Source organism: Stenotrophomonas sp. STEN030 (assembly GCF_056759995.1).
Map to the genome: position 1 here is coordinate 1 of NZ_JBRREB010000014.1, position 57,671 is coordinate 57,671.

Genomic DNA, 57,671 nt, shown 5'->3' on the forward strand with positions numbered 1-57,671 from the left:
ACACCGCCACGGCCACCGCCGTGCCGCCGGGCACGATCACCCCGCCGACCACCACCACGCCGCCGGTGACCACACCGACGGTGCCCACGCCGGTCGCCAGCTTCACGCTGGACAAGGCAGCCAACCTCGCAGACAGCAATGGCAATACGGTGCTGGGTGATGCCGGTGACGTGATCACCTACAGCTTTGCTGTCAGCAACACTGGTACGGTGGACCTGATCAATGTGGTGATCAGTGACACCAAGCTGCCGGGCCTGGTATGCGCCATCGCCAGTCTGCCGGTGGGCGCCAGCAATGTCGCCTGCGCCCCGAGCAACAACACCTACATCATCACCGCTGCCGATGAAGCGGTGGGCAGTGTGGTCAACACCGCCACGGCTACCGCCGTGCCCCCGGGCAAGATCACCCCACCGACGGCGGTATCGCCGCCGGTGACCACACCGACGTTGACCTCGGCGGTCGCCAGCTTCACGCTGGACAAGAAAGCCAGCGTCGCGGACAGCAACGGTAATACGGTGCTGGGTGATGCCGGTGACCTGATCACCTACAGCTTTGCCGTCAGCAACACCGGCACAGTGGCTCTGACCAATGTGGTGGTGAGCGATCTGATGCTGCCGGGCCTGGTGTGCACCATCGCCAGCCTGCCGGTCGGTGCCAGCAATGTTGCCTGCGCTCCGAGCAACAACACCTACACCATTACGGCTGCGGATGAGGCCGCAGGCCGGGTAACCAACATCGCTGCAGCGACGGCGATCCCGCCGGGTAGCATGGTGCCCCCGGCAGTGAACTCGCCGCCGGTGGAAACTCCGACTGCAACCAAACCCGTGGCCAGCTTTACCGTAGCCAAGCGCGCTGCCGTGGCCGACAGCAACGGCAACACGGTGCTGGGTGATGCCGGTGACGTGATCACCTACACCTTTACGGCCAGCAATACCGGTACGGTGGACCTGAGCAATGTGGTGGTACGTGACGTGATGCTGCCGAGCCTGGCATGCACCATCGCCAGCCTCCCGGTCGGCGCAACCAATGTTGCGTGCGTCGCCGGCAACAACACCTATGTGATCACCGCTGCCGACGAAGCTGCCGGCAAGGTGATCAACGTCGCCACGGCCACCGCCGTGCCGCCGGGCACGATCACGCCGCCGACCACCACCACGCCGCCGGTGACCACGCCCACGCCGGCTACGCCAGTGGCCAGCTTCACGCTGGACAAGAAGGCAAGCGTTGCGGACAGCAACGGTAATACGGTGCTGGGTGATGCCGGTGATGTGATTACCTACACCTTTACTGCAAGCAACACCGGAACGGTGGCGCTGAGCAATGTGGTGGTGAGCGATGCGAAGCTGCCGGGCCTGGTGTGCACCATCGCCAGCCTGCCGGTAGGCGCCAGCAATGTCGCCTGCGCCCCGAGCAACAACACCTATACGATCACTGCTGCAGATGAGGCCGCAGGCAAGGTAGTGAACGTTGCCACTGCGACTGCGACGCCGCCTGGAACAATGACGCCTCCAACGGCGACCACCCCGCCGGTGACAACGCCGACGCCCAGTACTCCGCAGGCAGGATTCACCCTGGCCAAGAGCGCGACCGTGGCCGACAGCAATGGCAATACGGTGGTGGGCGATGAAGGTGATGTGATCACTTACACCTTTGCGGTCAGCAACACCGGAACGGTGGCGCTGAGCCAGGTGGTGGTGAGCGACGCGAAACTGCCGGGCCTGGTGTGCACCATCGCCAGCCTGCCGGTAGGCGCCAGCAATGTCGCCTGCGCCCCAAGCAACAACACCTACACCATCACTGCCGCAGACGTGATTGCGGGCAATGTGAGCAATGTCGCGGTTGCCAGCGCCGTGCCGCCGGGCACCATCACCCCGCCGACGACGGTATCGCCGCCGGTGACCACGCCGACGCTGGCTAAGCCGGTCGCCGCTTTCACGCTGGCCAAGCACGCCGTCGTGGCTGATACCAACGGCAATATCGTGCTGGGTGATGCCGGTGACGTGATCACCTACACCTTTGCGGCCAGCAACACCGGTACGGTGGATCTGACCAATGTGGTGGTGAGCGATGCAATGCTGCCGGGCCTGGTGTGCACCATCGCCAGCCTGCCGGTAGGTGCCAGCAATGTCGCCTGCGCTCCGAGCAACAACACCTACACCATCACGGCCGCAGATGAGGCTGCTGGCAAGGTGATCAACACGGCCACGGCTACCGCCGTGCCGCCGGGTACGATCACGCCGCCGACAACCATCACCCCGCCGGTGACCACGCCGACGCCGGCTACGCCGGTGGCAAGCTTCACGCTGGACAAGAAGGCAAATGTGGCCGACAGCAACGGCAATACTGTGCTGGGCGACGCCGGTGACGTGATCACCTATACCTTCATGGTCGGCAATACCGGTACGGTGCCGTTGACCAATGTCGTGGTTCGCGACGCGATGCTGCCGGGCCTGGTGTGCACCATCGCCAGCCTTCCGGTAGGTGCCAACAATGTGGCTTGCTCACCCAGCAACAACACCTATGTGATCACTGCTGCCGATGTGGCCGTGGGCAAGGTGACCAATGTCGCCACGGGCACCGCTGTGCCGCCGGGTACGATGACCCCGCCCACCGCCACGACTCCGCCGGTGGTTACGCCAACGCCGATGAGCCCGATCGCCAGTTTCACGCTTGCCAAGCACGCCAGCGTGGCTGATACCAATGGCAATACGGTGCTCGGCGATGTGGGTGACGTGATCACCTATACCTTCGACGTCAGCAATACCGGTACGGTGGAGTTGCAGAACGTGCGCCTGCGCGACAGCATGCTGCCCGACCTGGTGTGTACCATCGCCAGCTTGCCGGTGGGTGCCCGCAACGTGGCCTGCGTGCCGAGCAACAACACCTACGGCATCACTGCTGCGGATGTGGTTGCTGGCAAGGTAACCAACATCGCGTCTGCGTCCGCCATGCCGCCGGGTGGCATGACGCCGCCGACCGCGAGCTCGCCGCGGGTGGATACGCCCACGTTGCCAAGTCCGGAAGCCAGCTTCACGTTGGCCAAGCACGCCAGCGTGGCTGATACCAATGGCAATACGGTGCTCGGCGATGCGGGTGACGTGATCAGCTATACCTTCGACGTCAGCAACACCGGTTCGGTGCTGCTGAGCAACATCAAGGTGAGCGACAGCAAGCTGCCCGGCCTGGTATGCGTCATTGCCAGTCTGCCGGTGGGTGCTCGCAACGTAGCTTGTGTGCCGAGCAACAACACCTATGTCATCTCGGCTGCGGACGTAGCTGCCGGCAGGGTGATCAACTCGGCCATCGCTACGGCGGTTCCGCCGGGTGCGATCACGCCCCCGACGGCCGTCACTCCGCCGGTAGAAACGCCGACCCCGGTGAGCCCGGTTGCCAGCTTCACGCTGAGCAAGGCCGCTGCCGTGGCTGATACCAACGGCAACACGCTGTTGGGTGACGTGGGCGATGTGATCACCTACACCTTTGCCGTCAGCAACACCGGCACGGTTGCGCTGACCAATGTGGTTGTCAGCGACGCCAAGCTGCCTGCCCTGGTGTGCGTGGTGGCGAGCCTGCCGGTCGGTGCCAGCAATGTTGCGTGTGTACCGCGTAACAACACCTACGTGGTCACGGCTGCCGATGAGGCTTTGGGCAAGGTGATCAACGTGGCGACGGCTTCTGCCGTGCCGCCGGGCGCGATCGTTCCGCCGACGGCAGTATCGCCGCCGGTGGAGACGCCAACCCCGGTTGCACCGGTAACCGGCTTCGAGTTGATCAAACAGGCCAGCGTTGCCGACACCAATGGCGATGGCATCACTGGCGATGTCGGCGACCTGATCACCTATACGTTCCTTGTCAGCAACACCGGCACGGTGGCGTTGAGCAATGTCGTGGTCAGTGATGCCAAGTTGCCGAACCTGGTCTGTGTTGTGCCGCAGCTGCCTGTTGGCAGCGGCAACGTGGCGTGCGTGGCTACCAGCAACACCTATGTCATCACCGAGCAGGATGCCGCTGAACGACAGGTGGTCAACACCGCCACAGCTACTGCAACCCCGCCAGGCAGCATTGCGCCGCCGCAGGCCCAGGCAACGGTGACTACTCCGGTACTTGAAACACCGGCCGGTCAGCTGCGCCTGAGCAAGGTCGCGGGCAAGTCGTCGGTGAATATCGGTGACCTGGTGCGTTACACCATCCGTGCTGACAATACCGGCGAGGTGCCTGTGCGCGCAGCAACACTGGTGGATACGCTGCCGGTCGGGTTCAGCTACGTCGATGGCTCCTTGGTCGTCAATGATGGCGACAACAGCGGCAGCATCGCGGGTATCAGTCCGCTGCGTATCGTTGGCTTGGATATCGCAGCCGGCGGGCATGCCACCGTGAGCTACTTCCTGCGCGTTGGCGCAGGTACGGGCAAGGGTGTGCACACCAACCGCGTCGTGGCATTGGATGTAACGGGCAACACCATCTCCAACCAGGCCTCGGCCGATGTGGAGTTGGCGGGCGACCCACTTCTGGATGACAGCCTGATTCTGGGCACTGTGTTTGACGACCGGAATGCCGATGGCTGGCAGGCGTCGGCAACGGCGCAGGGCGTGCGCATCCAGGGCGGCTTTGCGGCCTCGGCTTATGTCGCCAACTCGACCACGATCGATCGAGGTGCAGGTCCGCAGCCGCTGGCCGATCACAGCTCGCCGATGTTGCACGGTGTCGACGTAGGCAGCATTGAGGGCCGTCAGTCCGAGGCAGACCCGGTGCAGCGCAACCAGGTTGTCATCCGCCAGCGTTTGACCGCTGCGGACTTCACCGATGACCTGGTGCTCACAACCCGCAATGGCACCACGCTGCGGATGCGTGCTGATGGCACCACCACGGTGGAGCGCAGCGGCGATGTGGCTCGTGGGATGAGTGGCGAGGTGCTTGAGGTCGAACGCCGCTATGGCCACGATGCCGAGGGAATGACGGTGGACTACGTCATCCGCAACAGCGGCATCGATGAGCGCGGCATCCCGGGTGTACGCGTGGCATCGGTGGAAGGTTTGCTGATGGAGACCGATTCCTGGGGTCGTTATCACCTTGAAGGGATGGATGGTGGTGCGTGGACACGCGGCCGCAACTTCATTCTGAAGGTGGATCCGGCGACCTTGCCGCAGGGTGCAGAGTTCACCACCGAGAACCCGCGTGTGCGTCGGATCACCCCAGGTGTGCCGGTACGGTTCGACTTTGGTGTGAAGATGCCGGCCGGCGCGATTGGCGGCGGACATCAGCAGACCACGGTCGAGTTGGGCGAAGTGTTGTTTGCGCCACAAAGTGCCGTGATACCGGATGAGCACCGCCCCGCGCTAGAGGCCATTGTTGACAGGGTCCGCAGCTACAACGGCGGTACCTTGACGATCACTGCGCAAGCAGAAGCGGAGGCGCTGGCGTTGGCACGTGGTTACGCAGTGCGTGACCACCTGCAGACCCAGCTCCCCCCGGATCTGCTGGAGCGCACGCAAGTGGATGTGCTGACCCAGGTGGGCGAGCCTCTGCTGCGTTTGGATCGGGCCGAAGTGTTGGGCAGCGTTCTGTTCGATACGGATCGGGCAACGATCAAGCCGCAGTACCGCGACGTGCTGTCAGCCATCGCTGTCTCGCTGCAAACGCGTGGTGGTGGGGTCGTGGCGATCGTTGGTCGCGCGGATGTGCGTGGCGGCAGTGCTTACAACGTGCAGCTCGGCCTGCGCCGCGCCAAGGCGGTGTACCAGCAGATTGCCGCTGAGTTGAGTCCGGACGTACGCAGCAAGGTACGTGTGGAAATTATTGACAACCCCGATGCCGATACCGGCATGGGCAAGCTCTGAGGACCGGCCATGAAGCTGACAATGAAACTTCTGGATCTGGCGATCATCAGCCTGCTCTCGATGACGGCCGCACCGTCGCTGGCACAGCCAGCGACGTCAGCGGACAAGGACGGTGATCGTGATCTGCCGGCGGATTGCAGTGGGGATACCTGCAGCAATGACAAGGGTCTGCTGTTCCGTGTGCATACCCGCGGTGCCGAGCATCCGTTGGGTGCGGACAACGCTACGCCACAACTGAGTGAGAATCGTCGTGTTGACGTGCTGGCTGCGCCGCAGGCGCCTGGCCGCGCCAAGGTCAGTGGGACATTCTCGGTGGACCTGCCCAATGGCGGCGTGGTGTGGGTGACCGAAGATCCGACGTTGGGGCAGGCACTGCTCAACGTGCAGGCGTCACAGACCGTGCCGTTCTCGGAAGGTCGCATCAATACGCCCGTGCAGTTCCAGGCCTACAGCAACTACGCTGCTTTCATGCAGCGTATGGAAGTGCTTGTGTATCGCGGCACCGACAGCGACCGTGTCTCCCCGTTGGCGACCATCCCCGTGGAAGTGGCCAATATGGGCACCGCCAGCTGGGATGGAAGCTTGCCGGCGGACTTGAACCTGCGCGCCGGTGACACCTTGGTCTACATCGCCCGCGCCTATGGCGCCAATGGTGAATTCGACGAGACCAACGCGCAGAGCATTCAGCTGCAGACGCCTGAAGACTATGCGCGCAACCTGCAGGCGACGCGTGAAAGCCAGGAGCGCAGGACTGGCGCCGCGACGTCGTTGGAGCAGGCGCAGACCACACAGCTGCGCGACGCCATCTACGGCAGCAATGCGCTGCGTTTGCAGAACATTCCCATCTACGGCTCGCGGGTGCGCATCCATGGCCGCGACATCCCGGCCAATGCCCAGCTGACGATCAACGGCGAAACGTTCCCCGTGGATATGGAGCGCAAGTTCGTTGCCGAGTTCCTGCAGCCCATTGGGCAGCACGCTTTTGCATTGGGCGTGGCCGCGCCCAATGCGGCGCCGATCCAGCGCACGCTGGACGTGAACGTGACCGGCTCGCACCGCTTCCTCGTTGCGATGGCCGATGTCACGCTGTCGCAGAACAGTGTCGGTAGCAGCGTCACCCCGGGCGCGGAGGATGGCAGCGACAAGGATGGCTTCATCAGTGATGGCCGTCTGGCGTTCTATCTGAAGCAGAAGTTCAAGGGCAAGTACCTGCTGACCGCGCAGGCAGATACCCGCGACCGCGAAATCAAGCATCTGTTCAACGGCTTCCTTGATGCTGACCCGCAGGACGTGTTCCGGCGCCTCGATCCGGACATGTACTACCCGACCTATGGCGATGATTCAAACACGGTGCGCGATGTCGACACCCAGGGCCGGTTGTATGTGCGTGCGGATTGGGATCAGAACCAGGCGCTGTGGGGTAACTTCTCGACCGGCTTCAACGGCACCGAGTACGGCCAATACAACCGTTCGTTGTATGGCGCAGCACTGAGCTGGCGTGCTCGGGGCGCGACGCAGCTGGGCGACGCCGCCAGCACGCTGAAACTGTTCGCTTCGCAGGCGCAGTCGGCGGCCGGTCACAGTGAATTCCTGGGCACCGGCGGCAGCCTGTACTACCTGCGGCAGACGGACATTCTGCCGGGTTCGGATTACGTCACCTTGGATGTGCGTGACCCGAAGACTGGCCGCACCTTGGCCAGCTCGCAGCTCCAGCGTGGCGCTGACTACGAGATCGACGAGCTGCAGGGGCGCATCATCCTCACCCGGCCGCTGGCGCAGATCACCCGCGAAAACCTGCCCTCGATCACCCGCGACACGCCGCTCGATGGCTATGAGCAGCTGCTGAAGGTGGACTACGAGTACATCCCAACCGGGTTCGATACGGACGACACCAGCATCGGCCTGCGTGGCAAGCATTGGTTCGGCAACCATGTCGCGGTAGGCGGCACCTATGTTGACGAGGCACGTGAAGGCGACGACTACACGCTGACCGGCGTGGATGTGACGGTACAGGTTGGGCGTGGCACCTACGTGAAGTTCGAACAGTCCCATAGTGAATCCGTGGCTGCTCCGATCTTCTATTCGGACAACGGTGGCTTCAGCTTCATCGAGAAGGGCCCATTGAGCAGCGCTCGCAGCGGTGACGCGCGTGCGGTCGAGGCACGTGCCAATTTCCAGGAGCTGGGCTGGACCAAGAACGATTGGAACGTGGGCGGTTGGTGGCGTGATGTGGAGCCGGGCTTCTCAATCACCCATTCCACCACCGCCGGTGCCGCCATCCGCGAGTACGGTGCCGAATTCCAGGGTTATCTGAGCCAGAACTTCAGCCTATATGGGCAGTACAGCCATGCTGACCGCGACGGTGCGGTGCTCGAGCAGCAGCAGTTGACAGCCGATTGGCGCCCGGATGACCGCAATCAATGGACTGCGGAGCTGCTGCGCAAAAGTGAGCAGCGTGGCTCGGAGACGGTGGAGCCGATGCTCGCCGCGCTGAGTTACACGCGCAAGCTGACCAGCCTGTTGGAGGTCTACGGCATCGCCCAGTACACGGTGGATGATGACCACGGTCGTTATGCAGACAATGATCTTTACACTGTTGGCAGCAAGTACCAGTTCGGCAACCGCTCCAGCGTGGGCGCTGCGTACAGTGATGGAAGCCGTGGTCATGCCACCGAGGTCAGTGCCGAATATTGGCTCGGCGACGACCACAGCATCTATGGCAACTACCGCTACAGCACTGACAGCACGGAAGCCGATCCGCTGTTCAACAACAAGCAGGCGGCGGGATGGACCGTAGGCCAGCGTTGGCGCCTGTCCAACCAGGTCAATGTCTACAACGAAAGCCAGTACCTGAAAGATCCTGGTTACGACGCTGCAGGACTGGCGCATACCTTCGGGATGGATTTCTATCCGGGCGAAGGCTGGCGGCTTGGTTTCACGCTGCAGGAAGGTGAGCTGGATACCAGCAATGGTGGCGTTACCCGCCATGCCTATAGCGTCAACGGCGGCCGTACCGATGAGCGTACCGACTGGTCGAGCAAGCTCGAGTATCGGCGTGACACCGGTGCCGAGGCACGCGAACAGTGGGTGACCACCAATCGTCTGTTCTACAAGGTCAACGAAGATTGGCGTCTGGCCTTGCGTGGCAACTATTCCGACACTTCCGACAGCCTGAATGCGCAGGACGGTGCCCGCTTGGCCGAGGTCAATGCCGGCTTTGCTTACCGCCCGCACGACAGCTCCCGCTGGGCCGCGTTTGGTAAGTACACCTACCTGTATGACCTGGCATCACCTGGACAGGTTGGTGGGGCCTCCGATGACCAACGCTCGCATGTATTGTCGATGGAAGGCATCTGGCAAATGTCTCCACGGTGGGAGATGGCCGGAAAGCTCGCCTCGCGTCGCGGCGACTACCGCATGGGACGTGGCGAAGGGGCCTGGCTGGACAGTCGTGCCGACTTCGCCGCCACGCAGCTGCGCTACCACTTGATCGCGAAGTGGGACGGACTGGCCGAGTACCGTGTGCTCGACGTCAAGCAGGGTGGTCGCAAGCAGGGCTGGTTGGTAGGTGTGGATCGCCAGGTCGGGCGCAACTTCAAGCTTGGCGTCGGCTATAACTTCACCAACTTCAGCGACGACTTGACCCACCTCAGGCTTGATAACAAGGGTTGGTTCATCAACATGACCGGCTATTACTAAGCAATACGCCGGTGATTGATCCGAGCGCCCCGGTCATGCCGGGGCGTTTTTTTGTGCCGCCGCCGAGCTGACACTGCAGGTCCATGCGTGAGCATGGAGGGAATGGCTACACTGGCCCGGCTAAGTCGCACGGGAACTACCCTTGGTCTCCAGCTGGATCCTGCTCCTGGTCTCACTCTGCTATGCCGCGCTGCTGTTCGGTGTGGCCTGGTGGGGTGATCGTCGCCCGCTGTATCCGGACCGCCCGTGGCTGCGGCCGGTGGTCTACAGCTTGGCATTGGCGGTCTATTGCTCGTCCTGGACCTTCTACGGTGCGGTCGGCTCGGCGGTGCGCTACGGCATCGGCTACCTGCCTATTTATCTTGGCCCGCTGCTGATGCTGATGTTCGGCTGGCGGATCATCGAGCGGCTGGCGTTGATCGCCCGCAGCGAGAACGTGGTCTCCATCGCTGACTTCATTTCCTCGCGCTTTGGCCGCTCGCGGCGCTTGGCGGCGCTGGTCGCATTGATCGCCCTGATCGGCGTGGTGCCGTACCTGGCGCTGCAGTACAAGGCTGTGGCGATGAGCCTGCAGGTGCTCACTGGCGACGCTGCCGGCAAGGGCTTCCTGACCGATCCGGCGCTGTACGTGGCGCTGCTGATGGCCTTGTTCGCCATTTTGTTCGGCACCCGACAGGTCGACGCCACCGAACACCACTACGGCATGATGCTGGCCATCGCCGTCGAATCACTGATCAAGCTGCTGGCCATGGTCGCCATTGGCGTGTTCGCCTACGTGTGGCTGACCGACCGCGGCGAGTCGGTGGTGCAGTCGGCGCGTACCTTGTTTGAAGGCATGCCGCCGGTGGGTTTCGTCTCGCAGACGCTGCTGAGCTTTCTTGCCCTGATCTGCCTGCCACGGCAGTTCCATGTGGCGGTGGTTGAATGCGGCAATGCCGCCGATGTGCGCAGCGCACGCTGGATGTTCGGCGGCTATCTGGTGCTGATCTCGCTGATGATCGTGCCGATCGCTACTGCCGGCGCGGCGATGTTCGGCACAGGCTTGGCCTCGGACGACACCTTGGTATTGGCCTTGCCGATGTTTGCGGGCAATACCACGCTGGCCTTGATCGCCTATATCGGCGGCTTCTCCGCGGCTACCGGCATGGTCATCGTGTCCTCGATCGCGCTGGCGACGATGATCAGCAACGATCTGGTGATGCCGCTGTTGCTGCGTCGCAGTGGCGACCACCGCGAGGCCGCCAATGTGGCTTCGCGCGTGCTGTGGATACGGCGCATGGCGATCGTGCTGCTGGCCTTGGTCGCGTATGGCTATTACCGCGGCAGCAACGACGACACCATGCTGGCCGCTTACGGCTTGATGGCCTTCGCGGCGGTGGCGCAGTTCGCGCCCGGTCTGCTCGGTGGCCTGTACTGGCGCGGTGCCAGCCGCCGCGGCGTGGAAACCGGCATGCTGGCCGGCTTTGTGGTCTGGGCCTACACCTTGCTGGTGCCGGCGCTGAGCCATGGTGGCTGGCTGGATGCGAGCCTGCTGACGGAAGGACCGTTCGGCATCGGCTGGCTGCGACCGCAGCAGTTGTTTGGCCTGACCGGTTGGGATCCGTTGACCCACGGCACCTTCTGGTCGCTGCTGATCAACACCGTGACCATGCTGCTGGTGTCGATGCGCTGGCGTCCTGACGTCGCTGAGCGTCTGCGTGCGGCACCGTTCCTGGATCCTTACGCCAAGCGTCCAGTGGTGGCCGGTGACTGGCCGGCGCACGTCAAGGTACGTGATCTGCTGGCCTTGGCCACCCGTGTCATCGGCGACAACCGCGCGCGACGCTCATTTGGCGAACAGGCGCAGTTGCTGGAGCGCGAGTTCCAGCCCGCCGCTGCCGCTGACCGCGTCTGGGTGCAGTTCACCGAACGCCTGCTCGCCGCATCCATCGGTGCGGCCTCCGCGCGTCTGCTGCTGACCAGCCTGCTGCGCGGCTCGGGTATGGACCTGGGCGAGGTTGTGGCGGTGCTGGACGAAGCGGGGCAGGAGCTGCGCTTCAATCGCGAGATTCTGTCCACCACATTGGAAAACATCAGCGCCGGGGTCAGTGTGGTCGATCCGGAAATGCGGCTGACTGCATGGAATCGTCGCTACCAGCAGATGTTCGGTTACCCCGACGGCATGCTTTACGTGGGCCGCCCGGTTGCCGATCTGATCCGCTACAACGCCGAGCGCGGAGAGCTGGGTTCGGGTGATACCGAAGTGCAGATCAATCGCCGCATCGGCTATATGCGCGCCGGTTCACCGCATGTGTTCGAACGTACCGGTGCCGATGGCAAGGTGATCGAGCTGCGTGGCCAGGCTTTGCCCGGTGGCGGCTATGTCACCAGCTACAACGACATCACCGACTTCAAGAATGCCGAGCAGGCACTGCTGGAAGCCAACGAGACACTGGAGCAGCGTGTAACCGAGCGTTCGCAGGCGGCTGAAGCTGCACAGCAATCAAAGACGCGCTTCCTGGCCGCGATCAGTCATGACGTGTTGCAGCCTTTGAATGCAGCGCGCCTGTTTGCATCCGCACTGCGCGACAGCCTGCATGAGACTGACGAGCAGCGGCATCTGGCCGAGCGTGTCGATGCTTCCCTGCGTGCTGCCGAAGAGTTGCTTGATGGCCTCCTGGACGTATCGCGATTGGATGCAGGTGGCCTACGCCCGACCATCAGCGAGTTCGATGCCAGCGTGCTGGTGCGCGAGCTTGCGGCACAGTACACGCCGGTAGCGGCAGGACGCGGTCTGCGCCTGCATGTGTTTGCACGTACCGCGTGGGTGCGCAGTGATCGCCGCCTGTTGCGCCGCGTGCTGCAGAACTTCATGGCCAATGCGTTGCGTTACACACGTAGCGGTCGCATCGTGTTGGCGCTGCGCGTGCGTGGTGACCAGGTTGAGTTGCAGGTGTGGGATACCGGCCCCGGCATCCCCGAGCACCATATGCAGCAGATCTTCAACGAGTTCCACCGCTACCAGCAGCCGTTCGACTGGGGCGAGCAGGGCCTGGGCCTGGGCTTGTCGATCTGCCAACGCATCTCGCGTCTGCTCGATCACGGCTTGAATGCGCGCAGCCAACCCGGCCACGGCAGCATGTTCTCGATCAGCTTGCCGCGGGTTGAAACACCGGCAGTGCCGGTGCCGTTGCCGCGTCAGCAGACCGCCTTCGGTGGTGATGATTCACTGGCGGGCATGCGTGTGCTGTGCGTGGACAACGATCAGGAAATCCTCGACGGCATGCGCGCCTTGCTGGGTCGCTGGAAGGTGGAAGTAATCGCTGCCAGCACGGTGGACATGGCCTTGGAGAAGCTGAGCGAGCAGCCTGATGTGATGCTGGTGGATTACCACCTGCATGACAGGCTCGATGGATTGGATACCCTGCTCGCGCTGCGCGAAGCCGCGGGTCGGCCCTTGCCTGGTGCCTTGCTGACTGCTGACGGCCGCGATGAGCTGAAGCGCATGGCCCGCGAACGCGGCTACCGCGTGCTGACCAAGCCGGTGAAACCGGCGTCGCTACGTGCCTTCCTGACCGCACTGAACGACCCGCGCAGGCGCTAGCTGCCAGCACTGTAGTGCCGAGCCATGCTCGGCAAGGGGCTTTACCGGCCAAGGTCAAAAGCTACCCTCACCCCAACCCCTCTCCCGTAAACGGGAGAGGGGCTATATCTGTAGTGCCGAGCCATGCTCGGCAGGGGCCTTACCGGTAATGCCCCAGCGGACCATGGGTCCGCTCTACAGATGGGGCGCCAGCTTCGCGGCTTACGCCGCTCCTACAACAGCGCTTGCCGCACTCAGATGCTCATACAAGATCGCGCAACCGATGATGATCAGGATCGCACCGCCGACGATCTCCGCACGCTTGCCAACCACCGCACCCAGGGCGCGGCCGAGCATGATGCCGATGGTCACCATGATCATCGTGCACAGGCCGATCACCAGCGCCACCACACCGATATGCACATCAAGGAAGGCCAGGCCGACGCCGATCGCCATCGCATCGATGCTGGTCGCAAAACCCGTTGCAGCCAAGGTCCAGAAACTTTTGTGCTGCTCGCCGGCTTCGTTGTCATCACCGTCGCCTTCGGTTTCATCATCAGGCTTCAAGCCAGCAATGATCATGTGCGCACCCAGCAGGCCAAGCAGACCGAACGCAATCCAATGATCGAAGGCCTGCACATACTGCGAAGCAGCGCGACCCAGCAGCCAGCCGATGATCGGGGTGATGGCTTCGATCACGCCGAAGATCAAGCCCGCACGTAGAGCGTCGAGCAGGCGAGGTTTGCGCATGGCAGCGCCCTTGCCGACCGCCGCAGCGAAGGCGTCGGTGGACATGGCGAAGCCAATCAGAAGAATGGAGATGGGGGACATCAGGATTACCGGGTCGGGCGGACACAAACGGCATGCGTCGCGCCCAACCGTAGTTGCGCACGCATGCCGCTGGTCTCGCCAACCGGGTCTGGCTGCCCACACCACGGCGCAACGGCCGAGTATGTTGATGTGGGCGCTTCCAATGCTGGAAGCAGGCTACTCCCCAAGGGAGCGCGGATTGTAGCAGCTGGACAGCACAGCCGTTTGTGGGTCGCTTGTAGGAGCGGCGTTAGCCGCGAAACCGGTGGATACCGGCTGCCGGAGACAACGCCATTCAGAAACCCAGCTGTTCGCGACTGTTCGGAATCGCCGCTATCTGATGGCTCGGTGGCTTCGCGGCTTACGCCGCTCCCACAAACAAAGGCCGGCTTTACCGCTACCGCTCAGTCTTCTTCCGGCGGCAGCACGATGGCGTCGTCGTCGATGGCCAGTTTGCCGGCCATCAGCACCGCCTGGGTGCGGTTGGTGACGCCGAGTTTGCGCAGGATGGCGGTGACGTGCGCCTTGATGGTGGCCTCGGAAACACCCAGGTCATAGGCGATCTGCTTGTTCAGCCGGCCGACGCCGAGCATCTGCAACACGCGGAACTGCTGCGGGGTCAGCTCGCGCAGGCGTTGGCCGACTTCGCGTTCTTCATTCGGGGTCGGCGGCACGTTGTGCGCCTCGGCCGGGGCCCAGCGCTCGCCATCGAGGATGGTGCCCAGCGCATGGCCGATGGTGTCCGAATCGGCGGATTTGGGAATGAAGCCGAATGCGCCATGGTCCAGGGCGCGCCGCATCACCGTGGCTTCCTCGCGTGCGGATACGACTACGATGGGCAGCTGCGGGTGCAGCGAACGCAGGTGCACCAGCGCGTTGAAGCCTTGCGCGCCGGGCATGTTGAGGTCCATCAGCACCAGGTCGGCATCGGGGTGTTGTTCGGCCAGTGCGTACAGTGCTTCGACGCTGTCGGCCTCCATCAGCTGCACGCCGGGTATGACACGTTGCACCGCACCCTTCAGGGCTTCGCGGAACAGCGGATGGTCATCGGCAATGAGGAGGGTAGGCATATGCGATCCAATGCTGAAGTAAGGGGCGTGACGCCCTTCCGGTGAAACAGGATACTGGTACAGATGCCGATCCACGCCCTCCACATGGACCAACAGCCGGGGCACCGTGGTGCCCCGGGCTTGTAACGCTTAGCGAACCTTGCGCTCTTCCACCAGCGATGCGACCACCGACGGATCAGCCAGCGTGGAGGTGTCACCGAGCTGGTCCGGGGCGTTCTCGGCGATCTTGCGCAGGATGCGGCGCATGATCTTGCCCGAGCGGGTCTTGGGCAGGCCCGGCGCCCACTGCAGGTGATCCGGTGCGGCGATCGGGCCGATTTCCTTGCGCACCCAGGTAATCAGTTCCTTGAGCAGCTCGTCGGTCTGCGCTTCGCCGGCAATCAGGGTGACGTAGGCATAGATGCCCTGGCCCTTGATCTCATGCGGGAAGCCGACCACGGCCGCTTCGGCCACCTTCGGGTGCGAGACCAGTGCGCTTTCCACCTCGGCCGTGCCGATGCGGTGACCGGATACGTTCATCACGTCATCGACGCGACCGGTGATCCAGTAATAGCCGTCTTCATCGCGACGGCAGCCGTCACCGGTGAAGTAGCTGCCCGGGTAGGTGCGGAAATAGGTGTCGATGAAACGCTGGTGGTCACCGTAGACGGTGCGCATCTGGCCCGGCCAGGAATCACGGATGATCAGGTTGCCTTCGGTGGCGCCTTCCAGCGGCTCGCCGTCGGCACTGACCAGCGCCGGCTGTACGCCGAAGAACGGCAGCGTTGCCGAGCCCGGCTTCAGGTCGGTTGCGCCCGGCAGCGGCGAAATCAGGATGCCGCCGGTTTCGGTCTGCCACCAGGTATCCACGATCGGGCAGCGGGCATCGCCGACCACGTCGTAATACCAGCGCCAGGCTTCCGGATTGATCGGCTCGCCAACACTGCCGAGCAGGCGCAGGCTCTTGCGCGAGGTGCGCTTGACCGGCTCCTCGCCGTCGCGCATCAGCGCACGGATGGCGGTCGGCGCGGTGTAGAAGATGGTGACCTGGTGCTTGTCGATCACTTCCCAGAAACGCGAAGTATTCGGGTAGTTCGGCACGCCTTCGAACATCACCGAGGTGGCGCCGTTGGCCAGCGGGCCGTAGACGATGTAGCTGTGGCCGGTGACCCAGCCGACGTCGGCGGTGCACCAGTAGATGTCGTCTTCGCGCAGGTCGAACACCGCTTCATGGGTGTAGGCCGCGTACAGCAGGTAACCGCCGGTGGTGTGCAGCACGCCCTTGGGCTTGCCGGTGGAGCCGGAGGTATAGAGGATGAACAGCGGATCTTCGGCGTTCATGCGCTCGGGTTCGCACTCGGCCGGCTGGGTGTCCACCACATCGTGGAACCAGCGGTCGCGCGGCGCCTGCATGTCGACCGCACCACCGGTGTGGCGCACGACCAGCACGGTTTCCACGGTATTGGTGCCGGGCAGCTTCAGTGCGGCATCGACATTGGCCTTCAGCGGCACCTTCTTGCCACCACGCAGGCCTTCGTCGGCGGTGATGATCAGCTTGCTGGCGCAGTCGCCAACGCGGTCGGCAATCGAGTTGGCGGCGAAGCCACCAAACACCACCGAATGGATGGCACCGACGCGGGCGCAGGCCAGCATCGCCACCGCAGCGTCGACGATCATCGGCAGGTAGATGGTGACGCGGTCGCCTTTCTTGATGCCGAGGTTGCGCAGCGCATTGCCCAGGCGGCAGACGCGCTGGTGCAGCTCGCGGTAGGTAACCTTCTGCGCCGGGCTGTCAGGGCCATCGGCCTCGAACAGGATGGCGGCTTTGTCGCCGCGCGTGGCCAGCTGCCGGTCGAGGCAGTTGACGCTGACATTGAGTTCGCCGTCTTCGAACCATTTGATGCGGAAATCGTCGAGCTGGTAGCTGACGTTCTTGATCTTGGTCGGCTTCTTGTACCAGTCCAGGCGTTCTGCAGCCTTGGCCCAGAACGCATCGGGGTTTTCGACCGATTCGCGGTACAGCTGTTGGTACGTGTTCTTGTCGATCCGTGCCTTCTCGGCGAACGCGGAATCAACGGGATATACATCAGTCATGGCAACCCTCACCTTTGCACTTGTAACCAATGAATGAGCCCTGTCGTGGGACAGGGCCGGGACACCCCAAGTGTGCCGCATCCACCCCACCTCGCGCTGCATCTTCTGTTAGACGATGGTCGAACAGACGCCTGCTTACGACTAATGGCGAATAGCGGCCCGACACCATCGCCGCGCACGCTGGCTGCGACCGTGCAACCGGCGCGGACCGTTCGCCAGCCTGGAGAGAGGCAGTCCCAATGAATCGAAACATGTTGAAAACGGCCCGCCGGCCACTCGCCGCTGCCCTGTTCGTTGCGCTGGTTGCGCCGGGCATGGCCTTCGCCGAGACCGCAAAAGAGAAGGCACTGGAGGCGCGCGTCGCTGATCTTGAGCGCCAGGTGCAGCTGCTGCTGTCCACCCAGCAGCAACAGCAGGGCGCCATCGCCCAGACCCAGAGCGAAGTAGTGCAGGTGCGCAGCGCACAGGCCGAGCGCGTCGCCGCGCCCGCGGTGCCGGCCGGCAAGCAGCCGATTCAGCTGACCAGCATCACCCCGGGCGCCGCGCCGGGCACCACCTTCAAAGTGGGTGGCTTCATCAAGGCCGATTTCCTCGCCACCCGTACCGGCGACGGCCAGCTGGCCGACGACGCTACCGGCCGCGCCTTGTATCTTCCGGGCCAGACCCCGGTGCATGGCGCCGGTGGTTCGGGCAAGGCTTCGGACGTGGATTACAACGCACACGCCAAGTTCTCGCGCTTCAACCTCGGCGTGGATCATGTGGCCGAGAACGGCGACAAGGCCGGTGCGATGGTCGAGATGGATTTCTTCGGCAACTCGCTGGGCAACCAGACCGCGACCAACACCTACGGCGTCACCCTGCGTCACGCCTACATGTACTGGAACAAGTGGTTGGCCGGCCAGACCTGGTCCAACTTCATGGACGCAGCCTCGATCCCGGAAGCAGCTGACTTCGTCGGCCCCACCGATGGCGTGATCTTCGTGCGCCAGGCGCAGATCCGTTACACCAATGGCGGCTTGAGTGTTGCCTTGGAAAACCCGGAAACCACCACGCTTACCGGCGCCTACAACCCGGTCACCGGCAAGTGGAACGTGCCGGCGGTTGCCAACTCCGACCGTGGTTCGATGCCCGACCTGACCGTGCGTTACGGTTGGAAGGGTGACTGGGGTACCTTCGGCGTGGCCGGTCTGGTGCGTCAGCTCAAGCTCGACAACCAGACCACCGGTGCCGATGCCAGCAAGGTCGGCGGTGGCGTCACCCTCGGCGGCAAGTGGCTGATGGGCGATGCCGATACCCTGCATTACCAGCTGACCGGCGGCGAAGGCATTTCCCGCTATATCGGCCTGGGCATCACCGCCGACGGCGGCTATGACGCCATCCGCGACGAGATCGACGCGACCGGTGTGATTGCCGGCTATGTCGGCTGGCGCCATGCCTTCACCCCGAAGCTGCGCACCAACCTGATCTACGCACGCAGCGATTACGACAACAACGCCTCCATCACCGGTGACCTGGTGACCAAGAGCGTGCAGTCGATCCGCGGCAACATCTTCTACACGCCGATGCCCAAGGTCGATGTCGGTGCCGAGTTGATGTACGGCGTGCGCGAGATCGAGAACGGCAAGAAGGGCGATATCAGCCGCGTGCAGTTCACCACCAAGTACAGCTTCTGACCCATCCGGTAGCGGCGCTGCAGTAGCGCCGCTACCGCGTCTGAAAAAGTAGTACGCCCCATCTCCCTACCCCCACGGGGAGCACTCATGTGACCGTCAAGGCATCTCCGCATGCCGTGGCGTTCGTATTCCCAACGCCTGGAGAATTCCGATGAATGCTTCCGTCGATCCCCGTGTAGAGCGGATCGCCTCCAACCCGAAATACCAACGGTTGCGCAGCACGCGCAACAAGCTGGGTTGGTTCCTGACCATCCTGATGCTGCTGGGCTACTACGGCTATATCGGCCTGATCGCCTTCGACAAGGCCTTCTTGGCCACGCCGATCGGCCCCGGCAAGATCACCACCGTCGGCATTCCGATCGCCTTGGGATTGATGGTGTTCACCATCGTCATCACCGGCTTCTACGTGCGCCGTGCCAACAAGGAATTCGACAAGTTGACCGATGAGATCGTGGAGGAAGCACAATGACCCACTCCTTCCTGCGAACCGGCGCCCTGCTCGGTCTGCTGATCGCCAGCGGCGCGGCCATGGCTGCCGGTGGCGACATCGGCCAGACCGTGCGCCAGCCGACCAACTGGACCGCGATCATCATGTTCGCGACCTTCGTGGTGTTCACGCTTGGCATCACCAAGTGGGCCGCTGGTCGCACCAAGTCCGCGTCCGATTTCTACACCGCCGGTGGCGGCATCACTGGTTTCCAGAACGGCCTGGCCATTGCCGGTGACTACATGTCGGCAGCCTCGTTTCTCGGCATCACCGCCGCGGTGATGACCAATGGTTACGACGGCCTGATCTATGCACTGGGCTTCCTGGTCGGTTGGCCGATCCTGACCTTCCTGATGGCAGAACGCCTGCGCAACCTCGGCCGCTTCACCTTTGCCGACGTCGCCGGCTACCGCTTCCAGGCCAAACCCATCCGCATGTTCGCGGCATCGGGCACGCTGGTGGTGGTGCTGTTCTACCTGATCGCACAGATGGTCGGCGCCGGTGCGTTGATCAAGCTGCTGTTCGGCCTGGACTACTGGATCGCAGTGGCGCTGGTCGGCGTGTTGATGATGGTCTACGTGCTGTTCGGCGGCATGACTGCAACCACCTGGGTGCAGATCATCAAGGCCTGCCTGTTGCTGTCCGGCGTGACCTTCATGGCCGTGATGGTGATGTGGCACTTCAACTTCAGTTTCGAGGCGCTGTTCAGCGAGGCGGTGCGGGTCAAGACCCAGATCGCGGCCAACGGCGGCAAGAGTGCGGAGGAAGCGGCCAGTACAGGCTTGGCGATAATGGGGCCTGGTGGCTTCGTCAAGGATCCGATCTCGGCAATCTCGTTCGGTATGGCACTGATGTTCGGTACCGCCGGCCTGCCGCACATCCTGATGCGCTTCTTCACCGTTCCCGATGCAAAGCAGGCACGCAAGTCGGTGCTGTGGGCAACCACCTGGATCGGCTACTTCTACATCCTGATCTTCATCATCGGCTTCGGTGCGATCGCACTGGTACTGACCAATCCGGAGTACGCGGATCCGGTCACCGGCACCATCCAGGGCGGCCCGAACATGGCAGCCGTACTGGTCGGCAAGGCCGTTGGCGGCAACCTGTTCATGGGCTTCATCTCGGCCGTGGCGTTCGCCACCATCCTGGCCGTGGTCGCTGGCCTGACGCTGTCCGGTGCATCGGCGGTGTCGCATGACCTGTATGCCACGGTGTTCAAGAAGGGCAACCCGGAGCCGGGCTCGGAGCTGCGTGTCTCGCGCGTCACCACCTTGGCGTTGGGCGTTATCGCAGTGCTGCTGGGTATCGTGTTCGAGAAGCAGAACGTGGCCTTCATGGTGTCGCTGGCCTTCGCCATCGCCGCTTCGGCCAACTTCCCGGTGCTGATCCTGTCGCTGCTGTGGAAGGACTGCACCACCCGCGGTGCGGTGATCGGTGGTTCGCTGGGTCTGGCTTCGTCGCTGATCCTGACCCTGCTGTCGCCGTCGGTATGGGTGGACACGCTGGGCAATGCGGCCGGCAGTGCGCCGTTCCCGTACACCAGCCCGGCGCTGTTCTCGATGACGATTGCCTTCGTCAGCATCTGGTTCTTCTCGATCACCGACAAGAGCAAGAACGCGCAGGCCGAACGTGCCGCCTACCCGGCACAGGAAGTGCGTGCCGAGACCGGCATTGGTGCGAGCAAGGCTTCGTCGCACTAAGCATTGGTAACGTTTGAAACAACGGCCAGCCTAGTGCTGGCCGTTGTCGTTTGAGCGGTTGGTATCGGGGTTTTCCCTGATGCGGGGCGGGAAGCTGGCTTCCTAAGATGCGGGTGAGGGTCCGCATTGTCAGGTCAGCAGTTCCACTTCCAGCCTTCTGCGAGGAACCGTATGCCGTGCCGTATCGCCAGAACCACGTTGTCCACGGGCATCGCCCTGATCATTGCTGGCAGCCTGCCCAGCGCCTTCGCCCAAGCGGTCGATGCCAAACCTGACCAAGCCACCGACAAGGTGGTGGATATCGGCAGCGTCAACGTCACCGCGTCCGGTTCGCGTATCGACCGGCCGGGCTTCAACGCGCCGACGCCGACGGTGAAGGTGACGCCGGAGGACCTGCAGCTCTCCACCCACACCAATATCGCCGCCGCGCTCAACGACCTGCCGCAGTTCCGTGGCACGGTGTCGCCGCAGACCCATACCACCGGCGTGGATGCGGCGCGGGCGCCGGTTGACCTGCGTGGGCTAGGCGTCAGCCGCACCCTGGTGCTGCTGGATGGGCGGCGCTTCTCCAGCGACAACGATCTGGCCAGCATCCCCTCGATCCTGATCAGCGGCGTGGATGTGGTTACCGGCGGCGCATCGGCCGCCTGGGGCTCGGGCGCGGTTGCTGGTGTGGTCAACGTGCAGCTGGACAGCCAGCTGGTCGGCACCAAGATCGATGTGCAGGGCGGCATGTCCTCGCGCTCGGACAACCAGAAGCAATACGTCTCGGCCGCCACCGGTTTCGAGATCGCGCAGGGCCGCGGCCACATCGTCATCGGTGGCGAGGCGCTGAACAACGACGGCATTCTTCCCAAGTCATCGCGTCCATGGCTGGGCCGCACCGCGCAGCTGTCCAATGGCGACGGCACCTTCACGATGAAAGACGATGTCGGTTACGGCAATGCCGCGATAGGCGGTTTGATCACCACCGGTGTTCTGGCCGGAATGGCCTTCAATCCGGATGGCAGCCTGCGTGCGTTCCCGGGCTATACCGGCGCGTCGCTGATCCAGGGTGGCGAAAGCCCGAGCAATGACGACATCAGCTCGCTGATGACGCCACAGCGCCGTTACAACGTGCTGGGGCGGCTTTCGTGGAACCTCACCGACAACACCAGCCTGACCATGGACGTGCGCCACTCGCGCAGCTGGAACCGCTTCCCGTGGTTCGGCGACCACAACCGTGGCACCGGGCTGAAGATCGGCGTCGACAACGCGTACCTGCCGACTGCCGTGCGCGATGCGCTGGTGGCGGCCGGGGAGACCAGCTTTGGCCTGGGCCGCTTCAACAGCGATTTTGCCTTTCCCGATATCGACTACGACCGCCGCACCACCCAGTTCACCGTGGCGCTGGATGGCGTGGTCGGCGACAACTGGCGCTGGAGTGGCTATTACAGCCACGGCGACAACCAGTCCGATCTGGCCGCGCCGGGTTTCCTGCTGACCAGCAACTACCGTGACGCGGTGGATGCGGTGATCGACCCGGTCAGCGGCAAGCCGGTATGCCGGGTGACCCTGAGCAATCCCAACTCCGGCTGCGTGCCAATCAACCTGATCGGGCATGGCGCACCCTCGGCGGAAGCGGCGGCCTACGTCACCGGCACGCCCAAGCGCATGACCAATACCAAGCTTGATGCGGCCGGGCTGGACCTGCGTGGCGAACCGTTCTCGCTGCCGGCCGGTGAAGTTTCGGTGGCGGTGGGGCTGGAGGCGCGCAAGGAACAGATCGATCAGAAAGTGGGCGCGCAGGACCTGACGAAGTCGTTCAGTACCTGGAGTTCCTCGCCGATGGCGGGCAGCTTCCAGGTGCGCGAGGCCTTCGCCGAAGTTGCAGCACCGCTGCTGCGCGACATGCCGGTGTTGCGTGACCTGCAGGTCAATGCTGCGGCGCGCTTCAGCGACTACAACAGCTCCGGTGCGATCTGGTCGTGGAAGTACGGCATGACCAATGAGTTCTTCGATGGCTTCCGTGGCCGCTTCACCCGTTCGCGCGATATCCGCTCGGCCAACCTGTCGGAGATGTACACCACCAGCACCACCGGCTGGTCGACCATCAGCGATCCACTTACCGGCACCTCGATCAGTGCGCTGGTGATTGGCGGCGGCAATCCGCTGCTGGACCCGGAGAAGGCCGACACTTTCACCGTCGGCTTCACCTGGGCACCGGCCAGCGTGCCGGGGCTGATCATGTCGGTGGATTACTTCGACATCGAGATCAAGGACGTGATCACCCAGGTCTCTGCTCAGGAAACCGTGCTGCGCTGTATCGCCGGCAACCAGGCCATGTGCGGGCGCATCCAGCGGGATGGCACGGGTGAGATCGAGCGGATCAACTCCAACTACGTCAACCTGGCCGAGTACCGCACCAACGGTGTCGATCTCGACCTGCTCTACAACCTGCCGGCGGCCAAATTGTTCCCGGCGATGTCGGGCAACTTCCACACCCGCGTGCTGGCGACCTGGACCGACAACCTCACCACCTACGACGGCAAGAACACCTTCGAGTACGTGACCTCACAGGGCCTGACCGGCGGCTCCGGTGTGCCACGCTGGCGTGCGAACGCGACCTTCGGCTGGCGCGGTGACCGCTACGGTGCGCAGGCGCGCGCACGCTACATTTCCAGTGGCGTCTACAACAACCAGCTGGTGCTGACCAACGGCAACATCCCGTCTTATGTGTACTGGGACCTGGGTGGCAAGGCGCGCTTCGCGCTGGCGGGCGACAACGAGGTCGAGGTCTACGCCGACATCAGCAACCTGTTCGACAAGAAGTCGCCCTTTGGTGCGGTCGGCTCGCCTTACTACGATGTGGTGGGCCGCTACTTCACGCTTGGCGCGCGCATGCGTTTCTAGGGATGATGACTGCCGCCCAGTGATGGGCGGCAGTGTTCCGTTCGCAGAGGACTCCATATGTACCAGCATCACCTCCGTCGCTTCCCGTCGCGTCCACGCCTGCGCGCGCTGTTCGTGGCGCCGCTGTTGGCCTGCATGCTGCTGCCGGCAACGGCCGCCACCAGACCTGCATCCAGCCAGGGCCTGCAGGTCGAGGCACAACGGCTTGCCGCACAGCTGCCTGGCCAGCTGGGTGCGGCCATCTTCCATCTGGAAAGCGGCCGCAGCGTCTATCTCGATGCCGATCGCGCCTTCTCGATGGCCAGCACGATGAAAGTGCCGGTGGCCGTGCACATCCTCAAGCTGGTCGACGAAGGCAAGCTGAGCCTGCAGCAACAGGTGACGCTGAGCGCGGACGATGTCTACCCGGAAATGGGCGGGCCAATGGACCTGCACCTGAGCGCTGGCTCGGCCATCACCGTGCGCGACCTGCTGCATATGATGATCACGGTCAGTGACAACAACGCCACCGACATCCTGATCCGTCTTGGCGGCGGTACCACGGCAGTGAACGCACGCATGCAGGCGTTGGGCATCAGTGGTATGCGCGTGGATCGCTACATCTGGGAACTGCTGGCCAACTATCGTGGCAATGACGCCTCGCAGGCCCAACCAATGGGCCCGGCGGCCTATGCCGAGCTGTCGCGCACTGAACGCAGCGAGGAGCTGCGGCGAGGCCACACCAATGCCTGGAATGAAGATCCGCGCGACACCAGCAGCGCCCGTGCAATGGCGACGTTGTTGCAGAAAGTCTGGCGCGGCCAAGTGCTGCAACCGGCCTCGACCAAGCTGCTGCAGGACATCATGCTCGATACCCGTACCGGTGCAGCACGTCTGCGTGGAATGCTGCCAAAGGAAACCCCGGTCGCGCACAAGACCGGCACGGTCGGTGATGTGATCAACGACGTCGGCGTGATTACATTGCCGGGTGGACGCGGCCACGCCATCGTCACTGTGTTCGTGCAGTCACGTGCCAGCAACGAGGAGCGTGATGCGGCGATCGCGCAGCTGGCGCGCGCTGCACACGATTACTTCCTGTTCGTGCCTTGAGGGATTTCGCCTGCTCAGCCGGTGACGCTGAGCAGGCGCACCAACTGCGCGCGGTGGCCAACGTCGAGCTTGCGGTAGATCGCGCTGATCTGGCTCTCGATGGTTTTACGCGAGCGCCGCAGGTGATTGGCGATCTCCTCATTGCGCATGCCATCGAGTACCAGTTCGGCGACACGGGTTTCGGTCGGCGAGAGCCTGGACCACATCGGCCGGGCGACCACGGGCGCTGCTGCCGCCGATTGCAATGGCGTCAGTCGCAGCAGATACATCGGGTAGAGGCCGTCTGCCTGCAGCCGATTCTGCAGACTGATGTGTAATTGCGTGCCTGGTAGCTGAAGGTCCTCGGTTGGCGCGCCTGCACCAGCTTGTTGAATTGCCCGGGATAGCCAGCCGCGCAGTGCTACTGCGATGGTATCGGGGAAGGCAACATGGCGGCTGCTGTGAGCCAGCAAGTCTGCACACAACTGCTGCGCCGCTGGTGACAGGCTGATCAGGTGCAGCTCATGGTCGAGGATGATGTCGGCCTGGCTTTGCCGATCCAGCAGTGCTTGATAGAGGCTGCGCCTTTCATGCCGCAGTGAACGTACACGCTGCAGGCCAGCTGCCATCAGTTGATGCAGCTCGCCAAGGAACTGCTGGTGGGCAGCGGTGATCTGCTCCTGACCGGCGTGCATGCGGATGCTCAGCACCGCGTCCAGGCCTTCCCCACGCCAGAACGCCATGTGGATGAACTCGTTCCAGCCGGGCGCGGGATTCTGCGCGCGTAGCCGCAGCCGGGCCTGCGCGTCGGTCGAGGCGATCTGCGACAGCGTGTACCAGTCGACGCGTGGATTGCGCTGTAGATACGGTGCGGCAACTTCGAGACTGCGCAACGGACGTGCGCTGCCGGCAGCGCTGGCGCCGAGAAAATGCAAGCTGCGCTGTGGTTGATAGGTGCCGGTGATGTCATACATCAAGGTGCACGAATGGCAGGGCAGGTATTGATTGATCAGGTCTACGCAGGCACGCCACAGGGAATGCAAGTCCAGCGCCTGCAGCAGACCGGTCTTGGCCTGCACAGGGCAGGCGTCGGGGTTCACTGCGATGTCGTGTTCGCGGCCCAGCATGGTGTGGCATGCCCTCGGTGTGGATCGCAGCGCCCATCTACGGCGCGGTGACCGGCTGAACGTGCATGATCTCTTCTAGCACCCACGGCGCGGAGCAGGCAAGCGCAGGGGTGGTTTCCGGATGACGCGTTTTGACCAACTACTCGCAAGGAGCACCGCTCCCCAACCCGCCCGGCCCGAAGGCACAGCCTTCGGTCGTTCATCAGGCCGCGCGCCAGTGGCGCGCAAGCAGGCCTTCTTCACCCCCTTGCCTACGGCAAAGGGAGGGGGCAGAAGCGGCGTGCAAGGGGGGCTTACAGGTCACGCTTTCTGCTCCCTCCCTTGCGCAACGCGCAGGGGAGGGTTGGGGAGGGGGAGAGCTCCACCGCCTTCGTTCCCGACTTTGCGCAGCACATCACGCCCACTTCGTAAACAAGCCTTCACTCCTCAACACACACAGGTTTACAGTGGCCGCTGATCTTGGGGAGGCACCATGGATCCACTGACCGATGGTTCAAATAATCCGCAGCAGCGGCTGACGCAGCTGCGCAGCGCATGGCAGCAGCACAAGCCAGACTACGCGCAGCGCCGCGACGATCTGCGCCGCCTGCGCGCCGCGTTCAAAGCACGCATTCCGGAGATGACCGAGGCGATCGCCGCTGACTTCGGGCATCGCTCCAAACACGAATCGGTGATCGCCGATGGTATGACGGTCACCGGCGAAATCGATCACCTGTTCTCGCACCTGCGCGGCTGGATGAAGCCGGAACGGATTGGTGTGGGCTGGCGCTTCTGGCCGGCGCGGGCGCAGGTGCGGCCGGTGCCGGTGGGCGTGGTCGGGGTGATCTCGCCATGGAACTACCCGGTCAATCTGGCGCTGGTGCCATTGGCGACTGCGATTGCCGCCGGCAACCACGTCATGCTCAAGCCTTCGGAGCACACCCCGAACAGTTCGGCCTTCCTGCAATCCTTGTTGGCCGAGGTATTTCCTGCGGATCGGGTGGCGGTGGTGCAGGGCGATGCCAGTGTGGCCTCGGCGTTCTCTGGCCTGCCGTTCGACCATCTGGTATTCACCGGTTCCACCGCGATTGGCCGCAAGGTGATGGCTGCTGCCGCGCAGCATCTGACACCGCTGACCCTGGAGCTGGGCGGCAAGTCACCGGCCTTGGTGGCAGCGGATTATCCGGTGGAAGGTGCAGCCGCTCGCTTGGCAACCGGCAAGTGGTTCAACGCCGGCCAGACCTGCATCGCACCGGATTACGTGTTGATCGATGAAGCGCGTATTGATGCGCTGGTTACCGCACTGCGCGCACAGGTGCGGTTGCGTTACGGCGACTTCAGCGATGCCGCTGATTACAGCCGCATCATCAACGAAGGCCAGTACCAGCGTCTGCAAGGTTATGTGGATGACGCGCGTGCGCGCGGTCTGCAGGTGTTGCCGTTGGCCGATATCGATGCCGAGCGTTCGCGGCGCGAGCGGCTGTTCCCGCCGACCTTGATTCTGCAGCCGGGCGATGACGCGACGGTGATGCAGGACGAGATCTTCGGGCCGATCCTGCCGATCCGCAGCTATCGCTCACTGGACGAGGCCATCGCCACCATCAACGGCCGTGACCGGCCCTTGGCCCTTTATCCCTTCAGCCATGACAAGGCGACGGTGGAGAAGATCGTTGGCCAGACCATTGCCGGTGGCGTCACCGTCAACGATACCTTGCTGCATTTCGCGATCAACGGCCTGCCGTTTGGTGGCGTTGGCGCAAGCGGTATGGGCGCCTACCACGGCAAGGCCGGCTTTGATGCGATGAGCAAGCGTCTGCCGGTGCTATGGCAGACCCGCCGGGCCGGCAGTGATCTGCTGCGGCCGCCGTACACGCGGGTCGCGCGTTTCATCGAGATGATTTCGCGCTGAGGTAGAAAAGCCGCAACCAGGCACAGGGGGCCGGCTGCGGTGACCCCGGCACGAGGGAGAGGGAGCCGGGTGTCGAAAAGCTTTTGAAGGCTGCAATAGAGCATGCGATCTGAAAGCCCCTCTCCCGCGTGCGGGAGAGGGGTTGGGGTGAGGGCGCTTTTAAAGCACGTAGAGCAAAAGCTTTTAAAAGCTTTAGAAGCTCCCCTCATCCGCCCCTTCGGGGCACCTTCTCCCGCAGGCGGGAGAAGGGAGGTATCAAGCACTACGTTTGTCGGCCAGCTTCGCTCAGCCGCCCAACTCGTCAGCAATCCGCTGACGCAAGGTCTGCAGATCCTTCGCAAACGCATCAATACCAGTAGCCAGCTTCTCCGTAGCCATCGGATCAGCCGCCATATCCGCATCAAACTTGGCTTCATCGATCGCAGCGGCATTCACTGCTTCAGCAGCACCAGCAACCAGCTTGCGCGGCAGCTCACCAAAAGCTGCATCCAGCTTCTCCAGCAGATCCGGCGAGATCGTCAGACGGTCACAACCGGCCAGCGCTTCAATCTGCGCGGTCGAACGGAACGAGGCACCCATGACAACGGTGTTGGAGCCGCGGCGCTTGAACTCGGCAAACACGCCGCGCACGAACACCACGCCCGGGTCTTCATCAATGCTGGCCGGGGTCTGGCCGTTGGCCACGTACCAGTCCAGGATGCGGCCGACGAACGGCGAGATCAGGAAGGAACCGGCTTCCGAGCAGGCCAGGGCCTGGGTCGGGTTGAAGATCAGGGTCAGGTTGCAGTCGATGCCTTCGGCCTGCAGCACGCGCGCAGCTTCCACACCGGCCCAGGTGGCGGCAATCTTGATCAGTACCTTGCTGCGCGGCACGCCGGCCGCTTCGTACATGGCGATGAATTCGCGCGCCTTGGCAATCGTGGCGGCGGTGTTGTGCGCCTGGTCGGCATCCACTTCGGTAGAGACACGGCCCGGCACCAGCTCGGCCAGCATCGTGCCGACGCCAACGGTCAGGCGATCGACCACGGTATTGGCGATGGCCTGTTTGTCACCGGATTGGGCGCGGCCCCATTGCAGCTCGCGCTCGATCAGGCCTGCGTAGACCGGCAGGTCGAGGGCTTTTTTCACCAGCGTCGGGTTGGTGGTGCAGTCGACCGGGCGCAGGCGCTTGATGGCGTCGTAATCGCCGGTATCGGCGACGACGACGGACAGTTCGCGCAGCTGCGCGAGCTTGGATGCAGTGCTCATGATGTGCTCCGGATCAGGCGGTGGTATCGCCAGCATCGGCGGCGGCGATGACAGCGGCGGTGTCCTGGTCGAAGGTCGGCGCGGCGAACGGCTGCGGACCGGGCGTGCGACCAAATACGATGGGACGGGTGATACCGCGGTAGCTGCCCAGCAAGGGGTGCTGCAGCGTGGTGATCATTTCTTCGGCCAGCACCTGCGGGTGTTCGAACATGTCTTCGACCTTGCGCGCGGCGGCGCACGGCACTTCTTCGCCGAACAGCGCTTCCCACTCCAGCGCGCTACGTGCAGCCAGCGCTGCATGCAGCTTGGCCAGCAGTTCGTCGGAGTGTTCGGCACGCTTGCGCACGGTGTCGTAACGCGGCTCGCTGCCCATTGCCGGTAGACCGATCTTGTCGCACAGCGCCTGCCAGAAGCGCGGCGTATTGGCGGAGATATACAGATGGCCCTGCGCGGTCGGGTGGATGCCGGTGACACCGCCCGAGCGCATGTCGCGGCCCACGCCTTCCGGTTCGCCTTCGGCCCAGATCATCCGTGCCGACTGCATGGTCAGCGCACTGCGCAGCAGCGACACGCCCACGTACTGGCCTTCGCCACTGCGCTCGCGCTCGAACAGCGCCGAGGACACACCGGCAGCCACCAGCGCAGCGGCGTAATAGTCGACCACCGAGCCGTACAGGATTTCCGGCGCGCCACCGGGCTTGCCCTGCATCGCGCACATGCCGGTCATGGTCTGCAGCACCTGGTCGTAGCCAGCCTTGTCCTTGAGCGGACCGTCCTCGCCGTAACCGGTAACCGCGCAGTACACCAGGCGTGGGTTGATCTTGTTCAGGCTTTCAAAATCGATGCCGAGCCGTGCCGGCACGCTGGGGCGGAAGTTGTGCACCAGTACGTCGGCCTCGCGCACCAGGCGCATCAGCACCGCACGCTGGTCGGTTTCCTTCAGGTCCAGCACCACACCGCGCTTGGAGCGGTTCACGCCGAGGAAGGCGCGGCTCTCGGCTTCCAGCGTGGACGGGTATTTGCGCAGGTTGTCGCCAACCGGCGGTTCCACTTTGATAACTTCCGCGCCCTGGTCGGCCAACAGGGTGCAACCGTAAGGCCCGGCGATATAGGCGCTCAGGTCCAGCACACGCACGCCGCTGAGCGGGCCACGGGCACCATCGCGCTGGGCGATGTCGAACGGAGATGGGTTGTTGCTTGCTGACATTGGCTGCACTCGAATCCTTGATTGCAGTTTCCTCCCGGTGGATGGGAAGAAACATATCGTGCGGGTATTTTCAGCGAGGACAAAAAGCAGGTATCGCGGTGTCATCGCCTTCAAAACCACCGCTGCCTTCACAGTTTCTGGTGACAGGCAGCGGTGACAGGCTTATTGCGGGGCCAGCGACAGCCAGCTCAGGCGCCAGACGTCGTGTTCGCGGCCGCCGCAGCGGTAGTAAGGCTCGAACACCAACGGCGCGCGGCATTCCAGCTGCATCGTCACCGTCGCGCCTTCACCCTCGTCCTGGCCTACCTGCAGCCAGCGCGAAGGATCACCTTCGGGCAGCTTCACCGTTTCATCGGTCTTGAAGCCATCGATCAGCGTGGTCGCATAGACCAGCGGGCCGTAGCTCAAGCCGACGTATTCCCAGCGCAGCACTTCCTGCGCCACCGGTGAACCGTCCGGTGCACGCGATTCCTGCACGTTGATGTTGGCGGCGCGGTGCAGCTGCGGCTGCATCGGCAGCTGTACCGTGACCAGGTCATCGGCCTGCCACTGGCGCTGCAGCTGCACGTAACCGTCCGCAGCGACCTGCACCGGCACGTTGACGCCGTTGACCTGGATGCGTGCGTCTTCGGCCCAGGCCGGGATGCGCAGGCCGATGCCGAAGCTGGCGCTGTGCTCGGGCATCACCCGCAGGCTGATGTCGCCATTGAACGGATAGCGGGTCTGCTGCTGCAGCAGCACCTTGCCGGCGTCTGCATGCTGGAGCGTGGCTTCGCCGGCACCGTACAGGTTCACCCGCAGCCCGCCGTCGGCAGCGACGCCATAGGCAATCTGCGGCAGCTCTTCCACCGCCATCGCGCCGGACGACTTGCAGCAGCGCCAGTACGTCGTATGCACGCGCTTGCCGTTGGGGAAGGTGTAGTAGCACCAGTCCTCGCCGTTCGGCGCCATCGCTGCCAGCAGGTCGTTGTAGGCGGTGCGTTCCAGCTCGTCGGCGTAGCGGGCGTGGCCGCTGATGGCCAGCAGCTCGCGGTTGAGCTGCATCCACGCCAGCACCGAGCAGGTTTCCACATAGGCCTGCGGGAAGAACGTGCGCGGTGCGTTGAACACTTCGCGCGAGCGATGGGCCACGCCACCCCACGGGCCGCCGCCCAGGGTCAGGTGCTGCTCGCGGATGTTGTTCCACAGGTTGTCGATGGCCAGCTTGTAATCGGCCTTGCCGGTGGCCTTGTACAGCTTGGCCAGACCAACAAGGTTCCACGACAGCTGGTAAGCCTTGCCGGTGGCGATGAAGGCGGCATCTTCGTTGGCGATGCCCTTGTCGAGCAAAGCCAGACGCGGATTGGCGTTGGCCTGCTGCAGGATCTTCTCGGCCAGCGCCAGATAGCGCGGCTCACCGGTGACCAGGTACAGGTCGGCGGCCGGGTCCAGCAGCACCGTCGCCGACATGCCGTGGTGGTTGCCCAGCGTGGTGATGTCGATACCCGATTCCAGCGCCTGCCAGCACAGGTCGGCGATGCGCCGTGCGGTCTGCAGGTAGCTGTCATCGCCCAGCGCACGCCAGGTTTCGAGGAAGCCGAGGATCAGGTAGCTGTGGGTCCAGATGTCCCAGGTGCGCAGCGCCGGTTCGCCGTTCCAGCTCTCGGGCTTTGGCGGCTGCGGCACGGTGAAGCGGCGGTCGGCGGCATAGTTGCCGAGATAGCCGTCCTCGTCCTGCTGGCTGATCAACCAATCGGCGACGCGGCGCAGGTTGGCTTCCAGCTCAGGCTGGCTGCCCTGTGCGACCGCGCGCGCGGTCGCCGACAGCCACTTGCCGGCGTGTTCGCCGTACCAGTCGCCTTCCTGGTTCTGCTGCTTGTGCGCCTGGCCGAAGATGCTGATCGACGGGCTGGCTTCATCGACGATGAAGTGGCTGAGGCGGCCGCTGCGGTTGGCCGCCAGCATCTGCCCGAACACACCGTCGAGCTTTACCGCTGCCGGTGTGATCAGTTGCTGGCCGATGGTGATGGCCGCAGTCATGCTGCGTCCACCACGCAACGGAAGCCGAGCATGCCGCTGCGGTCCTTGGCCGGTGCCATCAGCAGGTACTTGCCGTGCTGGTCCAGGCGATAGGCCTGCGGGAAGTACCAGTGCGAGGTCTGCGGCTGGTAGCTGGAGCCGCCGCGCAGGATCGCCGCACGGGTGTGCTCGTCGACGAACTCATCGGTCCACTGCCACACGTTGCCGACCAGATCCTCGACGCCGAACGGGCTGGCACCCTGCGGATGCGCATCGACATCGGCCGGGGCCAGCAGGCGGCGGCCACGGTTGACCTGCGGCACACGGCTCTGGTCCCAGTCATTGCCCCACGGATAGGTTCGGCCATCGTTGCCCTGCGCGGCGTACTGCCACTCCCATTCGTGCGGCAGGCGCTTGCCGGCCCACGCGGCGTAGGCGCGTGCGTCTTCCAGCGACACCCAGATCACCGGCTTGTTGTCCCAGCCGGCGCGCGGTGCACCGTCCACCCAATGGGCGAGGAAGTTGATGACATCGGCCGGGCGGTACGCGGTGGCGTCGATGAAGGCCTTGAACTGCGCATTGGTGACCGGATGCCGATCGATATGGAACGCGTCCATCTGCAACAGCTTGCGGTGGTGGCGACGCGGGCAGTCTTCCCACGGGAACTGCACGTCCTGGCCGGCCCAGTTGAAGCCTTCGATCTCGATGCCGCCGACTGCGAACACGAACTCGCCGGCCGGAATGGTGACCATGCCGGTCGGCGCGGCAGCCTGCGCTGCGGTGGCGGGGATCTCGCGCAGCTGCTGCGGGATCGCCTTCCATGCGCCGGAGAAACTGTTGAGTGGCTGTTCGGCGCGCTTGGCGGCTTTGGCAAGGAATGTGTCCAGGCCTTCGACCGTAACGCCCGACTGCACGCTCAGCACCGCGCCAAAGCCGCGCGCTTCCATCGGCAGTTCGATGATGGCCACGCCATCACGCACGGCCGGCGACAGTTCAACGCCGTGCCAGACATCGTAGTAACGGGTGCCGTCCACATGCGGCAGGCCGATCTGCTCACCGTTGACCGCGTATTCGTTGCGGTTGATCAAGGTGTGCAGGCTCAGGCCGTCGACCGGGAACTTGCTGGCGAAGATGCCGCCCTGGTAGCAGACCTGGTACGGCTCCCAATCCATCGCCACGATCAGCGCCGGGAACTGGCGGTAGATCGACGCCATGCGGCGCAGGGTTTCACCATCGCGGGCGGTGAACTGGTTCCAGATGCCCCAGATGTTTTCCCAGGCGTTGTAGCCGATGCCGTTGAAGAAGCAGTACTGCAGGTCGTGGTTGCGGTTGCGCCCCCAGCGGTTCTCGTAATTGACCATGTGGCGTGGCTCCAGCCACTTCCACTTGGATACCGGCGGCACCGGACCATCGGGTGCCTTCTTGCCCCAGCTCTGCACGTTCCAGATCAGCTGCTCTTCCGAGCTGATGGTGGATTCGGGCTGCACCACCACCGGGTTGCCGTTGGCATCGCAGGCATCGAAGAAAGCGCGCGGCACGCCGTTGAAGGTGTCGCCGTTGATGCCGTCGGCGCCGGTGGCCTTGATGATCTCAGCCAAGCCATCCCAATGCGTCACGCCCGGATCGCGGGTGCCGTGATCCCACGGCTTGGCCGGCAGGAACACGCGCACGCCACGCTTCTGGAATGCCTTCACCGCAGCGGTCAAACCTTCGAGTCCACCCGGCAGCGTGTGCGCCAGATCGAACTGGTTGCGGTCGTCGATGCCGATGTTCGGGTAGATGTACCAGATCAATACCGAGTCCAAGCCGCCGAAGCGTTCGATCAGATCGTCCAGGTACTTGTCGACGGTGTACTGCGCGGTTTCCACGTCGAAGAAATAACGGTCCTCGACCATCATCTGCGCATGCACGAAATTGCGCTGCGCCCACTGCAGTTCCGGGCGACGGTAGTTCACGTCGGTGTAGCCGATGCGCACCAGATGTTCCTGGCGCCAGTCCTTCAGCTCGGTCAACCAGTCGGCGGCGCTGGCATTGGCATCGATCATCCAGCTACCGATGTCGGCGAACGGCCACGCCGGTGCCTTGCCCGGGGTGGGCAGATAGCGGCCGGTGGTGACGTGCGAGAACTTGTACTCGGTGTGGATCACCTCACGCCCATGATCGGGGGAATCGTTGTCGTAATCGGGGGCGGGGTAGGGGGAGGTCATGGCAGTCATCCAACAAAAACGGGGGGAGGCGTAACGGTTACAGCGCGCACCATGCCGCAAGCGCGGCATGGGCGTCGGTGCCGGGCAGGCGGCTGGCGTCGGCCAGCAAAGCCTGTACTTCGGCATGTTCGGGAATACTGGATTGTGCACCCAGACGAGTGCAGGTCAGTGCTGAAGCAGCGCTGGCGGCGAGCAGGGCCTGCTGCAGCGGCGCATTGCGGGCGAGCAGGGCAATCAAGGTGCCGCAGAAGGTGTCGCCGGCGGCGGTGGTATCTACCGGCGAGATCGAGAACGCTGGTTGCAACAGGATCTCGCCGTCGATGCGGGCCAGGCAGCCGCGCGCGCCGAGGGTGACGATCACGCAGGGCACGTCGATTCGTGCCAGCCCGCTGGCGAGGTCCGGTGGGTTGCCGGCAACCACATCGAGCTCGCCTTCGTTGACGATCAACATGTCCAGCTGTGCGAGCAGTTCCGCCGGCAACGCCTGCGCAGGCGCGGCGTTCAAGGCGACTTTCACCCCGGCGACACGGGCTGCGGTTGCGTAGGCCTGCACCGAGGCCAGCGGCGACTCCAGCTGCAGCAACAGCCATTGCACGCCGTTCAGCGACGGCAGGTGTTCGGGCAGCAGTGCCATGTTGGCGCCGGGGGCGACGGTGATTGCGTTCTCGGCATCATCGGACAGGCAGATGAAGGCGGTGCCGGTCGGCAGCTGCGCGTCACGCACGGTGTGCAGCTGCACGCCGGAATCGTTCAACGAGGCTTCGATCGGTTTGGCGAAATCATCCGCACCCAGGGCAAGCAGCATCTGCGTGGCAGCGCCGCCGGCACGCGCGCAGGCCACGGCCTGGTTTGCTCCCTTGCCGCCGGGGAAGGTGCGGAATTCGCGGCCGAGCACGGTTTCGCCCGGTGCCGGCACATGCGCCGCACGCACCACGAAATCGAGATTGGCCGAGCCGGCGACAAGAACGGTGGAACTCATGGAATGGCCTGGTAAACGAGGTTGTAGAAACGGGTGGACGGTGAAGCGAGGGCGTTGTCACCGCTGGGCAGGTATTGCATCAGCAGGATCGCCACCAGCTTCTCCTTGCGGTCGATGGTGAAGTAGGTGGACGCCGCGCCGGACCAGCCAAACTGGCCGACGCTGCCGAGCTTGCCGCGATAGGCGGGATTGGTGATGACGTAGCCACCCAGACCGAAGCCTTCGCCGGCGCCATAGCTGGTGATGGCTGGCTCGAAACCGCCGAGCTGGTCACTCATCATCAGATCGACGGTCTTGCGCGCGAGCAGCTGCTGCTTCCCGCTGCGGCCATCATCGAGCAGCATGTGGGCGAATTTCAGGTAGTCGGCGGCGGTGGAGTACAAGCCGCCGGCACCGCTGTCATAGCCCTTCAGGCGCACGCCCGGGTTGCGCGCGCTGAGCGTATCGGCCACACGCAGACTGCCATCGTCGTTGCTGGTTGGCAGCTCGACCACGCGACCGCGCTGCGCTGCCGGAACTTCAAAGCCGGTGTCATGCATCGCCAGCGGGCTGAAGATGCGTTGCTGCAGGAACTGCGCGAACGGTTGCCCGCTGACCACTTCGACCACGCGAGCCAGCAGATCGGTATTGCTGCCCTCGTAATGGAAGTGGGTGCCGGGCGCATCGGCCAACGGCAGCGTGGACAGGCGGCGTGCAACGTCCTGCAGCGAGGTCGCGCTGTCGACATCGGCAGCGGTCAGCAGTTTGGTTGCTACCCGGTGTGTATCCGATGCCGCTGCGAAGCCGCTGGTATGGGTGAGCAGATGACGCAGGGTGATCGCCCGCGAGGTGGCCTCGGTCTGCGGGCTCTGTACGTCGCCACCGACTACGACTTGGCGATTGGCGAACTCGGGCAGATAACGCGACAGCGGATCGTCCAATGACAGCTTGCCTTCCTCCAGCAGCATCAGCACGGCGACCGACGTCACCGGCTTGGTCATCGAATAGATGCGGAAGATGCTGTCGGCTTGCATCGGCCGAGTGCCAGCGCTGTCGGCCTGACCGTAGTGGTTCTGGAACGCGATCCTGCCATCGTGCTCGACCAGCGCCACCGCGCCCGGGAACTGGCCCGGCGCGGTGCTTGCCTGCAGAAAGCTGTCCAGTCGCTGCCAGCGCTCATCAGCGTGCAGCAGCGATGCGGACAGGCATAGCAGGAGTGCGGCGCCACTGCGCAGCAAGCGGCTGCTGCGCGGTGTTGCGGTGGATTGATGCATGGCGGGCACTCCTGCGTTCATCAGCGGAACGTATACGAATAGCTCAGCGACACCACGCGGCCGCGACCGGCCCAGTAGTTCTGCCAGCCATCGCCCTGCGAGCCGCTGAGGATGTAGTACTTGTTGAACAGGTTGTCCACGCCCAGCGAGAACGTGCCGAAGCGCCCGGAATCATAATTCACGCCTAGATCCCACAGCGTGTAGCCGTTGATCTTTTCGTCGTAGTCGTATTCTTCGCCGTCATACGGGCGCACCGCCGAGCTGGTCAGGTGACGGTCGCGCAGCATGCTGACGCCCAGGGTGGCATCCAGATTCGGCAGCGCCTTCCACACCAGCGCCATGTTGATCTTGTCGGGCGTCGCATCGAAGATGCCCATCGGCTTCTTCAGCGGGCCGGCGTCGTAGCGACCCTGCGGGTCCGGGCCCCAGAACGAGGTCCAGCCGCGCAGGTGGGTATACAGGCCGGTGATCTTGAAGGTGTCGGTGAAGCGGAATTCACCGCTCAGCTCGATGCCTTTGATGTCGGTCGGGGCGCGGGTCATGATGAAGTCGCTGGTCAGCGGGTCCACTTCCAGCGAGGCACCGAAGTCCGAGGTGGAGTGGTACCAGCTGCCGCTCAACGCACCGCGCGAGCCGCGCCAGTTGAAGCCGATGTCGATGTTGTCGACGATGATCGCCTGCAGGTCGAGGATGCCGGCTACCGATTGCCCGGTGTAGTTCACGTTGCGCAGCGGGATGCCGATATCCGGCAGGGTGAAGCCCTTGCTGTAGGCGGTGAACAACGAGAATTCATCGGTGACGCGCCAGATTGCGCCCAGGTTGGGCAGGTTGGCGGTGTAGTCCAGGGTGCCGCCTTCGACGAACACGCTGTTGCGGTAGGCCACGGTGGTGTAGCTGTCGATGTCGAGCTTGCCGTTCTCGCGGCGGAAGCCGCCGCTGACCGTTACCGGGCCGATATCCCAGGACAGCTGCGCGTACGGCGCCACGCTGCGGTAGTCCATCGGCGGCACCCAGACGCGGTCGGTCATTACCAGCCGCTGTTGCGCAACGTCCTGCACGAAGTCCACGCCGGTATGCAGTTCCAGTCCGTCAACGGCGAAGATGCTGGGGCGCGTCCACGAGGTGCGCAGGCCTTTCTTCTTCGACTGGATTTCGGACTGGTCGAAGATACGATCGGCATCGTCCGCCGGTGCCGGCTTCACCAACTGACGGTCGGCGCCGTTCTCCGGCAGGAAGCGCATGCCCTGCTTGGCCTGGAAGCCGACCACGTCCAGTGTGCCGCCGTAGAAGTCGCTGTGCGTGTACTGCAGGCTGTACTGGATGAACTTGTTGAGCGCGTCGCGCTGGCCGTCGATGTGGCCCTTGATCGAGGTGTTGGGCACTGGCGTGTCGCAGGGCGGCCAGTCATTCGGGCCTTTGCAGCCGACCAGCTGGATGTAGTCGCCGTTGCCGTCGATGTTGAAGTTGCTATAGGTGGCCTGCAGGCGCTGTTCGCCGGCCTCGCCGAAGTTGTAGCCGCCCTTCATGTACAGGTTGCGCGATTGCGAATCGGCCAGCGAACCGCTGGAATTCATGCCGATGCTGCGGCCCTTGGCGTCATAGGCCATGCCGCGCTCCAGCTGCGAGACGCTGGCCAGGAAGTCGTAGCTGTCCTGCTTGATCGCATGGCTCAGGCCCAGCTTCCAGCCGATGCTGTCGTCGTTGAACTGGGTCTGGTAGCGGGCGCTGATGGTGGTCTCGCTGCCGATCTGTTCAGGCACCTTGGAAATGTAATTGATCACGCCGCCGGTGGCGCCAATGCCTTCGGCGGCGGACGGGCCGTTGATGACTTCGATGCGGCCGATCACGCCCATGTCGGTGAAGGTGCCGTTGCGGGTTCCTTCGCGCAGTGGCGAGCCCTGCGGGATGCTGTCGAACAGACGCAGCGGGATGCGTCCACGCAGTGACTCACCGGAGTTGGTCATCGCCTGCGAGGATTCGGCATAGCCGGGAATGGTGCGCGCCAGTACCGCGGTGTTGTCCTCGGTGATGATCAGCGACTGCTTGATCTCTTCCGGGGTGATGATGGTGATCGCGCCGGGAATCTTGTCCACCGCCTTGGGCGCACGTACGCCGGTGACGATGACCCGGTCAAGCTCGGTAGCTTTCTTGTCCTGCGCGCGCTTGCCAGCGCTGCGGCTGTCGTCTTCGTTTGCTGCCTGCATCTGCTGGGCCTGCACGCTGCTGCTGATCGCCGCGGCCAGAACCAGAACCCCCAACGCTACCGGTACCTTCTTCATGGTGTTTATCTCGTTTTTGTTTTAGATAAGACGTGCATGAACTACTGCCGCGGACTGCGGCATTCCGATACTTCTGTTGGCTGCTGCATCCCTCCCGACGCAACTCCCCCGACAAAGCCAGCCTAGGCGTGGACAGGGGGGCATTGAAGGCGGGGGGGCTAGCTTCAGACGTGAGGTTTTGTTGCTTGAAGCAAGCTATGGTTTTTTCTTGCAGTGCAACAAGAAAGGTTTTCTTGTTGCCGCTGGTCATCAGCTTTTGTGGGAGCGGCGTAAGCCGCGAAGCAGGCGGCCGTTCCGGCGACGGAATATCTGCAATTGCAGGATGCGCGGGAGCGGATGCTTCTCCAGCTTCGCGGCTTACGCCGCTCCCACAAACAACAAACAACAAACAACAAAAGAAAACGGCGCCACAGTTGCCTGTGGCGCCGCCTTCAAACTGCAGCTATCAGAACTTGAACGTGTGGGTCACCGACACCATCCGGCCACGGCCGGAGAAGAAGTTCTGCCAGCCCGGCAGCTGCGACCAGGTCAGCACGTACTGCTTGTCGAACACGTTTTCCACGCCCAGTGCCAGCTGGCCATAACGACCGATGTCGTAGTTCACGCTGAGGTCCCACAGCGCGTAGCCATAGGTGTTCTCTTCGTTCTTGTAGACGGCATTGTTGGCCGGGTTGACGAAGGTCTCGCGCAGGTCGCGGCTGAAGGTCTTGCTCACGCCCAGCGTTGCGCTCAGGTCATCGTTCGGGGTCCAGGTCACCGAGGCATTCACCTTGTCCGGCGAGATGTCGAGGATGCCCATTTCCTTCTTCAGGCCCGAGCCCGGGTAGTACTGGGTCTGGCCACGGATGCGCGAGTACAGGAAGCTGGCCTTCCACTGCTCGTTGAAGGTCCAGGCGCTGTTCAACTCGAAACCTTCGATCTCGACCGGTGCGCGGGTCAGGATGAAGTCTTCGGTTACCGGGTCGATGGTCAGGCTGGAACCGAAGTCCGAGGTCGAGCGGTACACGGATGCACCCAGCTGGCCCTTGGCGCCGCGCCAGTTGAAGCCGATTTCCTTGTTCTCGGTGATCAGCGGCTGCAGATCAGCGATGCAGGACACGGCCTTGCACGGGCTGCTGGCCTGGATGTTGCGCAGTGGGATGCCGACGTTGGCGATGCCGAAGCCTTCGGAGTACGAAGCGAACACCGACCACTCATCGGTGATGCGCCAGATCGCACCGAAGTTGGGCATGTTGGCCTTGTAATCCATCTTGCCGCCCTGCACCGGGGTGTGGTCGCGGAAGGCAACGGTGGTGTAGCTGTCGATTTGCAGCTCGCCGTCTTCGCGACGGACGCCGGCATCCAGCGTCACCGGGCCGATGTCCCAGCTCAGCTGCGCGTACGGCGCGATGCTGGTGTACTTCATCGGCGGCACCCACAGGCGGTTGGTCAGCGCAAGACGCTGCTCGGCGGTGTCTTCAACGATGTCCAGGCCGGCACGCAGGCGCAGGCCTTCCACCTTGAACAGCTCGCCATAGGCGTAGCCGAAGCGCAGGCCCTTCTTCTCGCTGTTGATTTCCGACTGGTCCCAGATGCGCAGGGCGTCATCGGTCGGGGCCGGCTTGGTCAGCTGGCGGTCGTCGCCGTTTTCCGGCACGTAGCGCATGGCCTGCTCGGCCCAGTACGCATCAACGCTCAGGTCGCCGCCGAAGAAATCGGCATTGGTGTACTTCACCGCGAACTGCTCGAAGTCGTTGAACTCGGCCAGCGAACCGGCAATCGAGCCCTTTTCGGCGGTATTGGTGGTCGGGATCGGACACTTGATCGCATCAAAGCGGCAGCCATCGACCGGAATGTAGTTGTGCTTGCCGCCGATGTGGAAGTTGCTGTAGCTGGCTTGGATGCGCTGCATCTGGCCTTCGCCGAAGTTGTAGCCGCCCTTGAGGAACAGGTTCTTGCTGTACGAATCGGACAGCGAACCGGAGGTATTCAGGCCGACGCGGCGGCCGTCGCCGTCATAGGCGATGCCGCGGTCGATGTAGGCGCCGCTGATCAGGTAGTCGACCGCATCGCCCTTGAAGGCGTGGGTGACGCCGATCTTGGACTGGCCGCTGTCGTCCTTGAACTGGGTGCCGTAGCGGGTGGTGATGGTGGTTTCGTGGCCAGCCACGTCCGGGTTCTTGGACAGGTAGTTGATCACGCCACCGGCGCCGCCGATGCCTTCAGCGGCCGACGGGCCGTTGATGACTTCGATCCGGCCAATCACGCCCATGTCGGTGAAGGTGCCGTTGCGGCTGCCTTCGCGCAGCGGCGAGCCCTGCGGCACGCCGTCGAACAGGCGCAGCGCGACGCGACCGCGCAGGGTCTCACCGGAGTTGCTCATCGCCTGCGAGGATTCGGAATAGCCCGGCACCATGCGTGCGAGCACGGCAGTGGCGTCTTCGGTCAGGTTCAAGGTGCGCTGCACCTGCTCCGGGCTGATCAGGGTGACGGCACCCGGGACCTTGTCGATGGCAACCGGGGTGCGGGTACCGGTGACGATCACCTGGTCCAGCGTGGTTGCGGCGTCTTGTGCAAAGGCCGGGCTCATCGCGCTGGCGAGCAGCACGGCGCTGATGGCGGCCGAAAGTGGCTTGATCATGTTGTTCTCTCCCCCAGGTTTGAATGTGTGACGCGACCGGCCTGGGAGCCGGCAGAGCCAAAATGCGATGGGGACTAGCGCCCCTTTGATCCTGCCGTTTGTTGGTTTCGGTCCCCGGCCAGGCGGGCACCGGGCGCAACTCCGACGTTGGGCGAAGCCTAGGCGGGCCCTTGGCGCGATAGAAGCGCACCTGTGTATGTTCACTGCCTAGGGTTTGTTGCGATTGGGTGACGGCGCCTGCAGAGGCATTGCCGGACAACCCACCTGTAGTGCCGAGCCATGCTCGGCAGAGGCCTTACCAGGAAATCCAACAGGACCGGGAAGGCCCTTGCCGAGCATGGCTCGGCACTACAGGGAGATTGCCCCTGTCGATCACGGGCATTGCGCTCAGTCGGTAGGCTGCAACAACGCCGTACGCGCCTCGTCCAGCAGTACATTGACCTGGCGCAGGCGCACCGAGGAACGCGACCAGACCATGCCGATACGGCGTGGCTCGCTGGGCTCTGGCAGGGGAATACGCACCACCGAAATGCCTTCCGGCCACGGCTTTGCCCAATCTGGCACCAGCGACACGCCCAACCCACGATCTACCATCACCGCAATCGCATTGAGCGCATTCAGCTCGAACCGTTCGCGCGGCACGATGCCGGCTTTGCGCAGATATTCGTCAGCCTGGCGGCCGCCCCATTCGTGGCGGTCGTAGCGGATCAGTGGTTCTTCGCGCAGCAGCTGGTGCGGATCAGCACCGGCCATGCGCGCCGGCGCCAGTACCACTAGTGGTTCTTCGCGCAGCAGCTGCCAGTCGCAGGTCTTGGGCAGTGAGAACGGTGCCTGCAGCACCATCGCCGCATCCAGATCACCCGCTTCCACCGCGCCGTACAAGTCGGACGAATAACCGGGTTTGATGAAGACGTTGATCTCGGGGAACTTGGCCACCATCCGCGCCAGGATGTCCGGCACCAGCCCGCCCAGTGCGGTAGGGCAGGCGCCCAGCCGCAATTCGCCGGCCATGCCGCTTTCGTTGGCCACACTGCGCAGATCAGCCACGCCACGCAGCAGGTCGCGCGCGCGCTGCAGGATCCGCGCACCTTCCTCGGTGACGCTGACGGTGCGGCCAGCGCGGGCAATCAGCGGTGCGCCCAGCTCGCGTTCCAGCGTGCGGATCTGCTGGGCAACGGCGGCCGGGGTGATGTGCAGCATGCGCGCCGCCGCGGCCATGGAGCCACGGTCGACCACGGTGACAAAGGTATTGAGAAACTGGGTTTCCACGCGATTAGACCTCTCAGCTGCGCGCCAAACTACACCAGCGGGCGCGGCGGCGCGATCCGACCAATGGCAGGGTCAGCGCGCCGGCAGTGTGAAATGCCTGCGGTCCGCGACGGATGGCGGGCCGCAGGCAGGTCTTCACAGAGCGTCCTGCTTGTAGATGGTCAGGCCCTTCAGTGAACGGTTCGGCGCCGGGAAGAACAGGCTGGCCACATAGCCGATCACGATGCACAGGAAGATCGAGATGGCCAGGTAGAAGTACGGATGCACCAGGCTGTACCACCAGGCCACGAAGGTCAGCACGATGCTGGAGGCGACACCGATTGCCACGCCGGCCGAGTTGGCGCGGCGGGTGAACATGCCCAGCGTATAGGCACCGGCAAAGCCACCGCCGAGCAGGCCGGCCAGTTCGATCGACACGTCGAACAGCGAGTGGATGTCGTAGCGGGTCATGATCAGCGCCAGGCCGATCGCGGTCAGGCCGACCAGCACCGTGGAGATTTCGGCGAACAGCACGCTCTTGCGCGGGGTCGGGTTCTTGGCGATGCGCTCGTAGAAGTCGACCGAGATCAGCGTGGCGACGCTGTTCATGATGCTCGACAAGGTCGCCATCGCCGCGGAAAACACACCGGCGATGATCAGGCCGGTGACGCCCGGCGGCAGCTCGGCGGCGATGAACAGCGGGAAGGTCGCATCGATCGGCAGCAGCGGGTCAAGGCGCTGCGGGTTGTTCTTGTAGAACACCCACAATGCAGTGCCGATGCCGTAGAAGATGAAGCCGCCCGGGATCATGATCGCAGCGAAGGCCCAGATCGAACGGCCGGCTTCCTTGTCCGACTTGGTGGCCAGGGTGCGCTGCATCAGCACCTGGTCCTTGGGGAAGGTCAGCACCACGTCGAACACGACCAGGAAGATGAAGCCCCACACCGTGGCCTTGGTCAGGTCGAAGCTGAAATCGAACAGCTTGGTCTTGTCTTCCATCGCTGCGGTGGCGACGAACTCACCGAAGCCGCCCTTCAGCGTCCACACGATGAACAGGATGGCGAAGATCGCGCCGCCCATCTTCACGATCACCTGCACGAAGTCGGTCCAGATCACCGCCTTCATGCCGCCCATCGCGGTGTAGAGGATGGTGAACACGCCCATCATCATGATGCTCCACACCACGCTGATGCCGGTGATGGTGGCGATGGCCAACGCCGGCAGGAACAGCACCACGCTCATGCGCGCACCGATCTGCATGACGATGCACAGCGCGCTGGCGAGCATGCGGATGGCTGGATGGAAGCGGGTTTCCAGATAGGAGAACACGCTCATCAAATCCAGACGGCGCAGCAGCGGCACGATCCACACCGCCACGAACATCAGGCCCAGCACCGCGATCAGGTTGTTGGTCAGGTACTGCCAGTTGGTCTCGAAGGCCTTGGCCGGAATGGCGATGAAGCTGATCGAACTGGTGTTGGTGGCGTACAAGCTGACGCCCGCGGCCCAGAACGGAATGCTGCGGCCACCGACGAAGAAGTCGGCGGTGCTGGCGCGCTTCTCGCGGAAGTAGAAGTAGGCGCCCATGCCCAGCATCGCGCCGAGGTAGATGATGATCACCGTCCAGTCCATCCAGCCCAGCAGATGCTTGCCGCTCTGCAGTTCAAAGGTGTGCAGACTGCCATCGGCGTTTGCCCAGGCAAGGCCATTGCCCCAGCTGGCGCTGGCCAGCGGTGCATTGGCATCGGTATCGGCCAGATCAGCCCAGGCGCTGGTGATGGTGTGGAAGGTGCGCGCGTGGCTGTTGCCGGTTGCGTCGGTCACCTGCATCAGCAAATGCGCCTGGCCGAGTGCACGCAGCGAACCGGGCACCACGTCGCCACCGATGGCGGGCAGCTGATGCCAACCCTTCTCTGCGTTCCAACGCAGCAGCTGCTGCGCGCCGTTGTTGCCGACTACCGCGTATAGCGCGCCTTTCTGCGCCTGCAGTGCGACTGCTGCAGCAGCGCCCGGCCAGATCGGCTGCGGCTGCCATTGCGCGGCATCGGCGGGCTTGCGGTACAGCTGGGTCACGCCCGTTGCATCCACACCGGCGACGAACAGCGCACCGTCCAGTGCAGCGACGTGCGCATTACCCAGTGGCGAAAGCAGTGCCAGCGACTGGCCCTTGCCCAGCGTTTCGCTCTTGAGGGTGAGCTGCTGCAGCTGATCGCTGTGGCTCGCATCCGGGCCGGTCAGCACCCAGGTTTTGTCGCCGTTGCGGACGATGTCCTGGATGGGCTCGTTGCTGATACCGATAGCTGGCGTCCACGCCTTGCCGTTCTTGTCGAGCAGCCACGCCTTGTCGCCGGAGCGGGCCAGCAGGCGGCCATCGACATCCAGCAACTGCTGCACCGGCGCGGCCTCCGGCAGGGCCGGCAACGCGCCGGACTTCACTGCATTCAAACTCTCGTCGGCGGCGGCCGTACCGGCAAGCGCCAGCAAGGTGGTGACAACGAGCAGGCGGAAGCCGAGCGAGAAGCGGTGCGACAGCGCGGCGAGCGCGGTGGCCATGGGCGTGGGCATGGATGGAATCCCGGTAATGAACGGCGTGGCGGCGAACCGCCAGATGGAAAGATCAGGCGCGCAGGGCGCCGGCGAGCAGGGCTTCGGCCCGGCGCAGGTAGGGCACATCGATCATGCGTCCCTCGAACAGGAACGCACCGCGGCCCAGATCGCTGGCCGCCTGCGCGGCGGCAACAATACGCCGCGCTTCGTCCAGCTCGGCCTCGGCCACGCTGAAAATCGTGTTGGCCTGGCCCACCTGACGCGGATGGATGCAGCTCTTGCCGATATAGCCCAGTTGCTGCGCGAGCATGGCCTCGGTGCGGAAGCCCTCGGCATCGGCCACATCCGGCCAAGCCCCGTCACAGGCGAACACGCCCGCTTCGGTGGCAGCCATTTTCACCGCGAACAGCACCGCATGCACATTGGCCGGCGTGCGGGCGATGCCATTGGGCGCGAACAGATCACCCAGGCCCAACTGCAGGCCGGCCACACGCGGATGCGCGCCAGCCAGTTCGGCGGCCAGACGCAGGCCACGCGGGGTTTCGATGTTCAGCAGCAGACCGATCGGGCGGGTGACGCCATTGGCGGCCTCGGCGCGTTCCAGCGCAACGACCAACTGACGCACCTGCGCGGCCGATTCCACCTTGGGGATGTTGAGCAGCCACAGGCCGGGCACCGCCATCGCGGCCAGATCGGCGGCGAAGTGCGGGCTGTCGGTGGCGTTGCTGCGGACGATCAGCAGCTTGTTGCTGGCAATCACATCGGTGCGGGCGAGGAAGCTGGCGATATGCTCACGCGCCACCTGTTTGCCGGCCTCGGGGACGGAATCCTCCAGATCGAAGGACAGGGCATCGGCCGCACTGGCCAAGGCCTTGTCGAACAGTTCCGGACGTGCGCCGGGCACAAACAGCTTGCTACGCATGGCTTCCCCTCACTTTGAGAGGCAGTCTGCGCGAATCGGAACGCTGAAAAAGTGTATTCCCCGACATTCACCCGATAGGTTTTGTTGTGGTTTGCGGGGTTTGGCGGGTGGGGTGACTCACGAAGCGCGGGAAACCATCGCCGTTCCCTCTCCCGCCTGCGGGGGAGGGTGCCCCGAAGGGGGCGGGTGGGGGGAGCTTTTGATCTTGCTCATGCTGTTGGCTGCAAGCCAAAGCCAAAGCCAAAGCCAAAGCCAAAGCCAAAGCCAAAGCCAAAGCCAAAGCCAAAGCACCCCTCCCCAACCCTCCCCTGCGCCTTTGGCGCAAGGGAGGGGGGCTGATCGCTGCGGTCTTCAGCTTGGAAGTAGGGCCAACTTGACCTACCCCGGCTAGAATCACCCGCATGAAAATCGCTTCGTGGAACGTCAATTCCCTCAATGTCCGCCTGCCGCACCTGGAACAGTGGCTGGCCGACTTTGCCCCCGACGTGGTCGGCATCCAGGAAACCAAGCTGGAGGACCACAAGTTCCCCGATACGCGGCTGCTGGAACTGGGCTACCGCAATGTGTTCGCCGGGCAGAAGACCTATAACGGCGTGGCGCTGCTGTCGCGGCATCCGATCGAAGACGTGCAGATCGGCATTCCCGATTTCGAGGATGAGCAGAAGCGTGTGATCGCCGGCACCATCAACGGTGTGCGCATCATCAATCTGTATGTGGTCAACGGCCAGGACGTGGGCACCGACAAGTACGCCTACAAGCTGCGTTGGCTGGAGGCTGTGCACACCTGGATCGCCGCCGAACTGCAGAAACATCCGCAGCTGGTGGTGATGGGCGATTTCAATATCGCGCCGGATGACCGCGATGTGCCCGATACCAGCGTCTGGAACGAAAACCACATTCTCACCTCCACCGCCGAGCGCGCAGGTCTGCAGAAGTTGCTGGATCTGGGCCTGCACGATGCCTTCCGTCTGCACAACGACGAAGCCGGCATCTTCAGTTGGTGGGATTACCGCGCTGCGGGTTTCCGCCGCAATCTGGGCCTGCGCATCGATCTGACCCTGGTGTCCGATGCGCTCAAGGCGCGCGCTGTGGCCTCCGGCATCGACCGTGAACCGCGCACCTGGGAGCGCCCCAGCGATCACGCCCCGGCCTGGGTGCAGCTGGCACAGGGCTGAGACAACAAGGCCCGGCTGTTGTCAGCCGGGCCTTGGTCGAATCGGCGCCAGAACGGTTAACGCACGCTTTTGCGTGTGAACAGATTGACGATGGCCAGCAGCACGACTGCGCCAACCAGTGACAACAGGAACGAGCGCAGCGTAATTGCACCATTGATGCTGCCGCCGCTGAAGAAGAAGCCGGCAATCATGGCGCCGATGATGCCCACCACGATGTTCAGGATGATGCCCTGCTGCGCATCGCGGCGCATGATGATGCTGGCCAGCCAACCCACGACGCCACCAATAATCAACCAGATGATGATGCCCATGCGCGAACCTCCCTGCCGTGAAGCACCCCGAAAGGTGCGGTGGCGACAGTCAACGCGTAGTGGCGTTAAGAACATGTTTGTCCGGGCAGGAACCTGTTCAGCATGAGCCCGACGGGAAGCCATTGGCAGTTCGGCCCGGTCGCCGTGTGGCTGTTGCCGCATACTCCGGGCACCCGCGGTGAGCCGCAGGCCCGCGAGTTGCTGGCCGGTGTCTTCGACACCACGCCCGAGGCCTTACCGCTGACCCGCGATGAGCGCAGCCGACCATGGCTGATAGCTGAGCTGGCGCATTACGGCACCGGCTGGAGCCATAGCGGCGGCCATCTGCTGGTGGCACTGGGCGAGGGCGCGCGCTTGGGCGTGGACCTGGAACGGCAGCGGCCACGCAAGCAGATGCGCGAGGTGATCCGCCGTTTCTTCCACCCGGATGAAATTACCTGGCTGGATTCGCTGGACGACAGCGGCTGCGAGCAGTGGTTCTTCCGTGTGTGGTGCGCCAAAGAGGCGCTGCTGAAGGCGCACGGGCATGGCATTTCGTTCGGGCTGGAGAAGCTGCGCTTCGCGCCGGATGCTGAGGGGGCATTACAGCTGGTGTGGTGTGATCCGGGTCTGGGTGATGCGGCGCGCTGGCATCTATATGAGTGGCAGGCGACGGAAGATTTCCGCGCCGCGCTGGCGTGGTACCCGCTATAGCGCCGTGCCCCCTCCCCTTGGCTTTGCCAAAGGGAGGGGGCAAAGCCGCCCTTCGGCGCAAGGGAGGGGGCCAAAAGCGCCACTCCTGCGATAATCCCCGCCATGAACGACACCACTCTCCCGCGCGAAGTCGCCAGCGACCTCGACCACGGCCTGAAAGCCATGGGTCTGGACGCCGCTTTGGCCAAGCCCTTGCTGGCCTACCTGACCCTGCTGGTGCGCTGGAACCGCACCTACAATCTCACTGCCGTCCGCGACCCGCGCGAAATGGTGACCCGCCATCTGCTCGATTCGCTGGCCATGGCCGATCATGTCAGCAGCGGCAGCCTGGCCGATCTGGGCACCGGCCCTGGGTTGCCGGGTATCCCGCTGGCGATTACCCACCCGCAGCTGCAGGTGACCCTGGTTGAGAGCAACGGTAAGAAGGCCCGCTTCATGCGTGAGGCCGTGCGCCAGCTCGGTTTGAGCAATGCCCGCGTCGCCGAATCCCGCGCTGAAGCGCTGGACGAGCCGGGCGCTTACGACAACCTCACTGCGCGTGCCATGGATACGCTGGCCGGCATCATCGAGGTTGGCGGTCATCTGCTGCGTCCCGGCGGCCAGCTGCTGGCGATGAAGGGGGTGTACCCGCACGACGAGATCGCCCAGCTGCCGGCCGGCTGGCAGGTGCTGGAAGTGCGACCGCTGCAGGTGCCGGGTTTGGTTGGTGACAGACATCTGGTGGTTGTGGAGCGCAAGGGCTAAAGCGTAGTGCCGAGCCATGCTCGGCAGGGGCTTTACCAGCCAAGGCTAGAAGCTGCCCTCACCCCAACCCCTCTCCCGCAAGCGGGAGAGGGGCTGAAGCGGTAGTGCCGAGCCATGCTCGGCAGGGGCTTTACCAGCAAAGCCAAAAGCTACCCCTCCCCAGCCCTCCCCTTGGTCTTCGACCAAAGGGAGGGGGCGAAGCACGGCAAAAGCACAGCAAATAAGGGCACATTCCCGCCCCAAAGCCGCCCGTTACCCGGAAACCGGTTTCCGCCTACGCGCCGCTACCCCCATAATGACCAGTCCAACTTCGCCAACGAGGCTCTCCTGCATGGCTCGCATCATCGCCATCGCCAACCAGAAAGGCGGCGTCGGCAAGACCACGACGGCTGTCAATCTGGCTGCTTCCCTTGCCGCCGCACCGAAACGCGTGCTGCTGGTCGACCTGGACTCGCAGGGCAACGCGACCATGGGCAGTGGCGTGGATAAACGTGAAGTGGCAGCGTCCACCTGTGACCTGCTGCTGGGCGAGATCACTGCCGCCGAGGTGCGTGTCACCACGCCCGAAGGCTTCGACCTGCTGCCGGGCAACATCGACCTGACCGCCGCCGAGATCCAGCTGATGGACCAGAGCGAGCGCGAGCAGCGCCTGAAGCGCGCGCTGGCACCGGTCCGCGATGAATACGACTACATCCTGATCGACTGCCCGCCGGCGCTGTCGCTGCTGACGCTGAATGCGCTGGCCGCTGCCGATTCGGTGATCGTGCCGATGCAGTGTGAGTACTACGCGCTGGAAGGCCTGAGCGCGCTGGTCGAGACCATCGACGCGCTCAAGATCAACCTCAACCCGGCGCTGGAAATCGAAGGCGTGCTGCGCACCATGTTCGATGTGCGCAACAACCTGGCCAACGCGGTGTCGGCGCAGCTCACCGAGTACTTCGGTGACCGCGTGTTCCGCACCATCGTGCCGCGCAACGTGCGCCTGGCCGAGGCACCCAGCCATGGCCAGAGCATCGTCGGCTACGACCGCGCCTCGCGCGGTGGTGTCGCCTATCTTGGTTTGGCCGGCGAGATCATCCGCCGCAACAGTGAACGCAAGCAGCCCTCCCGGGCCGTGGAGGCTGTCTGATGAGTGCAGCGAAAAAGCGCGGTCTTGGCCGTGGTCTTGATGCCTTGCTGGGCCCGAAGGGCGCAGTCACCCCGGTCACCGTCGCTGCCGTCGCCGAGCCGCAACCCGGCGAAGTGCTGCGCAAGCTGCCCATCGACCAGTTGCAGCCGGGCAAGTACCAGCCGCGTCGCGACATGGACGAAGGCAAGCTGGCCGAACTGGCCGACTCGATCAAGGCACAGGGCATCATCCAGCCCATCCTGGTGCGCCAGATCGAAGGCGGCCGCTACGAAATCATCGCCGGTGAACGCCGTTGGCGCGCTTCGCGCCTGGCCGGACTGGAAGTAGTACCGGCGGTCGTACGTGAGCTGGAAGACCGCACCGTCATCGCGATGGCGCTGATCGAGAACATCCAGCGCGAAGACCTCAATCCGCTGGAAGAAGCCGAAGCGCTGGCACGGCTGGTCAGCGAGTTCACACTGACCCACGCCGAAGCCGCGCAGGCCGTTGGCCGTTCGCGCGCCTCGGTATCCAACCTGCTGCGCCTGATTGATCTGCCGATCGGCGTGCGCGTGCTGCTGGAAACCCGCCGTCTGGAAATGGGCCATGCCCGCGCGCTGCTGACGCTGGCGCCGGAACTGGCCACCAAGCTGGCCGAAGAAGCCGCCGAGCAGGGCTGGTCGGTGCGTGAAGTCGAGCACCGCGCGCAGCAGTTCGCTGCCGGCAAGGTGCCGGGCGCACGCAAGGCCAAGCCGTCGCTGACCGCGCCGCAGGCCGATATCGCATCGCTGGAAACCGAGCTGTCCGAATCGCTGGGCGCCAAGGTGGCCATCAGCCACGGCCGCGGCGGCAAGGGCAAGCTGGTCATTCATTACACCGATCTGGACACGCTGGACGGCGTGCTGGAGCGGCTGCGCGTCCGCCAGAACGGCTGACGTACTTCATTCCCCACGAGGTGCACGCAAGGCAATGAACCCCACCAAGGTCGACCGCAATCATCTATTGCGTCTGACCGACCTGCCGAATGTCGGGCCGGCCTGTGAAAAGGATCTCCGCTTGATCGGGATCCGCGTCCCCGCGCACCTGCGCGGGCGTGATGCCTACGATATGTATGCACAGCTATGCCTGAAAACCGGCGTGGTGCACGATCCCTGCGTGATCGATGTGTTCCTGTCGGTGGTGCGCTTCATGGGTGGCGACGCGCCGCAGCCGTGGTGGGCGTACAGCAAGGAACGCAAGGCAACCCTGGCCAAGGAAGCGCCGCTCACCATGTGGTGAGGCAGGGCGATGTTGGTGGCAATGAAGCGGAGCAGAGCATGACCATTCTCGTGACCGGCGCAGCCGGTTTCATTGGCGCCTACACCTGCCAGACCCTGATCGCACGCGGCGAACGCGTGGTCGGGCTGGACAACTACAACGACTACTACGACCCGCAGCTCAAGCGCGATCGCGTCGCCGCGTTGTGCCCGCAGCTGGACATCCGCGCGCTGGACATCACCGACCGCGACGGCCTGGCCGCGCTGTTCGATGAAATCCAGCCGACGCAGGTGATCCACCTGGCCGCGCAGGCCGGCGTACGTTATTCGCTGGAAAACCCGCACGCCTACGTAGAAAGCAACCTTGTCGGCTTCGTCAACATGCTGGAGCTGTGCCGGCATCGCGGCGTGCAGCATCTGGTCTATGCCTCCAGCAGCTCGGTCTACGGCAACTCGGCGACGCCGCCGTTCTCCGAGGAGCAGCGTGTGGACCAGCCGCGCTCGCTGTACGCGGCCACCAAGGTCGCCAACGAGTTGATGGCCTACACCTACGCGCAGCTATACGGCCTGAAGGCTACCGGCCTACGTTTTTTCACCGTGTACGGCCCCTGGGGCCGGCCTGACATGGCGCCGCTGCTGTTCTCGCGCGCGGTGCTGGCCGGGCGCAGCATCGATGTGTTCAACAACGGCCATATGCGGCGCGACTTCACACATGTTTCTGACATCGTCGCAGGTATCCTCGGGGCGCTGTCGCATCCCTCCGCCCAGGCCACACCCCACCAGGTGTTCAACCTGGGCAACCACACCCCGGTGGAGCTGGAACATTTCATCGACGTGATCGCCTCGGCCGCGGGGCACCCGGCGCACAAGGTCTACAAGCCGATGCAGCCGGGCGACATGGTGGAAACCATGGCCGATACCTCGCGCGCACAGGCTGCCTTCGGCTACGCGCCGGACACGCCGATCGAGCTGGGCCTGCCGCCGGTGGTGGAGTGGTGCCGCACCTATTTCGGGTTACGCCCCTGACTCACCTTCCGCTAAGTTGAGTTTTGGAAAATGCGTGACCTTTCTTCAAATGCACAACCTGCGGAATCAGCAATGAACCAGCCCAGCCTCTCAGTGGTTGTTCCCGTCTTCAACGAACGCGACAACGTCACCCCGCTGGTCAATGAAATCACCGCCGCGCTGCGCGGCCAGATCGATTTCGAGATCGTCTACGTCGACGACAACTCCAAGGACGACAGCCTGCAGGTACTGCAGGCGCTGAAAACCGCCAACCCGGAACTGCGGGTGCTGCATCACGTCAGCCAGAGCGGGCAGAGCACGGCCGTGCGCACCGGCGTCAAGGCCGCACGCGCACCGTGGATCGCAACCCTGGACGGCGACGGCCAGAACGACCCAGCCGATATTCCCAAGCTGTTGGCAGCCCGCAACGGCGCCGAAGCGCAGGTACGGCTGTTCGCCGGCTGGCGCGTCAATCGCCAGGACTCGGGCAGCAAGCGCTGGGCCAGCAAGTGGGCCAACGCCATCCGCGCCCGCATGCTGCGCGATGACACCCCGGATACCGGCTGTGGCATCAAGCTGTTCGAGCGCGCCGCCTTCCTCGACTTGCCGTACTTCGACCACATGCACCGTTACCTGCCGGCGCTGATGCAGCGTGCGGGCTGGAAGACGGTCAGCGTGCCGGTCAACCACCGCCATCGCACCGCCGGCGTGTCCAAGTACAACAACCTCGGCCGTGCCCTGGTCGGCATCCGCGACCTGCGTGGCGTGGCCTGGCTGATCACCCGTTCCAAGCGCACTGCGGTGGAAGAGGTCTGAGCATGGATTTCATGAACCAACCGCTGGTGTGGCTGGAGTGGACCGGCCTGCACATGTCGCCGTGGAAGCTGATCGGCCTGACCGGTGCATTGATGTTCGGCGGCCGTTGGCTGGTGCAGTTCGTGGCCTCGCGGCGTGCCGGCAAACCGGTGATCCCGCGCCTGTTCTGGTACATGAGCGTGCTCGGCAGCCTGATGACGCTGAGCTACTTCCTGTTCTCGTCCAAGCAGGACGCGGTGGGTGTGGTGCAGAACCTGTTCCCGGCATTCACCGCACTCTACAGCCTGCGCTTGGACATCAAGCACCGCGGCTGGCAGCGCGACAAAGCCGGTCACTGAGCGGGCGACTATGCCCAAATCCGGCGGTTTGCCGCCCGAATCCGTCTAGGTCGGGCGGCGGCTTCAATGCGATGATCGGGGTGAATGAACCACCTGGGGAATACCGATCGTGAAATCGCCGTTGACCGTTGCGCTGCTGCTCACCCTTGGCCTGAGTGCCACCCCGGCCTTCGCCGCCGCACCGTCGGCCCCGGCCACGCTGGCCACCCAGTCGCTGGATGACCAGTTCAAGGCCATCTACGAGAAGGAATGGGCCTGGCGCCAGACCGGTGGCGGCGAAGCCAGCGAAGACAGCGACGCCCCGGCCAACAGCACGCGCCTGCCTGACGTCAGTGCCGCCGCACAGCAGGCACGCTTGAAGGTATGGGACGAGGTGCTGGGCAAACTCAAGGCCATCGACCCGAGCAAGCTCTCGGCCGAAAACCAGATCAACTACGCCATCTATCACTACCAGGTTGAAAGCCTGGCCGATGAAGTGCGGCTGGGCAGCTACGAGATGCCGTTCAATTCGGACTCCTCGTTCTGGTCCAACCTCAGCTTCATGGCCCGCCGCGAGATGAAGACCGCGGACGACTACCGCAACTACATCGCGCGCTTGAACGATGTGCCGCGTTACTTCGACCAGCAGATGGTCAATATGCGCGCCGGTCTTGCCCGTGGCTTCAGCGTGCCGCGCGCGGTGCTGGAAGGTCGTGATGTCTCCATCTCGACCGTGGCCGAGTTGAAGGACCCGACCGAGTCGCCGCTGTACGAGCCGTTGAAGAAGCTGCCCAACAGCATTCCCGCCGCCGAGCAGGCCAAGCTGCAGGCCGAGGCCAAGCAGGCCATCAGCGGCAGCGTGGTGCCGGCCTTCGGCAAGCTGCTGACCTTCTACCGTCAGGAATACGTGCCGCAGTCGCGTACCACCCTGGCCGCCGAGAAAATGCCGGGCGGCAAGGAGTTCTACCGCCAGCAGATCCGCGAATACACCACGCTGGACCTGAGCCCGCAGCAGATCCATGCGCAGGGCCTGGCCGAGGTGAACCGCATCCAGCAGGAAATGAACGCCATCATCGACAAGGTGGGCTTCAAGGGTAAGAGCGAGCAGACCCGCTTCGCCGACTTCCTCGAATTCCTGCGTACCGACCCGCAGTTCTACGCCAAGACGCCGGACGAACTGCTGTGGCGCGCGGCATGGATTTCCAAGCGCGTTGACGGCGTGATCGGCAAGTTCATGACCTTGCCGCGGGCGCGCTTCACCATCGTGCCGGTGCCGCCGGATATCGCGCCGTTCTGGACCGCTGGCCGTGGTGGCATGGGCACCTACTGGCTCAACACCTACAACCTGCCGGCTCGGCCGCTGTACAACCTGCCGGCACTCACGCTGCACGAGTCCGACCCGGGCCACGCCCTGCAGGGCGCACTCGCCGCCGAGCAGACCGGCCAGCCCGAGTTCCGCCGCACCGCCTATATCTCGGCCTATGGCGAAGGTTGGGGCCTGTACACCGAGAAGCTCGGCGTCGACATGGGCATCTACCAGACCCCGTACGAAGACTTCGGCCGCCTGACCTATGAAATGTGGCGCGCCTGCCGCCTGGTGATCGACACCGGTGTGCACCACTACGGCTGGGACCGCGACCGCGCGATCGCTTACCTGCGTGATCACACCGCGCTGAGCGAGCACGAAGTCACCACCGAAGTGGATCGCTACATTTCCTGGCCGGCGCAGGCGCTGAGCTACAAGCTGGGCGAGATCACCATCGTCAAACTGCGCGCACAGGCCGAGAAGGAACTGGGCGACAAGTTCGACATCAAGGGCTTCCACGACGCCGTGCTCAAGCAAGGCTCGGTACCGCTGCCGGTACTGGAGCAGCAGATCCAGGCCTACATCGCCGAGCGCAAAGCAGCGAAGTGAGTGCTCTGCTCCCTCCCTTGCGCAACGCGCAGGGGAGGGGGGCTTTGGGCCGGCTGATGCAGCAATGGCATCGCGGCTCACGCCGCAGCAACCTTGTAGTGCCGAGCCATGCTCGGCAGGGCGTTACCAGTGAAGCCTCTGCCGAGCATGGCTCGGCACTACAGCCCCATTTCCTTGCGGGAGAGGGGGGGGGCCGCAGACGCAATCGCACCAAAAGAGCGCCCGAAGCCTCACCTGAACCACAAAGCCGCTCTTGCGATTGTGTAACCCACCCAGCACCGGCTAACCTGCGCCGATGCTGCACGCCCTGCGCCACCGCCGCCTCCACCTGCTACGCCTGCTGATGCTGGCGCTGGTCGGCATTGGCGTATTCGGCACTTCGCTGGCCGCAGCACTGACCGACATCCATATGCTGGCGCATACCGACATCGGTGCTGACGTGCACGAGCACGACGACAGCAAGCTGGTCATGGCCCCAGATGCAGAGGACAGCGCCAACGCGCTGCTGCATGCCTTGGTGCATTGCGTGGACTGCCACGGCCACGGCGGCGTACTGCCCACCGTTACCCCGGCCTGGATCGTGGCATCGCCGCCTGCACAGCAGGCCGTCGCCATACTTGGCACGCAACGGGTCTCGCACCCGACCGAGAGTCTGTTCCGCCCCCCGATAGCCGTCTGACGTCCCGGCCCCTTGGCCGGCCCCCACGTCTGAACCTGCTATCTGGAGAAACCCATGTGGATGCGCCTGGCGGCTGTTGTCGCCTTTGCGCTGGTGCCGCGCGCGTATGCGCAGGCGCCGGCGTCTGCTGTGCCGTTGACGCTGGACGATGCCATCGTCCGCGTTGCACTTGATCACCCCGAACTGCGCCTGATCGATGCGCAGCGTCCCGTACTTGAAGCCCGCCGCGATGCAGCTTTGCTGCGCCCGCCGATGCAGTTGGGCGTGGAGCTGGAAAACCTGCTCGGCAGCGGTGATACCCGCGGCATGCAGGGCGCCGAAGCCACGGTCAGCCTGTCCGGCGTACTGGAGCGCGGCGACAAGCTCGACGCCCGCCGCATGCTGGCCCAGGCCAATATCGATGCCTTGGCACCGCAACGCGCCACCGCCAGACTCGATCTGCTTGCAGAGACCGCGCGTCGTTATCTCGCCGTAGCGCAAGCACAGTCGGCATTGCAGATCGCCAACACCGATATCGAACAGCGTCGCCGCGCGGTCGATGCCGCACGTCTGCGGCTGCAGGCCGGCGCCTCGCCGGAATCGGTGCTGTTCACCGCGCAGGCAATGCTGGCGCAGGCCGAACTGGACCGCGACCGCGCGGTCGAAGAAGCCAGCGCAGCGCGGCTGTCGCTGGTTGCGTTGTGGGGCGCACGCTCACCTGATTTCAAAGCGGTGAGTGGCAACGCACTGCAGCTGCCGGCACTGCGCGATTTCGCGTTGCTCAATGATGATCTGCAACGCGCACCGGAGTTGGCCGAACTGCTCGGCGAGCAACGTATCCGCGAAGCACAGCTGCAGTTGGTGCGCACGCGCAGTCGTCCGGACTGGAGCTGGCAGGTGGGCGTGCGCAATAGCCGCGCCGATAACGCCACCTCACTGGTCGGCGGCTTCAGCATTCCGCTGGGCAGCGCCCGCCGCGCCGCGCCGGAAATCCGCGAGGCCGAGGCTGATCTCGCCCTGCTGCCGTATCAACGCCAGGCCCGCCAGCAACAGCTGTACGCCACCCTGGCCGAAGCACACGGCCGCTATGTCACCGCGCGTCTGGAAGTGCAGCGCATGCAGGCCGATGTTCTGCCGCAGCTGCAGAAGGCCGAACGTGCCGCCGAACGCGCCTGGCGCGCCGGTGCCGCCAGCTACATGGAGTGGGCACAGCTGCAGGCCATGCGCATCGAGGCGCGTCAGCGCCAGTTGGATGCGGCCATCGCCGCACAAACCGCGC

37 protein-coding genes and 1 riboswitch (1 of these 38 running past the window's edge) are annotated in these 57,671 nt (G+C 64.0%); of the genes, 21 read left to right on the forward strand and 16 right to left on the reverse strand.

Translation table 11 applies throughout. The features are described from left to right. The 3 genes from ACVOLR_RS06680 to ACVOLR_RS06690 all read left to right on the forward strand — a co-directional run. On the forward strand, positions 1-5,837 hold a 5,837-nt coding region (locus ACVOLR_RS06680; protein WP_481535749.1), incomplete at its 5' end, for a DUF7507 domain-containing protein. Between the two features lie 9 nt (positions 5,838-5,846). Further along, positions 5,847-9,536, forward strand: a complete 3,690-nt coding sequence (locus ACVOLR_RS06685) for a hypothetical protein (protein WP_481535750.1) — start codon at positions 5,847-5,849, stop codon at positions 9,534-9,536. A gap of 142 nt (positions 9,537-9,678) precedes the next feature. Beyond that, positions 9,679-13,119: a hybrid sensor histidine kinase/response regulator gene (locus ACVOLR_RS06690; RefSeq protein ID WP_481535751.1), complete on the forward strand. Its 3,441-nt coding sequence runs from the start codon at positions 9,679-9,681 to the stop codon at positions 13,117-13,119. A 201-nt stretch (positions 13,120-13,320) separates the two neighbouring features. Here ACVOLR_RS06690 and ACVOLR_RS06695 read toward each other — a convergent pair whose 3' ends face one another. From ACVOLR_RS06695 to acs, 3 genes are all read right to left on the reverse strand, one after another. Beyond that, entirely contained in the window at positions 13,321-13,929 is a 609-nt protein-coding gene (locus ACVOLR_RS06695; RefSeq protein WP_481535752.1) for a manganese efflux pump MntP, read from the reverse strand. Positions 13,930-13,938: 9 nt separating this feature from the next. Continuing rightward, positions 13,939-14,101: riboswitch (yybP-ykoY riboswitch) on the reverse strand. Between the two features lie 211 nt (positions 14,102-14,312). Beyond that, complete coding sequence (locus ACVOLR_RS06700; RefSeq protein ID WP_057629262.1) at positions 14,313-14,978, reverse strand: response regulator transcription factor; 666 nt, start codon at positions 14,976-14,978, stop codon at positions 14,313-14,315. A gap of 129 nt (positions 14,979-15,107) precedes the next feature. Continuing rightward, positions 15,108-17,051, reverse strand: coding sequence for an acetate--CoA ligase (gene acs / locus ACVOLR_RS06705; RefSeq protein ID WP_481535753.1), 1,944 nt, complete (start codon positions 17,049-17,051; stop codon positions 15,108-15,110). 239 nt (positions 17,052-17,290) lie between these two features. Between acs and ACVOLR_RS06710 the strand changes: the two genes are divergently transcribed. The 5 genes from ACVOLR_RS06710 (at position 17,291) to bla (ending at position 24,892) form a co-directional block, all read left to right on the forward strand. After that, entirely contained in the window at positions 17,291-18,724 is a 1,434-nt protein-coding gene (locus ACVOLR_RS06710; protein ID WP_481535754.1) for a DcaP family trimeric outer membrane transporter, read from the forward strand. Between the two features lie 151 nt (positions 18,725-18,875). Further along, positions 18,876-19,193 carry a DUF485 domain-containing protein gene (locus tag ACVOLR_RS06715; protein ID WP_481535755.1) on the forward strand — a complete coding sequence of 106 codons (318 nt, stop codon included), beginning with the start codon at positions 18,876-18,878 and terminating at the stop codon, positions 19,191-19,193. Further along, positions 19,190-20,911 (forward strand): cation acetate symporter, encoded by a 1,722-nt coding sequence (locus ACVOLR_RS06720; RefSeq protein ID WP_481535756.1) that lies wholly within the window; start codon positions 19,190-19,192, stop codon positions 20,909-20,911. The genes ACVOLR_RS06715 and ACVOLR_RS06720 overlap by 4 nt, the downstream gene beginning before the upstream one ends. A 171-nt stretch (positions 20,912-21,082) precedes the next feature. Beyond that, positions 21,083-23,803: a TonB-dependent receptor domain-containing protein gene (locus ACVOLR_RS06725; RefSeq protein WP_481535757.1), complete on the forward strand. Its 2,721-nt coding sequence runs from the start codon at positions 21,083-21,085 to the stop codon at positions 23,801-23,803. A 57-nt stretch (positions 23,804-23,860) separates the two neighbouring features. Next, the gene (bla, locus tag ACVOLR_RS06730) at positions 23,861-24,892 is read left to right on the forward strand and encodes a class A beta-lactamase (protein ID WP_481535758.1); all 1,032 of its coding nucleotides are present in this window, start codon (positions 23,861-23,863) and stop codon (positions 24,890-24,892) included. 14 nt (positions 24,893-24,906) lie between these two features. Here the strand turns inward: bla and ACVOLR_RS06735 are convergent, their stop codons facing one another. Continuing rightward, positions 24,907-25,998, reverse strand: a complete 1,092-nt coding sequence (locus ACVOLR_RS06735; RefSeq protein ID WP_481535759.1) for a helix-turn-helix transcriptional regulator — start codon at positions 25,996-25,998, stop codon at positions 24,907-24,909. Between the two features lie 472 nt (positions 25,999-26,470). Here ACVOLR_RS06735 and ACVOLR_RS06740 point away from each other — a divergent pair, with 472 nt between their 5' ends. After that, positions 26,471-27,886: a coniferyl aldehyde dehydrogenase gene (locus ACVOLR_RS06740; RefSeq protein WP_481535760.1), complete on the forward strand. Its 1,416-nt coding sequence runs from the start codon at positions 26,471-26,473 to the stop codon at positions 27,884-27,886. 285 nt (positions 27,887-28,171) lie between these two features. On the opposite strand, the gene ACVOLR_RS06745 is transcribed toward ACVOLR_RS06740, so the two are convergent. The 11 genes from ACVOLR_RS06745 to ACVOLR_RS06795 form a co-directional block, all read right to left on the reverse strand. Next, a complete protein-coding gene (locus ACVOLR_RS06745) occupies positions 28,172-29,134 on the reverse strand; it encodes a transaldolase (protein ID WP_481535761.1) in 963 nt (320 codons plus the stop codon). Between the two features lie 13 nt (positions 29,135-29,147). Then, positions 29,148-30,341 (reverse strand): CoA transferase, encoded by a 1,194-nt coding sequence (locus ACVOLR_RS06750; RefSeq protein ID WP_481531356.1) that lies wholly within the window; start codon positions 30,339-30,341, stop codon positions 29,148-29,150. Positions 30,342-30,503: 162 nt separating this feature from the next. After that, complete coding sequence (locus ACVOLR_RS06755; RefSeq protein WP_481535762.1) at positions 30,504-32,360, reverse strand: glycoside hydrolase family 127 protein; 1,857 nt, start codon at positions 32,358-32,360, stop codon at positions 30,504-30,506. Further along, on the reverse strand, positions 32,357-34,546 hold the full coding sequence (locus tag ACVOLR_RS06760; protein ID WP_481535763.1) for a formylglycine-generating enzyme family protein: 2,190 nt from the start codon (positions 34,544-34,546) through the stop codon (positions 32,357-32,359). The genes ACVOLR_RS06755 and ACVOLR_RS06760 overlap by 4 nt, the downstream gene beginning before the upstream one ends. Positions 34,547-34,583: 37 nt before the next feature. Further along, on the reverse strand, positions 34,584-35,525 hold the full coding sequence (locus tag ACVOLR_RS06765; protein ID WP_481535764.1) for a ribokinase: 942 nt from the start codon (positions 35,523-35,525) through the stop codon (positions 34,584-34,586). Continuing rightward, positions 35,522-36,778, reverse strand: coding sequence for a serine hydrolase domain-containing protein (locus ACVOLR_RS06770; protein ID WP_481535765.1), 1,257 nt, complete (start codon positions 36,776-36,778; stop codon positions 35,522-35,524). The genes ACVOLR_RS06765 and ACVOLR_RS06770 overlap by 4 nt, the downstream gene beginning before the upstream one ends. A 20-nt stretch (positions 36,779-36,798) precedes the next feature. Continuing rightward, positions 36,799-39,057 carry a TonB-dependent receptor gene (locus ACVOLR_RS06775; protein WP_481535766.1) on the reverse strand — a complete coding sequence of 753 codons (2,259 nt, stop codon included), beginning with the start codon at positions 39,055-39,057 and terminating at the stop codon, positions 36,799-36,801. A 445-nt stretch (positions 39,058-39,502) separates the two neighbouring features. Next, complete coding sequence (locus ACVOLR_RS06780) at positions 39,503-41,677, reverse strand: TonB-dependent receptor (protein WP_481535767.1); 2,175 nt, start codon at positions 41,675-41,677, stop codon at positions 39,503-39,505. Positions 41,678-42,064: 387 nt separating this feature from the next. Then, positions 42,065-42,946, reverse strand: coding sequence for a LysR family transcriptional regulator (locus tag ACVOLR_RS06785; protein ID WP_481514996.1), 882 nt, complete (start codon positions 42,944-42,946; stop codon positions 42,065-42,067). Between the two features lie 135 nt (positions 42,947-43,081). After that, positions 43,082-45,490 carry a sodium:solute symporter family protein gene (locus ACVOLR_RS06790; protein ID WP_481535768.1) on the reverse strand — a complete coding sequence of 803 codons (2,409 nt, stop codon included), beginning with the start codon at positions 45,488-45,490 and terminating at the stop codon, positions 43,082-43,084. 52 nt (positions 45,491-45,542) lie between these two features. Then, complete coding sequence (locus ACVOLR_RS06795; protein ID WP_481535769.1) at positions 45,543-46,394, reverse strand: HpcH/HpaI aldolase/citrate lyase family protein; 852 nt, start codon at positions 46,392-46,394, stop codon at positions 45,543-45,545. Positions 46,395-46,795: 401 nt separating this feature from the next. Here ACVOLR_RS06795 and xth point away from each other — a divergent pair, with 401 nt between their 5' ends. Next, positions 46,796-47,569: an exodeoxyribonuclease III gene (gene xth, locus ACVOLR_RS06800; protein WP_481535770.1), complete on the forward strand. Its 774-nt coding sequence runs from the start codon at positions 46,796-46,798 to the stop codon at positions 47,567-47,569. A 56-nt stretch (positions 47,570-47,625) separates the two neighbouring features. On the opposite strand, the gene ACVOLR_RS06805 is transcribed toward xth, so the two are convergent. Beyond that, positions 47,626-47,880 carry a GlsB/YeaQ/YmgE family stress response membrane protein gene (locus tag ACVOLR_RS06805; protein ID WP_057629282.1) on the reverse strand — a complete coding sequence of 85 codons (255 nt, stop codon included), beginning with the start codon at positions 47,878-47,880 and terminating at the stop codon, positions 47,626-47,628. A 102-nt stretch (positions 47,881-47,982) separates the two neighbouring features. Between ACVOLR_RS06805 and ACVOLR_RS06810 the strand changes: the two genes are divergently transcribed. The 11 genes from ACVOLR_RS06810 to ACVOLR_RS06860 all read left to right on the forward strand — a co-directional run. Next, positions 47,983-48,573, forward strand: a complete 591-nt coding sequence (locus tag ACVOLR_RS06810; protein WP_481535771.1) for a 4'-phosphopantetheinyl transferase family protein — start codon at positions 47,983-47,985, stop codon at positions 48,571-48,573. A gap of 102 nt (positions 48,574-48,675) precedes the next feature. Next, complete coding sequence (rsmG, locus tag ACVOLR_RS06815; RefSeq protein ID WP_481535772.1) at positions 48,676-49,317, forward strand: 16S rRNA (guanine(527)-N(7))-methyltransferase RsmG; 642 nt, start codon at positions 48,676-48,678, stop codon at positions 49,315-49,317. Positions 49,318-49,648: 331 nt separating this feature from the next. Continuing rightward, a complete protein-coding gene (locus ACVOLR_RS06820; protein WP_481514985.1) occupies positions 49,649-50,446 on the forward strand; it encodes a ParA family protein in 798 nt (265 codons plus the stop codon). Next, the gene (locus ACVOLR_RS06825; protein WP_481535773.1) at positions 50,446-51,360 is read left to right on the forward strand and encodes a ParB/RepB/Spo0J family partition protein; all 915 of its coding nucleotides are present in this window, start codon (positions 50,446-50,448) and stop codon (positions 51,358-51,360) included. The genes ACVOLR_RS06820 and ACVOLR_RS06825 overlap by 1 nt, the downstream gene beginning before the upstream one ends. Positions 51,361-51,394: 34 nt before the next feature. Further along, complete coding sequence (locus ACVOLR_RS06830; RefSeq protein ID WP_481514983.1) at positions 51,395-51,703, forward strand: helix-hairpin-helix domain-containing protein; 309 nt, start codon at positions 51,395-51,397, stop codon at positions 51,701-51,703. A gap of 38 nt (positions 51,704-51,741) precedes the next feature. Continuing rightward, positions 51,742-52,707, forward strand: a complete 966-nt coding sequence (locus tag ACVOLR_RS06835; protein WP_481535774.1) for an SDR family NAD(P)-dependent oxidoreductase — start codon at positions 51,742-51,744, stop codon at positions 52,705-52,707. Positions 52,708-52,779: 72 nt separating this feature from the next. Further along, positions 52,780-53,502: a glycosyltransferase family 2 protein gene (locus tag ACVOLR_RS06840; RefSeq protein ID WP_481531946.1), complete on the forward strand. Its 723-nt coding sequence runs from the start codon at positions 52,780-52,782 to the stop codon at positions 53,500-53,502. A gap of 2 nt (positions 53,503-53,504) precedes the next feature. After that, complete coding sequence (locus ACVOLR_RS06845) at positions 53,505-53,840, forward strand: lipid-A-disaccharide synthase N-terminal domain-containing protein (protein WP_481512806.1); 336 nt, start codon at positions 53,505-53,507, stop codon at positions 53,838-53,840. Between the two features lie 109 nt (positions 53,841-53,949). Next, on the forward strand, positions 53,950-55,734 hold the full coding sequence (locus tag ACVOLR_RS06850) for a DUF885 domain-containing protein (RefSeq protein ID WP_481535775.1): 1,785 nt from the start codon (positions 53,950-53,952) through the stop codon (positions 55,732-55,734). Between the two features lie 295 nt (positions 55,735-56,029). Continuing rightward, positions 56,030-56,413, forward strand: coding sequence for a hypothetical protein (locus tag ACVOLR_RS06855; RefSeq protein ID WP_481535776.1), 384 nt, complete (start codon positions 56,030-56,032; stop codon positions 56,411-56,413). Between the two features lie 54 nt (positions 56,414-56,467). Then, a protein-coding gene (locus tag ACVOLR_RS06860; protein ID WP_481535777.1) for a TolC family protein crosses the window boundary here: on the forward strand, positions 56,468-57,671 show its 5' portion. The gene runs 77 nt beyond the window's last position; the window shows 1,204 of its 1,281 coding nt (coding positions 1-1,204); the start codon lies at positions 56,468-56,470; its stop codon lies off the right edge, out of view.

Bases quoted from the DNA above. Each gene is read 5' to 3' on its own strand.
- ACVOLR_RS06715 (WP_481535755.1), top strand. From the start codon at position 18,876: ATGAATGCTTCCGTCGATCCCCGTGTAGAGCGGATCGCCTCCAACCCG.
- ACVOLR_RS06775 (WP_481535766.1), bottom strand. From the start codon at position 39,057: ATGAAGAAGGTACCGGTAGCGTTGGGGGTTCTGGTTCTGGCCGCGGCG.
- ACVOLR_RS06700 (WP_057629262.1), bottom strand. From the start codon at position 14,978: ATGCCTACCCTCCTCATTGCCGATGACCATCCGCTGTTCCGCGAAGCC.
- ACVOLR_RS06810 (WP_481535771.1), top strand. From the start codon at position 47,983: ATGAGCCCGACGGGAAGCCATTGGCAGTTCGGCCCGGTCGCCGTGTGG.
- ACVOLR_RS06735 (WP_481535759.1), bottom strand. From the start codon at position 25,998: ATGCTGGGCCGCGAACACGACATCGCAGTGAACCCCGACGCCTGCCCT.
- bla (WP_481535758.1), top strand. From the start codon at position 23,861: ATGTACCAGCATCACCTCCGTCGCTTCCCGTCGCGTCCACGCCTGCGC.
- ACVOLR_RS06725 (WP_481535757.1), top strand. From the start codon at position 21,083: ATGCCGTGCCGTATCGCCAGAACCACGTTGTCCACGGGCATCGCCCTG.
- ACVOLR_RS06710 (WP_481535754.1), top strand. From the start codon at position 17,291: ATGAATCGAAACATGTTGAAAACGGCCCGCCGGCCACTCGCCGCTGCC.
- ACVOLR_RS06750 (WP_481531356.1), bottom strand. From the start codon at position 30,341: ATGTCAGCAAGCAACAACCCATCTCCGTTCGACATCGCCCAGCGCGAT.
- ACVOLR_RS06855 (WP_481535776.1), top strand. From the start codon at position 56,030: ATGCTGCACGCCCTGCGCCACCGCCGCCTCCACCTGCTACGCCTGCTG.
- ACVOLR_RS06740 (WP_481535760.1), top strand. From the start codon at position 26,471: ATGGATCCACTGACCGATGGTTCAAATAATCCGCAGCAGCGGCTGACG.
- ACVOLR_RS06825 (WP_481535773.1), top strand. From the start codon at position 50,446: ATGAGTGCAGCGAAAAAGCGCGGTCTTGGCCGTGGTCTTGATGCCTTG.
- ACVOLR_RS06820 (WP_481514985.1), top strand. From the start codon at position 49,649: ATGGCTCGCATCATCGCCATCGCCAACCAGAAAGGCGGCGTCGGCAAG.
- ACVOLR_RS06835 (WP_481535774.1), top strand. From the start codon at position 51,742: ATGACCATTCTCGTGACCGGCGCAGCCGGTTTCATTGGCGCCTACACC.
- ACVOLR_RS06830 (WP_481514983.1), top strand. From the start codon at position 51,395: ATGAACCCCACCAAGGTCGACCGCAATCATCTATTGCGTCTGACCGAC.
- ACVOLR_RS06745 (WP_481535761.1), bottom strand. From the start codon at position 29,134: ATGAGCACTGCATCCAAGCTCGCGCAGCTGCGCGAACTGTCCGTCGTC.
- rsmG (WP_481535772.1), top strand. From the start codon at position 48,676: ATGAACGACACCACTCTCCCGCGCGAAGTCGCCAGCGACCTCGACCAC.
- ACVOLR_RS06845 (WP_481512806.1), top strand. From the start codon at position 53,505: ATGGATTTCATGAACCAACCGCTGGTGTGGCTGGAGTGGACCGGCCTG.
- ACVOLR_RS06795 (WP_481535769.1), bottom strand. From the start codon at position 46,394: ATGCGTAGCAAGCTGTTTGTGCCCGGCGCACGTCCGGAACTGTTCGAC.
- xth (WP_481535770.1), top strand. From the start codon at position 46,796: ATGAAAATCGCTTCGTGGAACGTCAATTCCCTCAATGTCCGCCTGCCG.
- ACVOLR_RS06805 (WP_057629282.1), bottom strand. From the start codon at position 47,880: ATGGGCATCATCATCTGGTTGATTATTGGTGGCGTCGTGGGTTGGCTG.
- ACVOLR_RS06720 (WP_481535756.1), top strand. From the start codon at position 19,190: ATGACCCACTCCTTCCTGCGAACCGGCGCCCTGCTCGGTCTGCTGATC.
- ACVOLR_RS06755 (WP_481535762.1), bottom strand. From the start codon at position 32,360: ATGACTGCGGCCATCACCATCGGCCAGCAACTGATCACACCGGCAGCG.
- ACVOLR_RS06770 (WP_481535765.1), bottom strand. From the start codon at position 36,778: ATGCATCAATCCACCGCAACACCGCGCAGCAGCCGCTTGCTGCGCAGT.
- ACVOLR_RS06780 (WP_481535767.1), bottom strand. From the start codon at position 41,677: ATGATCAAGCCACTTTCGGCCGCCATCAGCGCCGTGCTGCTCGCCAGC.
- ACVOLR_RS06840 (WP_481531946.1), top strand. From the start codon at position 52,780: ATGAACCAGCCCAGCCTCTCAGTGGTTGTTCCCGTCTTCAACGAACGC.
- ACVOLR_RS06695 (WP_481535752.1), bottom strand. From the start codon at position 13,929: ATGTCCCCCATCTCCATTCTTCTGATTGGCTTCGCCATGTCCACCGAC.
- ACVOLR_RS06765 (WP_481535764.1), bottom strand. From the start codon at position 35,525: ATGAGTTCCACCGTTCTTGTCGCCGGCTCGGCCAATCTCGATTTCGTG.
- ACVOLR_RS06790 (WP_481535768.1), bottom strand. From the start codon at position 45,490: ATGCCCACGCCCATGGCCACCGCGCTCGCCGCGCTGTCGCACCGCTTC.
- ACVOLR_RS06685 (WP_481535750.1), top strand. From the start codon at position 5,847: ATGAAGCTGACAATGAAACTTCTGGATCTGGCGATCATCAGCCTGCTC.
- acs (WP_481535753.1), bottom strand. From the start codon at position 17,051: ATGACTGATGTATATCCCGTTGATTCCGCGTTCGCCGAGAAGGCACGG.
- ACVOLR_RS06760 (WP_481535763.1), bottom strand. From the start codon at position 34,546: ATGACCTCCCCCTACCCCGCCCCCGATTACGACAACGATTCCCCCGAT.